48 protein-coding genes and 5 pseudogenes (2 of these 53 running past the window's edge) are annotated in these 57,671 nt (G+C 60.5%); 29 read left to right on the top strand and 24 right to left on the bottom strand.

The window, feature by feature from the left end; translation table 11 throughout:
* The 5 genes in view from sctN to EN869_RS07035 are tightly spaced (at most 9 nt apart) and all read right to left on the bottom strand, a layout consistent with a single transcriptional unit that may run on beyond the window.
* Window positions 1–924, bottom strand: partial view of a type III secretion system ATPase SctN gene (sctN, locus tag EN869_RS07055; RefSeq protein ID WP_024505372.1) — the 5' portion only. 435 nt of this gene lie to the left of the window's left edge; 924 of the gene's 1,359 nt are visible here — the first part of the coding sequence; it begins with the start codon at window positions 922–924; its stop codon lies off the left edge, out of view.
* A complete protein-coding gene (gene sctL / locus EN869_RS07050; protein WP_024505371.1) occupies window positions 921–1,544 on the bottom strand; it encodes a type III secretion system stator protein SctL in 624 nt (207 codons plus the stop codon). Before sctL ends, sctN begins: the two co-directional genes overlap by 4 nt.
* Window positions 1,541–2,227, bottom strand: coding sequence for a nodulation protein NolU (locus tag EN869_RS07045; RefSeq protein ID WP_269470858.1), 687 nt, complete (start codon window positions 2,225–2,227; stop codon window positions 1,541–1,543). Before EN869_RS07045 ends, sctL begins: the two co-directional genes overlap by 4 nt.
* Window positions 2,172–3,035 carry a type III secretion inner membrane ring lipoprotein SctJ gene (gene sctJ / locus EN869_RS07040; protein WP_024505369.1) on the bottom strand — a complete coding sequence of 288 codons (864 nt, stop codon included), beginning with the start codon at window positions 3,033–3,035 and terminating at the stop codon, window positions 2,172–2,174. The genes EN869_RS07045 and sctJ overlap by 56 nt, the downstream gene beginning before the upstream one ends.
* Window positions 3,036–3,044: 9 nt before the next feature.
* The gene (locus EN869_RS07035) at window positions 3,045–3,554 is read right to left on the bottom strand and encodes a nodulation protein NolB (RefSeq protein WP_024505368.1); all 510 of its coding nucleotides are present in this window, start codon (window positions 3,552–3,554) and stop codon (window positions 3,045–3,047) included.
* Window positions 3,555–3,741: 187 nt separating this feature from the next.
* Here EN869_RS07035 and EN869_RS07030 point away from each other — a divergent pair, with 187 nt between their 5' ends.
* The gene (locus EN869_RS07030) at window positions 3,742–4,440 is read left to right on the top strand and encodes a secretin N-terminal domain-containing protein (protein ID WP_024505367.1); all 699 of its coding nucleotides are present in this window, start codon (window positions 3,742–3,744) and stop codon (window positions 4,438–4,440) included.
* Window positions 4,441–4,741: 301 nt separating this feature from the next.
* The gene (locus EN869_RS07025) at window positions 4,742–6,676 is read left to right on the top strand and encodes an HrpF/NolX family T3SS translocon protein (protein ID WP_024505366.1); all 1,935 of its coding nucleotides are present in this window, start codon (window positions 4,742–4,744) and stop codon (window positions 6,674–6,676) included.
* Between the two features lie 1,137 nt (window positions 6,677–7,813).
* Here EN869_RS07025 and EN869_RS34320 read toward each other — a convergent pair.
* Window positions 7,814–8,014, bottom strand: coding sequence for a hypothetical protein (locus EN869_RS34320; RefSeq protein ID WP_024505365.1), 201 nt, complete (start codon window positions 8,012–8,014; stop codon window positions 7,814–7,816).
* Between the two features lie 100 nt (window positions 8,015–8,114).
* On the opposite strand from EN869_RS34320, the pseudogene glyA reads away from it, so the two are divergent.
* The 9 genes and pseudogenes from glyA to EN869_RS06970 all read left to right on the top strand — a co-directional run bounded on the left by glyA (window position 8,115) and on the right by EN869_RS06970 (window position 19,285).
* A pseudogene (gene glyA, locus EN869_RS07010) lies at window positions 8,115–9,435 on the top strand (serine hydroxymethyltransferase).
* Window positions 9,436–9,492: 57 nt separating this feature from the next.
* On the top strand, window positions 9,493–10,668 hold the full coding sequence (gene metK, locus EN869_RS07005; RefSeq protein WP_063169265.1) for a methionine adenosyltransferase: 1,176 nt from the start codon (window positions 9,493–9,495) through the stop codon (window positions 10,666–10,668).
* A 100-nt stretch (window positions 10,669–10,768) separates the two neighbouring features.
* Window positions 10,769–11,782: an adenosine kinase gene (locus tag EN869_RS07000; protein WP_126063919.1), complete on the top strand. Its 1,014-nt coding sequence runs from the start codon at window positions 10,769–10,771 to the stop codon at window positions 11,780–11,782.
* Window positions 11,783–11,847: 65 nt separating this feature from the next.
* Window positions 11,848–12,882, top strand: a complete 1,035-nt coding sequence (gene tdh / locus EN869_RS06995) for an L-threonine 3-dehydrogenase (RefSeq protein WP_126063920.1) — start codon at window positions 11,848–11,850, stop codon at window positions 12,880–12,882.
* Window positions 12,883–13,596: 714 nt separating this feature from the next.
* A pseudogene (locus EN869_RS35000) lies at window positions 13,597–13,765 on the top strand (transposase); the annotation flags it as partial.
* Window positions 13,766–14,577: 812 nt separating this feature from the next.
* Window positions 14,578–15,264: a response regulator transcription factor gene (locus EN869_RS06985; RefSeq protein ID WP_024505585.1), complete on the top strand. Its 687-nt coding sequence runs from the start codon at window positions 14,578–14,580 to the stop codon at window positions 15,262–15,264.
* 71 nt (window positions 15,265–15,335) lie between these two features.
* Window positions 15,336–16,757: a type II and III secretion system protein family protein gene (locus tag EN869_RS06980; RefSeq protein ID WP_050580548.1), complete on the top strand. Its 1,422-nt coding sequence runs from the start codon at window positions 15,336–15,338 to the stop codon at window positions 16,755–16,757.
* 12 nt (window positions 16,758–16,769) lie between these two features.
* The gene (locus EN869_RS06975; RefSeq protein WP_063169261.1) at window positions 16,770–17,330 is read left to right on the top strand and encodes a CpaD family pilus assembly lipoprotein; all 561 of its coding nucleotides are present in this window, start codon (window positions 16,770–16,772) and stop codon (window positions 17,328–17,330) included.
* Between the two features lie 83 nt (window positions 17,331–17,413).
* Complete coding sequence (locus EN869_RS06970; RefSeq protein ID WP_126080682.1) at window positions 17,414–19,285, top strand: acyltransferase family protein; 1,872 nt, start codon at window positions 17,414–17,416, stop codon at window positions 19,283–19,285.
* A 482-nt stretch (window positions 19,286–19,767) separates the two neighbouring features.
* On the opposite strand, the gene EN869_RS06965 is transcribed toward EN869_RS06970, so the two are convergent.
* A complete protein-coding gene (locus EN869_RS06965) occupies window positions 19,768–20,907 on the bottom strand; it encodes a porin (RefSeq protein ID WP_126063922.1) in 1,140 nt (379 codons plus the stop codon).
* 682 nt (window positions 20,908–21,589) lie between these two features.
* Here EN869_RS06965 and EN869_RS06960 point away from each other — a divergent pair.
* Window positions 21,590–21,946 (top strand): hypothetical protein, encoded by a 357-nt coding sequence (locus EN869_RS06960; protein ID WP_024505577.1) that lies wholly within the window; start codon window positions 21,590–21,592, stop codon window positions 21,944–21,946.
* Between the two features lie 470 nt (window positions 21,947–22,416).
* Window positions 22,417–23,743: pseudogene (gene hemN, locus EN869_RS06955) on the top strand (oxygen-independent coproporphyrinogen III oxidase).
* Window positions 23,744–23,977: 234 nt separating this feature from the next.
* Here the strand turns inward: hemN and EN869_RS06950 are convergent.
* The 10 genes from EN869_RS06950 to EN869_RS06905 all read right to left on the bottom strand — a co-directional run bounded on the left by EN869_RS06950 (window position 23,978) and on the right by EN869_RS06905 (window position 35,371).
* Window positions 23,978–25,621, bottom strand: a complete 1,644-nt coding sequence (locus EN869_RS06950) for an MFS transporter (RefSeq protein ID WP_126063923.1) — start codon at window positions 25,619–25,621, stop codon at window positions 23,978–23,980.
* A 173-nt stretch (window positions 25,622–25,794) separates the two neighbouring features.
* On the bottom strand, window positions 25,795–26,778 hold the full coding sequence (locus EN869_RS06945; protein WP_126063924.1) for a beta-ketoacyl-ACP synthase III: 984 nt from the start codon (window positions 26,776–26,778) through the stop codon (window positions 25,795–25,797).
* Window positions 26,775–28,040 (bottom strand): adenosylmethionine--8-amino-7-oxononanoate transaminase, encoded by a 1,266-nt coding sequence (locus EN869_RS06940; protein WP_126080683.1) that lies wholly within the window; start codon window positions 28,038–28,040, stop codon window positions 26,775–26,777. The genes EN869_RS06945 and EN869_RS06940 overlap by 4 nt, the downstream gene beginning before the upstream one ends.
* Entirely contained in the window at window positions 28,040–28,675 is a 636-nt protein-coding gene (bioD, locus tag EN869_RS06935) for a dethiobiotin synthase (protein ID WP_063169254.1), read from the bottom strand. The genes EN869_RS06940 and bioD overlap by 1 nt, the downstream gene beginning before the upstream one ends.
* Window positions 28,672–29,811, bottom strand: a complete 1,140-nt coding sequence (locus EN869_RS06930) for an 8-amino-7-oxononanoate synthase (protein ID WP_024505572.1) — start codon at window positions 29,809–29,811, stop codon at window positions 28,672–28,674. The genes bioD and EN869_RS06930 overlap by 4 nt, the downstream gene beginning before the upstream one ends.
* On the bottom strand, window positions 29,808–30,776 hold the full coding sequence (gene bioB, locus EN869_RS06925; protein WP_245454882.1) for a biotin synthase BioB: 969 nt from the start codon (window positions 30,774–30,776) through the stop codon (window positions 29,808–29,810). Before bioB ends, EN869_RS06930 begins: the two co-directional genes overlap by 4 nt.
* 174 nt (window positions 30,777–30,950) lie before the next feature.
* Entirely contained in the window at window positions 30,951–31,832 is an 882-nt protein-coding gene (nadC, locus tag EN869_RS06920) for a carboxylating nicotinate-nucleotide diphosphorylase (RefSeq protein WP_024505570.1), read from the bottom strand.
* Window position 31,833: 1 nt separating this feature from the next.
* Window positions 31,834–33,375, bottom strand: a complete 1,542-nt coding sequence (locus EN869_RS06915) for an L-aspartate oxidase (RefSeq protein ID WP_024505569.1) — start codon at window positions 33,373–33,375, stop codon at window positions 31,834–31,836.
* Window positions 33,372–34,346 carry a quinolinate synthase NadA gene (nadA, locus tag EN869_RS06910; RefSeq protein WP_126063925.1) on the bottom strand — a complete coding sequence of 325 codons (975 nt, stop codon included), beginning with the start codon at window positions 34,344–34,346 and terminating at the stop codon, window positions 33,372–33,374. Before nadA ends, EN869_RS06915 begins: the two co-directional genes overlap by 4 nt.
* Before the next feature lie 62 nt (window positions 34,347–34,408).
* On the bottom strand, window positions 34,409–35,371 hold the full coding sequence (locus EN869_RS06905) for a hypothetical protein (RefSeq protein WP_126063926.1): 963 nt from the start codon (window positions 35,369–35,371) through the stop codon (window positions 34,409–34,411).
* 171 nt (window positions 35,372–35,542) lie between these two features.
* Here EN869_RS06905 and panB point away from each other — a divergent pair, with 171 nt between their 5' ends.
* The 4 genes from panB to EN869_RS06885 all read left to right on the top strand — a co-directional run bounded on the left by panB (window position 35,543) and on the right by EN869_RS06885 (window position 38,827).
* Window positions 35,543–36,379, top strand: coding sequence for a 3-methyl-2-oxobutanoate hydroxymethyltransferase (panB, locus tag EN869_RS06900; protein ID WP_126063927.1), 837 nt, complete (start codon window positions 35,543–35,545; stop codon window positions 36,377–36,379).
* The gene (gene panC / locus EN869_RS06895) at window positions 36,376–37,284 is read left to right on the top strand and encodes a pantoate--beta-alanine ligase (protein ID WP_024505565.1); all 909 of its coding nucleotides are present in this window, start codon (window positions 36,376–36,378) and stop codon (window positions 37,282–37,284) included. The genes panB and panC overlap by 4 nt, the downstream gene beginning before the upstream one ends.
* Before the next feature lie 98 nt (window positions 37,285–37,382).
* Window positions 37,383–38,102 (top strand): LuxR family transcriptional regulator, encoded by a 720-nt coding sequence (locus tag EN869_RS06890; protein WP_126057768.1) that lies wholly within the window; start codon window positions 37,383–37,385, stop codon window positions 38,100–38,102.
* A gap of 92 nt (window positions 38,103–38,194) precedes the next feature.
* A complete protein-coding gene (locus EN869_RS06885) occupies window positions 38,195–38,827 on the top strand; it encodes an acyl-homoserine-lactone synthase (RefSeq protein ID WP_126057769.1) in 633 nt (210 codons plus the stop codon).
* A gap of 366 nt (window positions 38,828–39,193) precedes the next feature.
* On the opposite strand, the gene EN869_RS34995 is transcribed toward EN869_RS06885, so the two are convergent.
* On the bottom strand, window positions 39,194–39,442 hold the full coding sequence (locus EN869_RS34995) for a DUF6074 family protein (RefSeq protein WP_063169245.1): 249 nt from the start codon (window positions 39,440–39,442) through the stop codon (window positions 39,194–39,196).
* A 599-nt stretch (window positions 39,443–40,041) separates the two neighbouring features.
* Between EN869_RS34995 and EN869_RS06875 the strand changes: the two genes are divergently transcribed.
* The 3 genes from EN869_RS06875 to EN869_RS06870 all read left to right on the top strand — a co-directional run bounded on the left by EN869_RS06875 (window position 40,042) and on the right by EN869_RS06870 (window position 41,059).
* Window positions 40,042–40,512 carry a hypothetical protein gene (locus EN869_RS06875; protein ID WP_245454734.1) on the top strand — a complete coding sequence of 157 codons (471 nt, stop codon included), beginning with the start codon at window positions 40,042–40,044 and terminating at the stop codon, window positions 40,510–40,512.
* Window positions 40,505–40,639 (top strand): hypothetical protein, encoded by a 135-nt coding sequence (locus EN869_RS35460; RefSeq protein WP_256754986.1) that lies wholly within the window; start codon window positions 40,505–40,507, stop codon window positions 40,637–40,639. Before EN869_RS06875 ends, EN869_RS35460 begins: the two co-directional genes overlap by 8 nt.
* A 174-nt stretch (window positions 40,640–40,813) precedes the next feature.
* The gene (locus EN869_RS06870; RefSeq protein ID WP_063169243.1) at window positions 40,814–41,059 is read left to right on the top strand and encodes a hypothetical protein; all 246 of its coding nucleotides are present in this window, start codon (window positions 40,814–40,816) and stop codon (window positions 41,057–41,059) included.
* Window positions 41,060–41,248: 189 nt separating this feature from the next.
* On the opposite strand, the gene EN869_RS06865 is transcribed toward EN869_RS06870, so the two are convergent.
* Window positions 41,249–41,638 (bottom strand): hypothetical protein, encoded by a 390-nt coding sequence (locus EN869_RS06865; RefSeq protein ID WP_024505560.1) that lies wholly within the window; start codon window positions 41,636–41,638, stop codon window positions 41,249–41,251.
* Between the two features lie 707 nt (window positions 41,639–42,345).
* Here EN869_RS06865 and EN869_RS06860 point away from each other — a divergent pair.
* On the top strand, window positions 42,346–43,545 hold the full coding sequence (locus EN869_RS06860; RefSeq protein WP_306462679.1) for a cation:dicarboxylase symporter family transporter: 1,200 nt from the start codon (window positions 42,346–42,348) through the stop codon (window positions 43,543–43,545).
* Between the two features lie 6 nt (window positions 43,546–43,551).
* On the opposite strand, the gene EN869_RS34990 is transcribed toward EN869_RS06860, so the two are convergent.
* A complete protein-coding gene (locus EN869_RS34990; protein ID WP_245454735.1) occupies window positions 43,552–44,121 on the bottom strand; it encodes a hypothetical protein in 570 nt (189 codons plus the stop codon).
* A 611-nt stretch (window positions 44,122–44,732) separates the two neighbouring features.
* Between EN869_RS34990 and EN869_RS06850 the strand changes: the two genes are divergently transcribed.
* Window positions 44,733–45,734: a zincin-like metallopeptidase domain-containing protein gene (locus EN869_RS06850; RefSeq protein WP_126059319.1), complete on the top strand. Its 1,002-nt coding sequence runs from the start codon at window positions 44,733–44,735 to the stop codon at window positions 45,732–45,734.
* A 157-nt stretch (window positions 45,735–45,891) separates the two neighbouring features.
* Here EN869_RS06850 and groL read toward each other — a convergent pair whose 3' ends face one another.
* From groL to EN869_RS06835, 3 genes and pseudogenes are all read right to left on the bottom strand, one after another.
* Window positions 45,892–47,547, bottom strand: a complete 1,656-nt coding sequence (gene groL / locus EN869_RS06845; protein WP_126057772.1) for a chaperonin GroEL — start codon at window positions 47,545–47,547, stop codon at window positions 45,892–45,894.
* Window positions 47,548–47,612: 65 nt separating this feature from the next.
* Window positions 47,613–47,906: pseudogene (gene groES / locus EN869_RS06840) on the bottom strand (co-chaperone GroES); the annotation flags it as partial.
* Between the two features lie 62 nt (window positions 47,907–47,968).
* Window positions 47,969–48,316, bottom strand: coding sequence for a hypothetical protein (locus EN869_RS06835; protein ID WP_063169239.1), 348 nt, complete (start codon window positions 48,314–48,316; stop codon window positions 47,969–47,971).
* 1,010 nt (window positions 48,317–49,326) lie between these two features.
* On the opposite strand from EN869_RS06835, the gene EN869_RS06830 reads away from it, so the two are divergent.
* From EN869_RS06830 to EN869_RS06800, 7 genes and pseudogenes are all read left to right on the top strand, one after another.
* The gene (locus EN869_RS06830; protein ID WP_024505644.1) at window positions 49,327–49,650 is read left to right on the top strand and encodes a DUF736 domain-containing protein; all 324 of its coding nucleotides are present in this window, start codon (window positions 49,327–49,329) and stop codon (window positions 49,648–49,650) included.
* A gap of 181 nt (window positions 49,651–49,831) precedes the next feature.
* Window positions 49,832–50,101, top strand: coding sequence for a helix-turn-helix domain-containing protein (locus EN869_RS06825; protein WP_024505645.1), 270 nt, complete (start codon window positions 49,832–49,834; stop codon window positions 50,099–50,101).
* The gene (locus tag EN869_RS06820; RefSeq protein ID WP_024505646.1) at window positions 50,098–50,646 is read left to right on the top strand and encodes a S26 family signal peptidase; all 549 of its coding nucleotides are present in this window, start codon (window positions 50,098–50,100) and stop codon (window positions 50,644–50,646) included. Before EN869_RS06825 ends, EN869_RS06820 begins: the two co-directional genes overlap by 4 nt.
* Entirely contained in the window at window positions 50,634–51,317 is a 684-nt protein-coding gene (locus EN869_RS06815) for a lytic transglycosylase domain-containing protein (protein WP_024505647.1), read from the top strand. Before EN869_RS06820 ends, EN869_RS06815 begins: the two co-directional genes overlap by 13 nt.
* 178 nt (window positions 51,318–51,495) lie before the next feature.
* Window positions 51,496–53,466: a relaxase/mobilization nuclease RlxS gene (gene rlxS / locus EN869_RS06810; RefSeq protein ID WP_024505648.1), complete on the top strand. Its 1,971-nt coding sequence runs from the start codon at window positions 51,496–51,498 to the stop codon at window positions 53,464–53,466.
* 355 nt (window positions 53,467–53,821) lie between these two features.
* Window positions 53,822–54,808 carry an ATP-binding protein gene (locus tag EN869_RS06805; protein WP_126057775.1) on the top strand — a complete coding sequence of 329 codons (987 nt, stop codon included), beginning with the start codon at window positions 53,822–53,824 and terminating at the stop codon, window positions 54,806–54,808.
* A 17-nt stretch (window positions 54,809–54,825) separates the two neighbouring features.
* Window positions 54,826–57,294: pseudogene (locus EN869_RS06800) on the top strand (S8 family peptidase).
* A gap of 232 nt (window positions 57,295–57,526) precedes the next feature.
* Here EN869_RS06800 and EN869_RS06795 read toward each other — a convergent pair.
* On the bottom strand, window positions 57,527–57,671 hold the 3' portion of the coding sequence (locus EN869_RS06795; RefSeq protein WP_126057776.1) for an E2 ligase fold family C protein. The gene runs 1,385 nt beyond the window's last position; only the last 145 of its 1,530 coding nucleotides appear in the window; its start codon lies beyond the right edge, outside the window; it ends in the stop codon at window positions 57,527–57,529.

The raw sequence follows: 57,671 nt of genomic DNA, 5'->3' as shown, positions 1-57,671 counted from the left end.
CAGGCCTGGCAGCATGCCAAAAACGGAAGGAGGAAAGCCCCGTCGCGTCGGCGGCTCACCCGCAGCAAGGCCTATTTCGCGCATAGCGCGGCAGAAGCGCGTCAGCGAATCCAGCATGAGAGCAACGCGTAGGCCTTGATCGCGGAAATATTCCGCGAGCGCAGTCGCCATTGGAGCGCATTGCGCACGCTCTACCGCCGAGCGGTCGGATGTTTCAACCACGACGACCGTACGGAGAAGGCCCTCTTCACCAAGATTCCTTTCGATGAATTCACGAACTTCCCGTCCACGTTCGCCTATGAGCGCCACTATGACGACGTCAGCGGCGGCACCCTTTACGATCTGTGACAACAGCGTCGACTTGCCACCACCTGGCTCGCCATAAATCCCGATCCGCTGGCCCTCGCCGCACGTCAGCAGACCATCGAGGACACGGACCCCAAGCGGGAATGGCCGCTCAATCATGCGCCTCGTCATCGGATTGGGGGCTCTGCCATGCAGGGGCCGAGTTTCGACGGTCTTGATTTCGCCTTTGCCGTCCAATGGGCGGCAACGACTGTCGATCACGCGACCGAGCAAATCGCCGCCGACGGGCACCTCACGCATTCGGCCAGTGGCCACGACCTCTGCGCGGCTGGATAGGCCCACCAAGTCCCCGATCGGTGTCAGCAATACACCATCACCCGACAGGCCGATCACCTCGGCCTCGAGCGACAGCCCGGTTCGCGGGTCCTCTAGGAGGCAAAGTTCCCCAATACGAGTGTCTGGCAAGACGGCATGAACCAGTGTGCCGATAGCCCGCGTGATCCGACCGCGCACCGCACGCGTGTCAATTCGCTTGGCCGCAGCCCTCAAAGACGAGATTGCTGGAACGAGAGCTCGAGTGTCGGCGTCAGCGTTATGTTCTGGGACGGGCTTTCTCATAGCTCGCCTTTCTCACAGAGCGTCCCGAAACCAAGGCGCAGCGCGCGCATCTGGGCGTCAAGTCCAAGGTCAACATTGCCGTACTCGCTCCACAGCACGCAGCGTTGCGGCGACAATGTCGGGTCGGGCTCGATCCGCACCCTTGGTCGACCATCCTGGCCGTCGCATCGAGCAAACTCTCGTGCAAGCATGTCGACTTGCATGGGAGAAACATGAAGGCAAACGTCGGCGCCGCTGTATTGACACTCTATGGCGTGACGAACAGCCCTCACCAATAGCTCGCCCGGATCGAAAGCGCCGATAAGATCGCTCAATATTTCCATCACGAGCTGCGGCAATTCCTGCTCCAGAGCCGCCTTTCGTCGCGCGATTTCGGAGATTGTCTCCGCAATCAACCCTGCCATCTCCTCGGTGCCTGCATTCGAGCCCTCCATGTGGCCGCGCGCCCACGCCCGCTGGTAAACCGCGCGTGCCCAGTTTCGAACGCGCTGCCGATGCCGTTCTGCCGCGGCAAGGGCTTGCGCGGCGCTGTGCCAGGTTTCGAGCTCGCTCGCGGGTATCAGTGGTCCGACTGGACGCATCTGCGGCGCTATTGGCCCCTCGGAAAGTTCGACTGTCATTTCACCGGGGTCTCTGTCTCAAAATGAGCTACTACAAGTGAAAGCAATTGGCCGGCGGCGGTCCAATGCTCATGTGCTGGAGTCTCCGCGGCAGTCCCCTCGGGCAATCGAAGAAGCACGCGGTTACGCTCGGTCGCTGAACTGTCCTGGAGCCAAGCTCCAAGACATGCGTGTCCATCGTATTCGATTTGCTGAGCGAGTTTTTCTGGGTCCGAGATCAGTCTTTTGTCAACAGCATGCAGCAGGTGTCGGATTCCGAATGCGTGTGCATCCACGCCGATGCGTTTAACAAGGATGGCAAGCTCAGGCTGAGAGACAAACGCGACCAGCGAACGGGCATGCCAGATACTACCAGCAAGAAGGGCCGCTCGATATGGATCATGCCCGCGTAGAAGGTCCGGCCTGCAGCCGATGTGGTTCAGATCCACGTCATCGTTGCCCAGCAATTCTGCCAGCCTTGGATGCAGTCTGGAACACTTCTGCAACTTCACTAACGTTTCGGCCGATAACGCTGGATCAAGACGCGCCGCAAGACGGGTTGGATGGGCCGAAGCCGCAAGCTCGCTCGCGCCCGGAAAGTGCGGACCATCAGGTCGGGCGGTCTGTATAGGCATTGGCAATGAGATGTCACCCACGTCCAATTGCAGGCATTCTTTTGCGAATGGCCTCGACAGCAGAAGCATCCCGGCGCCCCTCGACCTTGGAAACGCCGGTTGATTGCTTGCGCCGACGCGTAACAACGCCGATCAAGAGATAACAGGCCACGGCGAATACGGCTGCGGCAAAACCTGTTACGGTCGCCAGAAGTGGCGCAGGAAGAGGTAGTGATGCTTGTGGCAAAACAGCAGTCGGATCGGGCCGTTGCTCGTGTGCGGACCGTTCTACCGGCACCAAAACCACTTCCACCTTATCGTAGGACAGGCCTTCGATGCTGTCGGCTACAAGCATCTTTATCTTTGGCAGCAGAGCCGCGACATTTGTTTTTGCGTCGTGCCTGATAAACACCGAGGCCGAGGATGGCGTGGCACCGGCTCGCACAAGGTCGTTATGCGGCAGCACGACGTGAACACGTACAGAAAAAACGCCATCGATATCGCTGATCGTCCGCGACAACTCTTCGCTCAGGGCATACACGTAACGGGCACGCTCTTCGGTCGGCGAGGCAATCAGGCCTGATCCTTGGAATATCTCACCGAGGTTCTTGAAGGATTGGCGCGGCAGCCCCTTGGCGTTCAGAAGGTTGATTGAGAAGGCGAGCAGCTTTTCGTCAACCTGGATCGTGCTGGTTCCATCCTTGGCGACCACCCGGATCGCGGCGACCCCGTTGTCTTCAAGAAGTGCGAGCATTTCATTTGCCTCACGCTCTTGCAATTGCGTGTAGAGGTCGGCTTTGCAAGCAGTGAGGGCGACGAGAACTGGCAGCATGACAAGTCTAACCGACCGCCACCCTGACAGGCCACGCATGATTTCGCCCTCGGCCAAGCCAATCATGCGCGCGGTTCAGCCTTCCTTCAAAAGTTTATTCACGGATGATGTGACGCCGCTGACGCCTTTGGAGATAAGCGCCACCTGGGTGACGCCGTTGTAAACATCCCGAAGACCAGCCATCATCGTTTCGAAGTCTTGCCCTTGTTGGGGAATGCCCGAGATTCCGGTTCCCGCCTCACCTGGAACGGGAAGCTTCTGCGCCGGTCCCGGTAGAGCGCCCTTCGAAAGGGCTATGTCATGGTCGAGCGCGGGGAAGGAAACAGTGTTGTGTGGATATAGGGAGGAAATCGTCTGCAACACGCGATCGCCCATGCCGCTCGTCGGCGCAGCCGCGCGCTGAACATCCATCGCCGCAGCAACTGGCGCCGCACTCGCTGGCCCCGCGGCGGCATCGTTTTTCAGCGAGTCGGCTGCATGCCCTAAGGCGCGCTCAAACTGGGCCTGCTCGACAATCGACGGTGATCCGACCCTGGGGAGGCCAGCCGTTAGAGTGGCAGAGATCGACGTGACAGGCATCATCATGTAAGGACTCGGTTGCTCTCTCTGACCGGGCGAGCCCCGCCCATTCATCACCCGGTGTCGGCGCAACACTCCTAGGGGGGCAAGCTGACAACAAGCTGACTAACGGCGGCGTCATTTCGACAATCTAAAATCTCTTCGGCAATTTAGTCACTTGTGATGATTTCAGCGTTTGGTTTATCAGTGCGACATGCCGAGAACGCTTATCCAACCCGTCACCCTGCATGTTTTGAGACTTCTTTGTGCCGGGTTTTTTCTGTCCACCGGGATTCACCCGGCGCATGCAGTCCCGCTGTCCCTTCCGGCGACACCCTATAGATACACGGTTCTGGATCAGGAGCTCGCTGCAGCGTTGCAGGAATTCGGCAACAACCTGAATATCAGGGTCAACATCAGTCCTGCGGTGAAGGGGCGAATTCGCGGACGTATGCCTGATTTGCCACCGCGCGCGTTCCTCGACCGCTTGACGAACCTTTACGGTCTACAATGGTACTATGACGGCCTTGTGCTCTATGTGTCTGCTGCACAAGAATCGCAAACTCGAATGCTTTTGATGACGTCGATTCGCTTCGATGCGTTCAAGGGGGCTCTCGACAAGCTTGATATCTCCGACGAGCGCTATGTGGTCAAACCCGTGCCAGGCAATGGCCTCGTCTTCGTTTCCGGTCCACCGCGCTTCGTCGCACTCGTGGAGCAGACCTTTAACGGCTTGGTGGCGCAGGCGCAGGCGCAGACTCACATAGCGGCAACGCCAAAGGAATCAGTGCTGATCTTGTTTCGCGGCTCCTCCACTACGGTCGTTCGCGACGGACGACCGGATGCTTCTTATTCTTCTGACATCCCACAACAGGATAGCGTTGGCGGGAAGCCTGAGCTGGGCAAGAAATGAACATTGAGGATTTCCCGCAGCTCTGAAGAACATGACTGCGGCTACCCCTTTGTGAACTCTTCGCAAACTCGTCAGTTTCTCGAAAGCTAATCCGCTCATGATGAGTCCCGGCAGCTCTCGCGGTGACTCCGGCCATTGTGTTGGACCGAACCTTGGAGCCGGCCCGGAACACAGCAATTGAAGGCAGGGCAGGCGCATTCGTGACCTGCCGACGCTTGGAATTGTCGAATTTTGTGAAACGCAAGGGATCTTCTGTCGGGGTCTCTTGTGGGGATTTCAACGTCACGTCTGAGGATGCATAATGTCGGCCAGTAATCTTTCAACTTTCTACCGCTCAAATTCGCTACAGTCCGCAAGGGGTTGGCCGGGCCTGAAAGTTTCCCATTTTGCGACCCAGCATCAGCAAAGTGCATCGTGCTTCGAAGCGATGCTGTCCACTTGTGTGCTGGCAGACAAGCCCGGCTCTTTCGCGCAAGGGGATCTGCCAGCGTCGAATCTTGATTCGACAATGGATAAATTGCGGCAGGACCCTTTGGGCCATCTGGCACCGGATGTCTTGACATTGAATGGCTTGGAGCAACACCCACTGGATCTGCTGCCGCCAAATATGAGGGCGGCTCTCAAGGAGGACCAATCGCAACGCTCCAAGGCGACTGAAGCCCAACATCTGCTCGGCGTCACTCCGAAGATCGAGCCGGCTCCCAGGCCGAGCCCCGGAATCACGTGGAACGGTGGGTCGCTGACCACGGCTGAGTTGCAGATTGTTGCGGTACTCAACCGTCACAAGGACCAATGCCCGCTTACTTGGAAGTCGTTGACCGACAAAGCCAATGATCCCTCTACGCCACCGGATCTGAAAGCGGCGATCCAGGGACTGCAGCAGGATTCGGGACTTTTTTATGCGATTGGCTCGCAGGGCGACGGCCGCTGTGGAGGCAAGATCAACGCCAAGGACTTGGCCGGATTTTCAAACCACCACCCACAAGTTGCTGCATTTCAGGAAGCCCAAGCGCGAAGCTACGAGCAGAACTACATACCATCCGACGGCAGCGGAGGTTTGCAGCCTTCGGTCATGACCTTGAGCGATGCCTTGCGGGAGTTTTACCGGTACTCCGAAAATCTGTCCAAGGACCTGAGTCTGGATGAGTTCAAGAAAATGGTCGGCGGCGAATCGAAAAACGGCAAATTTCCGCCCCAGGTCATTGCGGCGGCGCAATATTTCCTCGATCACCCCGATGCTTGGAACCAGTTGTGCGGTGGCTCGAAAGGGAAGATGCACAAAGAGGATTTCCTGCAAGTCGCCTCATCGTCGATGAGCCTCACGCAAACTGAGCTGAATACGGTCGAGATGATCAAGGACCATCAGGACACGTTCTTTGGAAGCGGTGTTCTGACTCGCGACAAACTGGCGAAAATGAAAGACGACAAGAGCCTTGATCCGAAAGTGCGGGAAGCAGCCTCTCAGCTCCTTTCAGATCCTCTTCTGTTTGGCCTCCTGAACAATTCGATCACGGGCTATAAGACCCATCATAAATTCTTCGACTTTGGCGGCGGGCATACGGTTGATTCCGGCAATATCAGCAAAAAAGACTTTGCCCATTTTTGCACAAACATGTCGTCTGCGAACCGCAACGTTCAGCAGCCAATCACCCACGGCGCCCAAACCGCAGAAGAGCAGAATGCCGTCGCGGACATGAAGATGGGCCTGATGGACCAGCCTGACATTAAGTCAGCCAAAAAGAACGGCGGGGCCGTCATGCACGTCGTCGACTCCGTGCTCAAAATCGAGACGAAAGTGCTCGACTTGGCGGCAACGGCGGTGGGACTGCTCAGCTTCATTCCGGGCCTCGGACAAGTAGCCGATCTTGCCTCGATGGTTCTCGAGGCTGAGTCGCAAGCAGCCAATCTCCTGCGTACGGCCATTAACGGAGGCGATATGAAGCGAGCGCTGGAGGAAGCTGGCCTCAATATGGCCGCGCAGGCGATCGGCCTTATCGCAGGCCCCGAGGTCAAGCTGGCCATTCGAAATGGGCTCGTAAAGCACCTGATGGAAGAGGCCTTGGCGGCAGGCATTGATCTTTCGGTCTCGACGGCGCAGGACTACGCAGAAGGCTATGTGAATAACCTCAAAGCGCGCCTTGCAGGCGGCCCTGAGCAAAGCCTAGGCCTTCCGAGCATGCCATCATTCCAGAGTGTGGCAAGCAATGTGCCCTTCGTCGGCATTGCCTTATCCTAGCCGTCGCCTTGCGCGGAAGCTTTGGCTCGCGCGCTGACATAAGGGTCATTGTGGCACAAGCAGGGGTTCATCCGCATCAACGCAGCGGTGTTCCTGACGCCATCTGGATCGGACTGTGAGGGGGATGTCCGAAGTCTGTGAAGGCTTCGGTATATGACGACTTCAGAGTTACGCTGAGCCCAGCCATCTCGAGCCGGTGCGCCGGGTCGAGGTTTTCACGGGCGCCGGCCGGCAGCGGGAATGGTCTCCGGAAGGCACGGCGCGGATGGTGGCGGAGCGGCGCAGCCGAAGGAACGGCTGTCGCGCGCCCAGGGCGGCCTCCCGAACAGCAGACGATGATCTCCTGCCTTGGGCCTATATCCTTGTGCCCACGCTCAAGGCAGTCGGCTGAAAACAGCGCTGATTTAAAACAGCATTATCCTGCACTGCACCCTCGATCCTTGCGCTCACCGATCGCTCGTCGACACGCACGCGGTCAAGTCGTTATCGGCGCTATGCCGATGGGCTTCGAGAGCAAGGTGGACGCTGAGCGGTGCGTCAGCCTCAGGGCGCGGCTGGCCAGCTTTGGGTCTCACGCTCTATGACGGCAACACCCGGCTGATCAACTTGGCCTGTTCGCGGGCTCCCGGCAGCGGCGCGGAAGCCACGGTCCGCCTTCCTCGGCTTCAGGCCAAAGATACCGCAGCATGCTCCAGAGCTATGTCTGCCGCCTCCGCCCCATCGTCGCTGGTCATGTGGAAAGGACAAGCAGGCTACGCACCCCATAATCCCGTCGGGCAGGATTCGACAGTCGACGGCGAGACATTCGCCAAACCTCACCCTTGATTCTCAGCAACGTTAAAAAAAATTCACATAATGTTCGTGAGTGTAGTCTCCTGTCAGGTGGTACATTAGCCCCAATATCTGGCGTCTTAGTCGTAGAAAGGACTGTGATCCATCTTCCATTAGCATCCATACCAGCGGATTTACAGCAAATGACGAGAGAGGTCTCATGCGGATTGATGGGGATAGAAGGGCTAGCGGCTTGCTGCATCCCGTCCGGGTTGATGCCAACCAATGTTGACACTGGTAAATCGCCTAAGGACGGCAGCGCATCTTGATCGCCTTCGAATCCTGGGCCTTTGCGCGCATGCGGATCTAACCGTCGGCGAGCTGGCCGATATTACCAGTCTGCCTCGCGAGCAGGTTCGACGCCACGTTCGGCGGCTGGGCAGAGCCAACTTTCTTTGCTGCAACGAACAACGTCCGCAGTCTTCGTACCATATGCAAGCAGGAGGCAAGGATGGCGGGCTGGCTCAATTGGTGGTCGATCTCCTGCCCCACGATGATGGCCATCATAAAAGAGACCTACAACGCCTGGAAGCAATACAAGACGCGCGGTTGAAGGGACCGCCTGCTTGATCGTGAAATAGATCAGTCCAAATGGAGCGCGACTACCATGGATAACTCCGCCGGCGGCGCCATCGCGCAGCCCGACACTTACGGGCGGCCTCACTTAGCCGCCGTCGACTCCCGCGTTCACGAACTGCTTCTAAGACAGGAGCGTCAGGAGCGGACAACTCTCAAACTGATCGCCTCCGAGAACTTTGCCTCCTCGGCGGTGTTGGAAGCGACCGGGTCGATTTTCACCAACAAGTATGCCGAGGGATACCCCGGTGCGCGCTACTACGCCGGAAACGAGATCGTCGATGAGCTTGAGACCCTCGCGATCGAGCGCCTGAAAGCGCTATTTGGCAGTGAACACGCCAACGTCCAGCCTTATTCAGGCTCGCCAGCCAACCAGGCTGTCTATCGCGCGCTTTTGAGCCCCCGTGACAAAGTCATGGGCTTGCCTTTACCCGAAGGCGGCCATCTGACTCACGGTTGGTCCGTCAATTTTTCCGGCAGCGATTATCAGCGCGTCCCGTACAGGCTGCACGAAAAGACACAGCAAATTGACTATGACCACTTGCGCGAGACCGCCAAGCGGGAACGCCCGAAGCTAATTTGGGTCGGCGGAACTGCTTATCCGCGTATTTTTGACTACGCGGCAATGGCCGAAATTGCTTCGGAGGTGAACTCGTATCTGGTGGCTGACATCGCCCACATCTGCGGCCTGGTTGTCGCAGGAGTGCATCCGAACCCCGTGTCCCATTGCGATGTGGTCACCAGCACCTCTCACAAGTCGATCCGCGGTCCCCGGGGTGGCTTCATTTTATCAAGGAATGAAGACCGTTATCAGCCCCTCCATCATCCGAAGAGCAAACACAATCTGCGCCGTGTTCCCTCTTCTGCAAGGCGGACCGCATATGAATACTATCGCCGCGCTTGCCGTCGCTTTGCAGGAAGCAGCGAACTCGTCCTTTCGTGTCTACGGTCAGCAGATCGTCCACAACGCCAAGGCTCTGGCCCAGGCGCTTCTGGAGCGAGGTTATGAACTCGTCACTGGGGGCACTGACAATCACATGCTGATCCTTGATCTTCGGGACCGGCCGCTGTCAGGCAAAGCCTATGCGGAGCGCTTATCGCGTGCAGGCATCATTGCGAATTTCAATATGGTCCCGGGCGACCGGCGGCATCCGGCGCTGACAAGCGGCATCCGCTTAGGGACACCAGCGGTGACGTCCATGGGCATGCGCGAAACGGAGATGGTGCAGATCGCCGCTTTCATCGACTCGGTCTGCCGCCAGCCCGATGACCAGGAAGTTCATGCGAGCGTACGAAGAGACGTTGCCGACTTCTGCACTGCGTTCGATGTTCCCGGCATCCGCGACCGATAAGCCACCCCAATCCAGAAACTCCTCACTAACTCCAGCACTTGAAGCGAGGGCATTTTTATGACCAGGCAGTTCGTGTTCTCTTCCGAATCCGTCGGCGCGGGACACCCCGACAAGATGGCAGACAACATCTCCGATGCCATTCTCGATGCGGTCCTGCGCACCGATCCGAAGGCGCGCGTCGCCTGTGAAGTGTTGGTGAAGACGGGGATGGTCGTTGTGGCTGGCGAGATCACCAGCCATGCCCACATCGATTACAGCCAAGTCGCCCGCGATACGATACTCGATATTGGCTACGACGATGATGCGATTGGCTTTGATGGTCGACGTTGCGCCGTCGTTCTGGCCCTCACCGAGCAGTCGCCCGACATAAGCCAGGGCGTTGATGAAGGACGAGGGCAGGATCTCGGGCAAGGGGCAGGGGATCAGGGCATCATGTTTGGATTCGCATGCAACGAGACGGATACATTGATGCCCCTGCCGATCCAACTCGCTCACCATTTGACGAAAAGACAGGCCGAGGTCCGGAAAGCGGGACAGCTTGGCTGGCTGCGTCCGGACGTGAAATCTCAAGTGTCGGTACGCTACGAAGGGCTCCGCCCGGTGGCGCTGGATACCATAGTCCTGTCAACGCAGCATGACGAAGCGGTCTCACAAGCCACGGTCCGCGAAGGCGTCATTGAGGAGATCATAAAACCGGTCCTGCCGGCCCACCTGGATACTTCGGGGATCAGATTTCTGGTCAACCCAACAGGGCGGTTCGTGGTCGGTGGGCCTGCCGGCGACTGCGGCCTCACAGGACGGAAGATCATCGTCGATTCCTACGGTGGGACCGGGCGTCACGGCGGCGGTGCCTTTTCGGGCAAGGACCCATCCAAGGTTGACCGCTCGGCGGCCTATGCCGCCCGGTATGTCGCGAAGAACATCGTTGCCAGCGGCCTTGCAGAGGTCTGCGAGGTTCAGCTTGCCTACGCGATCGGCGTGGCCAGTCCGGTTTCTGTCATGGTCAATACCTTCGGAACCGCAAGGATCGAGGAAAAAAGGATCGAGCGCCTTGTTCTCGAGGTTTTCAATCTCCGACCGAAAGGCATCATCAAGATGCTTGATCTCTTACGGCCGATATACCGCAAGACGGCGACATACGGACACTTCGGGCGTGAAGAGCCTGAGTTCACTTGGGAGAAGACGGACAAAGCTGACGATTTGCTGCGTGAAGCCGGACCGGCAGCTGCGTGAGGGCGGCTGGATCAAGCGCATGCGGCAACCCATTTCAACTCGCGAGACCACGCCCGGCCGGCGTGGCAAGAAGCCGGCTCGGGTTTTGGCGGAGATTTTGATGCCGGATTATGACGTGCTTTGCATCGGCAATGCCATTGTCGACATCATCGCCCAGTGCGACGAGGAATTCCTCGAGACCAACGGCATCATCAAGGGCGCGATGAACCTCATCGACACACAACGCGCCGAACTGCTCTACAGCCGCATGGGTCCGGCGATCGAAGCGTCCGGCGGCAGCGCCGGCAACACGGCGGCCGGCGTCGCCAGCTTTGGCGGCCGCGCGGCCTTCTTCGGCAAGGTCTCCAACGATGCGCTGGGCGAAATCTACGCCCACGACATCCATGCGCAGGGCGTCGCCTTCGGCACCACGCCGCTCAAGGGTGAGCCGCCGACGGCGCGCTCGATGATCTTCGTCACGCCCGACGGCGAGCGCTCGATGAACACCTATCTCGGCGCCTGCGTCGAGCTTGGCCCTGAGGATGTCGAAGCCGACAAGGCGTCCGGCGCCAAGGTCACCTATTTCGAAGGCTATCTGTGGGACCCGCCGCGCGCCAAGGAGGCAATCCGCCAGACGGCGAAGCTGGCGCACGCGGCAGGCCGAGAAGTGTCGATGACGCTATCGGATTCGTTCTGCGTCGACCGCTACCGCGACGAATTCCTCGACCTGATGCGCTCGGGCACGGTCGACATCGTCTTTGCCAACAGCCACGAGATCAAGTCGCTCTACCAGACATCGTCGTTCGACGAGGCGCTGGCCCAGATCCGCAAGGATTGCCGGATCGCCGCCGTCACCCGCTCGGAAAAAGGCTCGGTGATCGTGCGCGGCGACGAGACCGTGGTGATCAAGGCGACCGCCATCAAGGAACTGGTCGACACGACGGGCGCCGGCGATCTCTATGCCGCCGGCTTCCTGCATGGCTACACGCAAGGCCGCGACCTGCAGACTTGCGGCGACCTTGGCTCACTGGCAGCCGGATTGGTGATCCAGCAGATCGGCCCCAGGCCCCGTCAGAATTTGCGCCGCGAGGCCGAGCAGGCGGGGCTGACCATTCCGGACGTTCAAACGAGTTAGTGGCCTACCTTCCCGTTGTGCAGGCTATCTCGCCAGAAGCGCAATCACGGAATAGGGAAATCCTGATGTCGAACATGATGAAGGCGCTTGTGAAGGCCAAGGCCGAACCGGGCATCTGGATGGAAGAGGTGCCGGTGCCGGAAATCGGCCCCAACGACGTGCTGATCAAGATCAAGAAGACGGCGATCTGCGGCACCGACGTGCACATCTACAATTGGGACCAGTGGGCGCAGAAGACGGTGCCGGTGCCGATGGTGACGGGCCATGAGTTCGTCGGCACCGTTGCCGATTTCGGCGCAGCGGTCACCGAATACAAGGTCGGCCAGCGTGTATTGGGCGAAGGCCACATCGTCTGCGGCCATTGCCGCAACTGTCGCGCCGGGCGAGGGCATCTGTGCCGCAACACACTCGGCGTCGGCGTCAACCGTCCAGGCGCCTTCGGCGAGTATCTGGCGATCCCGCAGCACAATGTCGTGCCGATCCCCGACGATGTGCCCGATGAGATTGCCGCGATCTTCGATCCCTTGGGCAATGCCGTCCACACCGCATTGTCCTTCGATCTGGTCGGCGAGGACGTGCTGGTGACTGGCGCCGGGCCGATCGGCATCATGGGCGCGCTCGTCGCCCAATGCGTCGGCGCGCGCAAAGTGGTCATCACTGACATCAACCCGGTGCGGCTGGCGCTAGCCAAGAAACTCGGCGTCCAGCATGTCGTCGACGCCTCGAAGGAGAAGCTGCGCGACGTCATGCCGGTGCTCGGCATGACCGAGGGGTTCGACGTCGGGCTCGAAATGTCAGGCGCCGCCCCCGCTTTCCGCGACATGATCGACACCATGAACAATGGCGGCAAGATCGCCATTCTGGGCATCGCGCCGACCGGCTTCGAGATCGACTGGAACAAGGTCATCTTCAAGATGCTGCATCTCAAAGGCATCTACGGCCGCGAGATGTTCGAAACCTGGTACAAGATGATCGCGCTTGTGCAGGGTCCGCTGGATGTCTCCGGCCTGATCACCCACCGCATCGGCATCGACGATTTTCAGATCGGTTTCGATGCGATGAAGAGCGGCAGTTCCGGCAAGGTGGTGATGGACTGGTAGGGATTGCCTTGGCCGCTATTCAGGAAAAGCTGACGACAGCACCTCTGGTCCGCCGGACATTTTCCAACTAGGGGAACATGGCTGGGTGGAGAGCTATGGCTCCGCTACGTGCGCTCGCTAATCATACACGGCGACGTATCGCGGCCCACCCGGTGACGGTCGATGGGGCAATTCGCTTCAGTCGATGACGGAAACCCGGTGAACCGATGCTGAGGCCCCGACGCGATCGTCTATTTCCTATGATCTGCGATTGAGGTCGAGGTGTTGCCGCTTTCAGCGGGTAAAATGCGATAGACGACTTCCGGTACCCTTCCGGTCAGCGAAAAGGAAGGCAACGAGCCGCATTGCCTCAAGCAAAATGTTACCAATAGTGTCCTGTTCCAAAGGGGATGGACAGGTCGTGCCATTCCGGTTCGGGGGAAGGATGGCGCGGCTCAGCATGGCGACACGGTGAAGCGGCGATCGTGGAGCTTTATTGCGGCGTTGACAAGCGGCGCATTCTGGATGAGTTCGAGGCGGTAACCGGCTATTATTCGCAAGCGCGCGATCCGTCTTATGAACCGTCGTGAGCAGAGGCCGTCTGCGGGCAAGAGCCGCAGCCGCTGTTACGGCAGCGATGTCCGCGACGCGCTCATCGTGTTGTGGGAGGATTCGGAGCGGCTGGGTCCGCATCGACGCTCGCGGCGGCCAGCGCCGCCGGGCAGGAATGAGTTCGCAGTTCGCCGCTCGGTGCCAGCCCGCACCTTCGGCGATTGGAAAGATCCGCCGCCCGGCTTTGTTGAGCGCATTCGGGCACGTCTTCGTCAGGGAGCTTCGTGCAGACGATGGTGCTGACCGGATTGCCGCCGGCTGGACCGATTGCATTCCGCTCCGCACGCGCGACAGCGGCAATGTGATCATGGCGATCAAGCAGGCCCGCTCCCGGTTTCGCTGACCCTGTGCTGCTGTTTGCCGGCATCCGCCCGCACAGGAAGAGCTTGTAAAAGCGGTCGGTGCGGAAATCGAGGAGCCGTTGGTCGTCGATCTTCAGCCTGAACGCGGTCGTTTGCTGGTGCCGCAAATCGGCTGTTGCATGTACATCCCTGTCAGACGTCAGTTTTCCTCGCCTATTTTGGTGTCGAGCGCGAAGTGCTCCAACCAGATTGCAAGGCTTTTTGGAAATGAGAGCGGCTTTGCGCAGGGCGCTCCGTTGTTGAGCATTCAAGCTACCAAGCCAATGACGCGCAGGTTCCACCAGGCTCGCCAGCCTTGAAGGACAGCGAAAAAAGCAGAGCACGACAGACACAACAGTGCATCAGGACGCCGCAGTCGTTGAAGATGGTGCGCTGCATCCATACCGTGGATGCATTCGATCCAAATAATCGATTTGTTCAATCAGTTTCTCGAAAGCTAACCCTACCCTCTGTGGGAATCGGGCTCTGAGCCGCGACGCTGCCTTGCGAGCGCAGGGGCTGCACGTAGGAGAGATGATGCAACGAGAAATCGCACGCGGGTTGCTGGCCTCGTGGGTTCGCCGACCGGCGTATTTGAGCCCGTCAGTTGGTCCTCACCCGCGCCTATTGCCACCGAGCGACTTGCATGTCCCTCCGACTCGGACCAGTTCCGAGAGCTGCGACGAGTTGCGCGCCGTGTGCTCCGATCAGATGGCCGCCGGTGACGCGTTCGATGGGCCGTCCCTCTTCGAGAGGAGATGAAATGCGAACGCTGCTCGTGGATCATCATGCGGATCTTGCGCGCGCCATGCGACTTGCGCTCGGGGATGGCGGCTTCGTCGTTGATGTCGTTGGTACTCTGGAACTGGCTTCGAGTGCATTTTCTTGCGCCAGCTATGAAATTCTCCTGCTGGAATTGGCTCTGCCAGATGGCGATGGCTTGGGTTGGCTGAGGCAGTTGAGGACCCACGGGCATTCAGTTCCTGCCGTCATTATGAGCAGCCTTAACGATCTCGATAAGCGAATTGCGATCTTCAACGGTGGTGCGGACGACTTTCTGCTCAAACCCATCTCTACCGATGAGCTTATTGCCAGAATGAGAGCCATTCTGCGCCGGGCGACACAGATGACCGACCTGAGGCTCGTATTTGGCAATCTCGACTTTGATCCGGTCGCCCGCCAGGTTTTCGTTGATGGGCACCCAATGATGATCGCACGTCGCGAACTCTGTATTCTAGAGCACCTGCTTAACCGGGCAGGCCGCATCGTGCCCCGTGCGCAATTGGAAGATCACCTCTATTCATTCAACGACGACGTGTCTGCCAACGCGCTTGAAGTCGGAATTTATCGTTTACGGGGACATCTGACCAGATCAGGTGCAACGCCACGGATCAAGACCATCCGAGGCATTGGTTACATCCTAGAATTGACTGACGCCTCGTCCGCATAGTTTGTCGAATCGAAAGAAGATCTATTTTGCTGATCCTTCAACATCCTTGCCATGCGCTCAATTGGCGGGCGATCGCCAACAAGGTTACAAGACCTGCAGTTCCCCGTTACCTGGGCCATCTCCTCTGCGCGCTTATTGTGACTTTCCCACTTGGTGTCGCGGCGCAAAACAAGCAGGACAAAGGCCCGCCGCATGCGGCTTCGAATAGCATCAACGCCACGCTGACCCTTTCCTCTTCGCTCGGGGAGACCGTTCATCTGCCCGCGCCAGCCACGACCATCTTTGTTGCTGACCCCACGATCGCGGATTTTCAGGCGCCATCGAGCAAAACAATCTTCGTCTTTGGCAAGAAATCGGGGCGGACCAGCCTATTCGCCTTGGATGGCAATGGCGAGCCTCTCGCCGAATTGCGTATCGTTGTCACGCAACCGATCGGGGATTTACGCGCCATGTTGCGGGAGCAGGTCGGCGACTATCCCATCCGCGTCAACTATACGCCGCGCGGCGCAATCCTTAGCGGGACGGCGCCCGACGCAGAGGTCGCCGACACCGCAAAAAGAGTCACTGAGCAATATCTGGGCGACGGAGCGCAAGTCGTCAACAACATCAAGGTCGCTGGATCCCTGCAAGTTAACCTCAGCGTGCGCGTAGCCGAAGTCTCACGCAGCGCCATGAAGTCACTCGGCGTCAACTTGTCCGCCTTCGGTCAAATCGGCAATTTCAAAGTGGGCGTTCTAAGCGGAAGCGCTGCAAGCGCTGGGTCTGGTTCAACCCAGGGTGGCGGTACAGCAGAAATCGGATTCGACAACGGTGCCGTCAACGTCAGCGCGGTTCTCGACGCGCTCGCCAAGGAGCATATAGCTTCCGTCCTGGCTGAGCCGAACCTCACCGCTATGTCGGGTGAAAAGGCCAGCTTTCTCGCGGGCGGCGAATTTCCCATTCCTGTCCTGCAGGAAAACAGGCAGGTATCGGTTGAATTCCGTCACTTCGGCGTCAGTCTGGAATTTGTGCCGACAGTTCTCAGCAACAATCAAATCAACATTCACGTAACGCCCGAAGTCAGTGAACTGTCGACGCAAGGTGCCGTGCAAATCAACGGAATTTCCGTGCCGGCAGTTTCCACGCGCCGAGCCGATACGGTCGTCGAACTCGCCAGCGGCCAGAGCTTCGCAATCGGCGGTCTAATCAGGCGGAACGTCAACAATGATGTCAGGGCCTTTCCCTGGCTCGGAGAACTGCCGATCCTGGGACCGCTTTTTCGCTCGACCTCGTTTCAAAAAGAGGAGTCAGAACTGGTCATTCTAGTTACGCCTTACATTGTAAGACCAGGCTCCAACCCAAACCAGATGAGCGCACCGACCGAGCGGGCGGCACCGGCTTTGAACGGAGGGGGCGCTCCGACGAATTCCGTGACAAGTCCCCCGCGAGACCGCGCTGCTATCCGTGCGGGCGCGCCAAGCGCCCAGGGCGGTCTCGGCTTCATCATCGAATAGTGTCATCCAAAGATGTTGCGTTTTATAATCCTCTTTGTCGCTCTGGCACCAAGCGTAAGTGGCTGCACAAGCACTACGCCAGTTGATGTCGAACCATCGGCACCAATGCTTGTCCGAGAGGAGACCACCGTCCTGACGTTGCAAAGCCTGCGCGCTTCCGAACGGCAGCGTTTGCGTGTTTTCCTAGACAAGGCCAGTCGCGGCCGGTTCGATGCCATCCACCTCCTCATCAGCGGTTCGCCCCAGCTCAGCGCAGGGGTAGCCCATCAGGCCAGGCAGTTGGCAATCGAAGAAGACAACATTCAATTGCGCGATCAACACGACGCCGGCTCAGTGCGAATTGAGGCGATTGTCTATCACGCCCGTCCGCCGGTCTGTCCCTCATATGGTGCCTTACCCAATGAAGAATCCTTCAAACAGCCGCTTGGTTGTTCGACAGGACATAACCTGGCCGTGATGGTCAACGATCCGCGCGATCTGCTCGACAATCAGGCCGTCAAGGCCGGCGATGGCGATCGTGCTTCTGTACCAGTTGCAACTTACAGAACATTCGGGACGGATAAAGGTGGCTGATACCGCCCTTATCTCGGCAGCACTCCTACCGGAGATTGAAAGCTTCCAATCGCGTCCTGATCTAAAATAAAAGGAACCGCTGGATGCAATATAGGCGCTATATCGAGGGCCTTAGGGCCGTTGCTGTACTTCCGGTCGTACTCTTTCATTTCGGAATTTCGGCGATCCCGGGTGGCTTTAGCGGGGTCGATATCTTCTTCGTCATCTCCGGCTACCTAACCAGCGGAAGCCTCCTGGATGACCTTGAACGCGGCCAATTTTCCATCGTCAACTTCTACTGGCGCCGTGCCCGGCGCATTCTGCCGGCGCTCGTCTTTGTGATGCTTCTCACCTGCATTGCAGCATTGTTCATTCTTCTGCCACCGGATCTGCGCGGATTCAGTCTTAGCATCATAGCTACCTCGACCTTCTGGTCGAACGTTTTCTTCTGGAAAACGTCAAGTTACTTCTCTATCGATGCCGCGCTTCTACCACTGTTGCACACTTGGCCGCTTTCCGTAGCGGAGCAGTACTACATCTTCGCACCAATCCTGATGTTCCTAATCTATCGCTACATCGGGAAGCGCTGGCTGACGACACTTCTTCCGATAATTCTCTGCAGCTTCGTAGTGGCGGTGATGGCGACATCGCTGGCACCCACCGCCGGATTCTATCTGCTGCCGACCCGAATCTGGGAACTCATGTTGGGCGCCCTGCTCATGCTCAAATGCCCCTCGCCGCTGGGCAACCGATTCCTGATGGAGTCGGTGGGGGTGGCCGGATTTGGCCTTCTCGCCATCGGGTTCTTCGCGATTTCGGCGAGTGATCCGTTCCCAGGCTACAACGCCTTGTATCCATGCATCGGAACGGCCCTTCTGATCTATGTTGGCCAAAATACCCCCTCGACGGTCGCCACCCGCATGCTCGAAGTCCGGCCGCTGGTCTGGATTGGGCTCATCTCGTATTCGTTGTATCTTGTTCACTGGCCTCTCAATGCGTTCGCGCACTATCTTTCGTTCCAAAAACTCGATCCGTTGATGACCGGTGCGATGTTGGTGGCAAGCCTCGCATTGGCTGCATTCTCCTGGAAGTTTGTAGAGCAGCCGTTTCGACAGAAGAGGGCCTTCACCTCCCCGGGGCCTATCTTCGCCTTTTCAGCGCTCGCGATCGTTGTCCTTTGTGCCGGCGGAGCGGCGGGGGCGCTCGGCAATGGCTTTCCGCAACGGTTTCCGGACTATGTCCAGCGGCGCATTTCCGTCGGGGACTGGAGGAATGGCATCTGTTTCAACGAGGGCACCAGCCGGATCGAAAGCTGGAATATGGAGGATTGCACGCGCACCAGCGGTTTTCCAACAACGGTTTTTTTGTGGGGCGACTCCTTCGCCGCGCACTATGTTTCCGGCTTGGGTGCTAACATAAATCGATTGCAGGCGAACATCGTTGAATATACGTACGCCAGCTGCGCGCCGATACTCTATTACTACCCTTACGATCGTCTTGATTGTGTCCGGTTCAATCGCAAGGCCTTGGACGTCATCTTGGAAGCGGACATCAAGACGGTTATCCTCAGCGGTAGATGGAGTGACTATGAGGTCAGAGGTTTCGACGGTCTTCAGCAAACAATCGCTACGCTTCGTGCCCTGGGCGTGCGCGTGTTTGTCATCGGCCAGTCTCCGCAGTTCCCAACTGACGTCCGGAAAATTGCGTTCTTCGCCAAGCGCCAAAATCTGGACGATACGTCCTGGCCGATCGCGATGGACCCCGACATCAACGAACGTGTGCGCTCATTTACCAAAGGCGCCACATTCATCGATCCGCTGAAATTCCTGTGCAGCGCAGGACGCTGCGCCTATTCCGATAGAGGAGAGTTTTTATATTTCGACTATGGTCATTTCTCTTCAGCCGGCGCCACACTGGCAATCTCGAAATACTGGCCGGCTTTTGGCAAGGACAATGCTCTTCCTAAGACGAAGTAGCGGCTCAGCGGCTGACAAGCACCAGTACGGGTCCCAGTGATAGCTCCTGCTTCCGCAGCAGCCGCGACGATGGAGCTGTTCAGGTTTAAGGCCCCCCGATAGTGACCTAGGATGGGTGCTGCCACGCGGCTCGGACTCAGCGTGCATTATCACGTAAATGTTGAGAGAATGAATGGCGCCGCGAAGGGCAATTCCAGCCGTCCAAAGCGACAGGCGTGTCGCGGCCTCGACATTGCAGTGGCGCTTACCTAACACGGCCTCACACTGCCCTCTAAGCGGCCCCGAATTTGAACTGACGGCCCCTGGCCGGTTCATCGGGCAGGTCAAGGGCTAGGTGTAGTACACAGGGCTCATAACTTTCAGTTTCTAGTTGGTACGATGGGCCGTGGACGGTCGATGCAGACTTCAAGATGGCGAACGAAGCTCTCCATGCGTGCGTTGTCGAGGCAAGTGCCTTTGCCATGCTCGCGACTGGAGAGATTTCAAAATGAGCCTTGTAAGCGGAGAATGCCGCCGACGCTGTTCGGCTTGCTCGTGCCCTTGACGGCGGTAGGCTCGGCAGGGCCGAGGCCAGAGTTGCCGTAGTGGTCGTAATCGACCTCGGCTGTGACCGTGAAGCCGGGAACGACCATGTAGGCGACGTTTGCAGCCACACCAGCATCCTTGAGCTGATCACCCGAGACCTGAAGGTTGAACGAAGTTTTCTCGTCAAACTCGTAGGTGGCGCCCGCCCAGAAAGCCCACTGGCCGTTCCAGATTTTGTACGAGCCGCGCCCATGATTGGCAATTGCGCCGTTTGAGTCCTCGTTGAGACTGGCATTGGAACCGTAGCCGAAGAGTCCAAACAGCGACAGCTGGTTTGTGACAGCGACGTCGACGCGGATCTTGCCGGCAAAAGCTTCGTAATTGCTGTCATAAGCCGCGACGCCGGTGATCGAGCCCCAGCCTTGCGTGTATTTCAAGCCGGCGACAACGTGCGGAATATAGCTGTCGATAGTACCGGCTGAGCCCGATCCTTGTTCGAGCGAAATCACAGTCGAAATGCCGTTGCCGGCGTCGAAGTGGTACTGAGCCACGTTGGTGTCGAAGCCGGCCGACGGAACGAGCATACTATCGAGAACGTCGCCAGCGTAGCTTACAAACGTATCGAAGGCCGACCCCTCCTTGCCAACTCGCAGGCCTCCCAGCTCGACCCAGGCAGAAGCCAGTGCGAGGCCGCTGTTGAAATCATAGTTCTGAGGACTGTCATGCGAGTTAGCGCTGTTGCCAAAATTCACGTGGGTTTCGGTATAGGTCGTCAACGCGCCGAGCTCGGTCTGCTGGCCGGTCCAAGTTTTGAACGTGAAGCGTGTGCTGTTTCGCCAAGTGCCTTGGTCCTCGCCAGTTCTCACGTCCGAGGTTCTTGCGCTGTCATACGATCGGACGTCACCCAGGCCGATATCGTAACGGACATAGCCGCCGATGCGCAGGCAGGTCTCGGTGTTGGGAATATAGGAATATCCCGAGCCGAGGACGTCGCAGATCTTGATGTACTCGGCCGGTTCCCGCTCGGCGCCAGCTGCTCGACCGACGGAAACGGTCATCAGAGCAGTTAAGCCGAGAAGAGGACTCTTGATGTACATGTCTAGATCTCCATGAAGGAATAAAAAGGATAGAGGCGAAAGAGCAAGCTTTTCCTCTAAATTTTGTGCGTGTTGTCTCCAATATGTGGACGCCAAAGCGCTTCACACGAGAGGTGAGCCAGCGTAAAAGCCACATGTACTTATAATAGTGTTTTCTGTTAGGAGATTCATTATCGTTTACATGTGAAACACTCCGGTCGGACCGCTGCAGCTCTCCGAAATAGAGCAGCAAGCGACATGCCAACCTGAAGCGTAAATGCGGCCGACACCAAAATCGGGCCGACGCGCCTTCGTCTCGCTGGAATCACTTTTTTTGAGGGTCACTGCGAAAAGCAATGTGCGACACGGTTCGCCATGTTCGATATGTGACAGTCTCGTTTAACAGCGACGGCTTCCCGTCTGACCGCAACGGAGGCCGCGCCATGCGCTACCGAGAAGGATCACTGCGCGTACGCTCCGCAAGGGCTGCGCCAGGAACAGAGGGCGTGCGCGTCCGAGGCGTCGCATGGTGGCCGCAGCACCTTTTCGCCGCTGTAAGTTCGCCGTGCAGGTACATTGCGCGGCCGGAAGCGAGAGGGAGCGCACCCTGAAACGGCTGCCTACGGCTCGCCTCGAGTAATTGGCGATGAACAGCATTCTCGAGAACTTAGTCTCGACGGAAAGAGCAACGAAAGGAAGCCGCTTGGACGAGCACGATCCGAAGGAAGAACCGATCGAGACCATTTTCCGCAACGGCACAATCACTGCCGTGGGTATCCTGCTTGCCTTTTCGCTCGGCTTCCTCACTCATTGGGCCGCGAACCCCTTGCCATGGCAACTCTACGATCTGTTCGCCGTAGTGCCGATCCTGCTCGGCATCGCACTGCAGATGAGAGCGCTGTCCATGCTGCTCGACATGAGTTCCTTGCGGCGCCCCATCTACGAACGCGCCAATCGCATTTTCATGGTCGGCCTCATCCAGACCGCGTGTGGCGTCGGCATGGCCATCTTGGTCGATCTTTTCGGGATATCGGTAGGGGGCACGCTGCCCGGCGCTTGACGACAAGCCACACCGCCGCTCTTCGCTCGAAGCGACGTCAAGCCGGGGAACCTTGTGCACCCCCTAGCGGCGTCCTCCTTTCATCAAATGAGCCGACGTCAGCTTTAGAGCGTCTCGGTGGCTAAAGCCGGTATGGTTTTTCGGCCGGCAGGGAAGGCCGCTGGCTGGACCTGGATGGCGTCTGAACGAGGCTTGACAGGTCCGTTGCGTCGGACATGAATTTCGCATTGCAAAGTTCTTCCGCAGACGCCTCAAGCACACTGCACTGGCGTCACGTACTACTCAGACGTTGAATGCGGCACCGCACCATCACCTCAGGCGCAACCATGGCACGCGCGCTCCCCGGCGTGGTTGACCCCATCCTGTCCAAACGAGACTGCGACATAAGCGGGACGCACTGACTTAGGTCAGAGACCAGGACGAGCGCGCAACGAAAGAATGATGGATCAGCGACGTGGGATGACAGCTCCTTGCACACCTCAATCCTGACAAAGTACCGGGACCCCCGGCCGCCTTGGTATACCATCTATCCGACTGTGCCAGACTTCTCTGCGGCAGTTGGTGCTGACGATTATGAGGAATGGCTGGGGGGCCTCCCGGCCGACGAATCGGTGTCGCTCTATTTCCACATTCCGTTTTGCCGATCCATGTGCTGGTATTGCGGCTTCCCTACCGCGGTCATCCGTCGCAACGGCCCGATCCTTAATTATTTAGCGGTGCTGCGTCAGGAGATCAGTTTGGTGTCGGAGCAAGTGCGGCAAGGGCTGCCGGTGAGCGATGTGCATTTCGGCGCGGAACGCCTCACCTTATCGGGCCAGCCGAGCACTTGGCGCTGATGGAATTTCTACGCCGCCACTTCGCTTTCAGCAAAACTGCTGCGATCACCGTGGAGATCGATCCCCGAACGTTCACACCGGAAATGGCCGAAGCCTTGGCAGCTAACGGTGTCAACCGCGCGAGCATCGGCGTGCAGAGCTTTGATCCCGATGTGCAAAGGCGATCAATCGGATCCAGAGTAAGGTGCAGACGGCCGCTGCAGTCCAAAATCTCCGCCGGCATGGCGTTGGCCATATCAACTTCGACCTCATCTTCGGTCTACCGAAACAGACTGTGCAGTCCTGCATCCAGACCGCGATGGCTGCGGTCGCCATGCGCCCCAACCGGCTTGCGGTGTTCGGATACGCGCATATTCCTTCCGTGATAAAGAACCAGCGCCTATCGAGCAGGCAGGTCTACCGGACGGCGATCTTCGCGCCGAACAGGCTGCAGCTGTCGCCGAGACACTGGTTGGCGCTGGCTACCGGGAGATCGGGCTCGATCATTTCGCTCCGCCGGACGACGAACTCGCGCTAGCGCAGAAGACCGGGCGCGCCTACGGCGTAATTCGCTGGGATACTCGGCCGATACTTGCAAAACGTGATCGGCTTAGGCGCGTCGGCTATTGGCCGAGTCCGCGAGGGGTATGTTCAGAACGAAGTAACACGGGATTCTTACGCCCGGCACATCGCAAGTGGACGTCTGGCGACATCAAAGGGTCACCGTCTGACCGACGATGACCGGGTGCGCGCAGCGATCATCGAGCGACTGATGTGCGATTTGGAGGCCGACGTGCCGACCATCTGTGCCGCCCACGAAATCGAACCAGCTCGTTTTCTCGATTCAGTTGAGAGTTTGGTGACGCTGGCTGAGGAGGGGATCCTGGACGTCGAAAACGGCTTCATCCGCGTGCGGCCGGAGCACCGCTTTGTTGTTCGCGCCGTTGCTGCTGCATTCGATGCTTTTCTCGCGAATCGATGAGTTGAGGCCACGACGCCGAAAGGCATCAAACCTTGTTTGGCGCTCGTCGGCATGGGCTCTCGCAGAAGACTCCGCAAGCGTATGCAGGGGACTTCCACTTGACGCCGCGTTCACCATCATCTCGCCTGGGTGCGCGCGAAAGCGCACAACCCGGAGCACGCTGCTCTCGGTGTGAGGCTGTGCTCTGCAAAGCACCGGTGATCCACCCTGTCCCTGGACAGCAGCTTGATGGCGTCATCTTGGAGGACGAGAAAAGATTGTCGAGGTACGGGTACGAATTGCCTCGGTCGTCCGTTCAATCGAAAGCACTGTCTGCGGAGGCACCTCTCCTTCATGCAGTGACAGGAGATGCTGGGCGACTTCCTTATCTGCTGCGGTGAGTCGATGATTTAGGCGGAGAAAGTCCATCCAGGTGGGGGTGCGGAATGTCTCCGTCCAAAGTGACGGTGTTTGCAGATTTCGCTGGAGCGTCCAGTTTCGTGCACCGGCACGGCTCTGGACGTGTCGCCGCGTGCGCATGGAGCCCAGAAAGGCCTCGATATTTTCCTCCGATATCAAATACTCGACCTTGGCCACGATAGGGCCACTTCTGGGTTTCAGATCGAGAGCCACGTCCGGCGGATGAAAAACTGAACTTTCTTGATCGGTTTCTTCCCAGGGACGGACCGGCAACACGATCCCCGCTGCTGCAACCAGCAACAGAGCGCCTGCGGCGCCCTCCAATGCTAAGGTCAAGGAATAGTTTTGCGCGACAGAACCCCAGATCCAGCTGCCAGCAGCCATACCGCCTGCGCTCAAGGCGTAGTAAATGGAGAGCGTGCGGCCTACAACCCACCTTGGGCTTGCCAACTGCACCGACACGTCAATGCCCGTCCAGGTGATAAGCCAACCCGCTCCGCCGAGCGCCAGCGAAATGGCCGCCACAGGAATCGACGATGTAAGGGCAAGGGAGAGGCAACAGACTGCACAAGCCACAGAGGCGAAGGCCACCAGCCTGTTTTGAGACGTGACCTTCCTCAAGAAGCCGTTGCCCATGCCCGCGATGAAAGCACCCATGCCGAAGCCGGCCAATAAGATACCGTAGACAATTGGCCCACTCTTCAACTGATCCCGGACGACGAGGGGGAGCAACGCCAGAATGGAGATGCTTGCCAATCCGAAAAGAGCGGCTCGGGCGGTCGCTGCCCTGATCTCCAAAGACATCGCAGTAAAGCGCACTCCGTCATGAATTGCCGTCGTCATTCTCTCACGAGGGAGAGGCGAAGAGCGGACCTCCCATTTGGTGCGCCATATCGCGCTTATGGGCGCCAGATCACTCACCGCAGCCAAGGCGAAAGCGGCCAGCGGCCCAAAGACGGCCAGGATCACGCCCCCCAAGGCCGGACCAACGCTGCGCACAATGTTGTATCCGACGGACATAAGCGTCACTGCGGCCGGAATGTCGCGTTTGTGAAGGATATCGCCGACCGAAGCGTGCCAAGCCGGATCATTCAAGGCAAAGCCGCAGCCGGCCAGGAAACCTAACCCGAGAATCAGCCAAGGACTGACAAATCCCAGACCCACAGAAATCATCAGCGTCGTCGACGCCGATGCTATCAGGCAGTGTCCCGCAAACATCACCCACCGGCGGCTGAAGTTGTCGGCAATGGCTCCGGCGAAAACTGAGAGGAAGAACACCGGCAATGTGGATGCGGCCTGGACGAGTGCCACCATGAGGTCGGACGCTGAAATCGTTGCCATAAGCCAACTGATGGCGACCGTTTGCACTAGCCAACCGAGGCTGGAAATCTGGGTGGCCGCCCAAATTGAGCGAAACACCTTGTTTCGAAATGGGGCGAGCGTCTTTGAAACGGGCGGTTGAGGATTTTCGCTCTGCATGAGGTATTGCTGGCCTTCGATGAGCGCTGCGATTTGAGCAAGCGGGTCGATACTTAGACATCGCGGAGCACCGCACGGAACCCAGCTCTATGGAGCTTGCCGGCGACTATTTACGTATTGAGCCATTCTCATAGTCTCATTCATGAGCAGTCCTGTGCGCAAGCATTGCTTTGCTAAATTCCCACCACAAGCGCGCCGCCGCTGAGACCCGCACCCGCTGCCGCCAAGAGGACTTTCTCGCCAGGCCGAAACGGCTGCGCCCGATGGGCCAGCGACAATGAGAGCGGGATCGTCGCGGCGGAAGAGTTGCCATATTCGGCGATCGTCTTGACGATCGAGTGATCAGCGATGCCGAGGTTCCTGCCGACCGCGTCGAAAATGCGCGCATTGGCCTGATGCGGCACGAAACGATCGAGGTCTTGCGGCCTCAGTCGGGCAGCAGTGAGCGCATCTCTCGAGCAGGCGGTCATCATCTCCACGGCCTTGCTGAATACTTCACGGCCGTCAGTGATCGTCATCCGTGTCTGCGCGAGGTCGAGGTCGGCATGGAACGGAGTGTTGCTTCCCCCGGCGGGAATCTGGATTAGCCCGTAGCGCGAGCCGTCGGAATCCACCGAAGCGCCGAGAATGCCTCGATCCGGGTCATCGCAAGGACTGATCACCATGGCGCCGGCGGCATCGGCAAACAGCACGGCGCTGGCGCGCTCGGCCAAATTGATGCGGTGGCTGAGGATGTTGGCGGCGATGACAAGGCTCGCTTTGCCGTGCAGGCGGGTGAACCCGTCGGCGAACATCAGCGCATAGATGAAGCCGGCGCAGGCGCCGGTCAGGTCGATCGCTCCGGCGCGGCCTAGCCCCAGCCGATGTGCGACCAGCGGCGCGCTTGGCGGCAGAAGGTGATCGGGCGTCGACGTGGCGAGCAAGAGTAGACCGACGTCGCCGCGGTCGATACCGGCATTGGTCAGCGCCATGTCGCCGGCAGAGGCGGCAAGGCCCGACAGCGTGTCTTCGTCTGTTGCCCAGAAGCGCGAGCGAATTCCGGTGCGCCGCTCGATCCAGCCGGGCTCAAGCCCGAGCCGGTCTTCGATTTCCGGGTTCTCGACCTTGCGCGCCGGCGCATGATGGCCGAAGCCGAGAACGCGCGACGATAGGTTCATGGCCGCGAGCCGAAGCGTTCGCCGGCCTCCTCTATCGCGTCATAGAGCCCGCCCAATTCGTCGCTGGTGATGCAATAGGGCGGTAGAAGATAGAGGACATTGCCGAGCGGGCGCACAAGTAGCCCCCGCTCAAGGAAAAAAGCGCGCAGTTTTGGCCCGATCTCGGCCAGATAACCGGCTGAGCCGGTGCGTAGGTCGAGTGCCGCGATGGTGCCGGTTGTCCGGCAGTCGGTGAAATATGGATTGACCCGGAAGCGTTGCAGCCCGGCGGCCTGCCTCGCGCTCAAGACCGCGATCCGCTCGGCCACCGGCTCGTCACGCCAGATCTCGACATTGGCAAGTGCTGCCGCGCAGGCGATCGGATTGGCGGTGTAGGAGCTCGAATGGAAAAACGTCTTCTTGCGATCCTCCGAAAAGTGAGCGTGGAAGATGGCATCGGTGGCGATCGTGGCGGCCAGCGGGATGGTACCACCGGTCAGACCTTTCGAGGTGCACAAGATGTCGGGCGAGACGGACGCCTGTTCGCAGGCAAACATGGTTCCGGTGCGCCCCCAGCCGGTCATCACTTCATCGGCGATCAGCAGCGTGCCGGAGGCTTCGGCGATCCTCTTCAATTCGGCAAGAACCCAGGCCGGATACATCAGCATGCCGCCGGCGCCAAGCACCAGCGGCTCGACGATCAGCGCGGCTGCGCGCCGGTCGCGGCTAACGGCCTCGAACCGATCCAGCGTTTCCTGCTCGCGCCCGGCGGCCGGGAAGGGGATGGCGTCGACCTCGAACAGCAAAGGATCATAGGCGGCGTTGAAGACGCCGCGGGCGCCGACGCTCATCGCCCCGATCGTGTCGCCATGATAGCTGTGCTCCATGACGGCGATGCGCGAACGCGGCGCGCCGATGTTGCGGAAATAGCCGAGCGCCATCTTCAGCGCGACTTCGACTGAGGTGGAGCCACTGTCGGAATAGAACACCCGGTCGAGGCCGGCGGGTGCGATGCCGATAAGCGCCTCGGCCAGCCGTTCGGCCGGCTCGTGGGTGAAGCCCGCGAAGATGATCTGGTCGAGGCTCGACGCGGTCGTCTCGATGGCCTTCATGATGCGGGGGTGGCGATGGCCATGGGTGACGACCCACCAGGAAGAAATCGCATCGAGGATGCGGAAGCCGTCGGCCTTGTGGAGATAGGCGCCTTCAGTCAGCACGATTTCAGGGACCGAGGGCTCTAGCGCGTGCTGCGTGAACGGATGCCAGACTCGAGACTCCGCCATCAGTCGCCTCCGGCAATCATGGCCAGGTCGAAGCCGGAAATCATTGCATCTCTCAACGTTTCACCCGTCAGCGGACCGAGGTGCGGCAGCCTGCCCAGCTGCGGCACGCCGCCGAATTCCACGATTGTCCTTTGTGTATCGGCCACCTCTTCGCCAATGAAGGCAATGCCGATGAGCGGGATGGAGCGGGCTCTCAGGGCCTCGATCGACAACAGCGTATGATTGATGGTGCCAAGCGCGGTGCGGGCGCACAGTATGACCGGCAGCCGCCATTGTTCGAATATGTCAATGAACCTTGTCTGTCGATTGAGCGGCACCATCAGCCCGCCGGCGCCTTCGATGACGAGCGGTGTCGGCAGGACCGGAAATGAAAGATCGTCGGCCTCGATCGCGACGCCGTCGATTTCGGCTGATCGATGCGGCGACAGCGGCATCGTCAGTCGATAGACTTCGGGCAGCACGCGTCCGTCGGGCAAGCCGGAAAGCCGGGCGACGACCTCGCTGTCGGTCTCCTCGTTGAGGCCCGATTGCACCGGCTTCCAGTAGAAGCCGTCGAGCAGCCCGGCAAGTCCGGCCGAAAACACTGTCTTGCCAATTCCAGTGTCTGTTCCGGTGACGACGATGCGTTTGGTCATGCTGTGGCCAACACTCCGACGAGAGCCTCGACCATGGCGGAAATGTCGGCTTCGTCGACGTTGAGAGTCAGCGAAATGCGCAGGCGCGACGTACCCTCAGGCACTGTCGGCGGGCGAATGCCGCGTATGTCGAAGCCGCGTGCCTGCAGTCCTGCCGCCACCGCCATGGTGCGGCTGTTATCGCCGATCACAAGCGGCTGGATCTGCGAACCGCTGGGCATCACGCCGCAGCGTTCGGCCAATTGCCGGCTCGCGAAAGCGACACGCTCGTGCAACTGAGCACGACGCATAGGCTCGTCAGACAGAATAGTCAGCGCCTCACGTGCCGCGACTGCCATCAGCGGCGATGGTGCGGTCGCATAGATGAATGGCCGGCACCGGTTGATAAGATAGTCGCACAGTGTTCGCGGTCCGGTAACGAGCGCGCCGGATGCGCCAAGCGCCTTGCCGCATGTGTGGAGCGTGACGATGTTGTCGCGGCCTTCATACGCGGCGGCCAGTCCCCGGCCGTCCGGTCCCCAGACGCCGGTGGCATGCGCTTCATCGACGACGATGAATGCCTGGTACCGATCAGCCAGCGCGACCAGGCTCTCCATCGGCGCACGGTCGCCATCCATGCTGTAAAGGCTTTCGAAGGCGATCCACACCCGCCCCATGCCGCCTTCGGCGCGCCAGCGGGTGATTGCGTCCTCGACAGCGTCGACGTCGTTGTGCGCGGCCAGCTTGAACTCAGCGCGCCCGGCCTGGGCACCCTCATGCATGCTGGCATGAGCGAGCTCGTCGAGGACCAGCAGGTCGCCTTTCTGCGGCAGGGCCGTCAGCAGAGCGAAGTTGGCGATATAGCCGCTGCCGAAGAACAGTGCACGCTCGGCTCCGAAAAATGCCGCTGCGTCCGCCTCCAGTTGCTCATGTTCCGGTGCATTGCCGCGCAACAGCCGCGATCCGGTGGCGCCCACTGGCGTGCCCCGCGCAATCGCCGTCGAAACCGCATCGCCCAGTCTTTTGGAGGCGGCAAGTCCGATATAGTCGTTCGACGAGAAGTCGAGCCCGGCGCGCGGTGCGAGCGTCCGCAACCGGTCCTTGCGCCCCAGTCCCCGCAAGGTTGCGTCATAGCGGGCAAGAATTGCCTCCTTCATTGCGTGGCGAGTTCCATAGGCTCAATGCCGAGGCGCCGGAACAGAAGGGTATCCTTGTCCTCGCCGGGATTTCCCGCCGTCAGCAGCGTGTCGCCGACAAAGATCGAATTGGCCCCGGCAAAGAAGCACAGCGCCTGCGTTTCGTCGCTCATCGCCGTCCTGCCGGCGGACAGCCTTACATAGGATTTCGGCATCATCACCCGCGCGAGCGCAACGATGCGGACGAAATCGATCGGATCGATGGCGTCGGCCGCGGCAAGCGGCGTGCCTTCGATGGGAATAAGCATGTTGATCGGCACGCTTTCCGGCGGCTCGGGCAGGTTCGCGAGCGTGACCAGCATGTCGATGCGATCGGTCTTTTCTTCTCCCATCCCGACAATGCCGCCGCAGCAGACTTTCATCCCAACCGCGCGCACGTGCCCAAGCGTTTCCAGCCGGTCGGCAAAAGTCCTGGTTGAAATAACCTCGCCATAGTAGCGCTCAGAGGTATCGATGTTGTGGTTATAGTAGTCGAGACCGGCCTGCTTCAGGCGAGCAGCTTGCTCAAGATCGAGCATGCCGAGCGTCATGCAGGTCTCCATGCCGAGGGCCTTGACGCCCTCAATCATGGCGACCACAACCTCCATGTCGCGCTCCTTGGGACTTCGCCACGCCGCGCCCATGCAATAGCGCGTTGCGCCGCCATCACGCGCCATGGCCGCTTCGTCGATGACATGCTTGACGTCCACCAGCTTCGACGCCTTCACACCGGTTTCGTAATGCGCAGACTGGCTGCAATAGCCGCAATCTTCGGGGCACCCGCCGGTCTTGATGCTAAGGAGCCGCGACAGCTGCACTCGGTTTCGATCGAAGTTCTGGCGGTGGATCGTCTGAGCTAGGAACAGCAGATCGTTGAATGGCATGCCGTAGATGGCCTCGGCCTCTTTGCGGTTCCATCGCGGAGGCGTTCCATCGACCGATTGCATGGTCTGGTTCACGTCGAACTCCGAGTTCATTCCAATCGTCATCGTCAAACCTTTGTTTGCTAGTCCGGTACGCCTTCTTGGCTTTGGGGCGCACTCGCTAAAGGCGAGCTGCGGCACGTCTTTCCAGCACCTCCTACGCCTGCCGAGCTGATGTTGCTCCTCACGCCGTAATCCTCAGTTCAAGTGCTTGCAGATGTTCTGGTGGTCCGGCATGTCCAGGCCGATGTCGAGGATCGGGGCGCTGTGCGTCAGCCAACCCATGGAGATGAGATCGACACCGGTCGCCGCAATCGCCGCCGCCGTTTTCGGCATCACCCGACCGGACGCCTCGGTGATCGTACGGCCATCCACTATAGAAACCGCGCGGGCAAGATCCTCGACCGACATATTGTCGAGCAGCACCGCGTCAACACCAATCGCGAGCGCTGCATCGAGCTGCTTCAGCGTGTCGACCTCGACCTCGACCTTCACCATATGCCCTGCTGCGGCGCGCGCCCGCTCTATTGCTGTGCGGATATCGCCGGCGATCGCGATGTGGTTGTCCTTTATGAGCACGCCGTCATCGAGGCCGAACCGGTGATTGGCACCGCCGCCGACGCGCACGGCGTATTTCTCCAATGCCCGCAGCCCGGGCGTCGTCTTTCGCGTCGATACAATCCTCGCCTTGTGACCGCGCACGGCCTCAACCATGGCCGCTGTGGCAGTGGCAATGCCGCTCAGCCGGCATAAGAAATTGAGGGCCGTGCGTTCGGCCGTGAGCAGGCCTCGTGCGGGTCCGGACAATCTTGCAATGGTTTCCCCGGCCCCAACCTCGCTGCCATCAGGGCGCCAGATCTGGATGTTGATCGCCGGTTCCACGAGAAGGAAGGCATACGAGACCAGATCGAGCCCGGCAACGACGCCCGCCTGCCTCGCTTTGAGCACCAACGTGGCAGTGCAATCATACGGGATAACCGCATCGGTGGTCAGGTCGCCGGATCTGCCCAGGTCTTCGAGGAGCGCAACGCGCACAATCGGTTCGATCAGGGTCGCGGGGAGGGGGGAGAATGAAGTCATATCAAGTGCTCCGTATGGTAGCCCGGCAATCGAGTGCGGCCGCGGCCCGCATTGCGCTGTGCAGTGTCAGCCGTGATGGGCGCACGTTGGCATCGTGGAGCGGGAAATCGGACCGACAGTGCGCGCCTCGACTCTCTTCCCGCCTCAGGGCCGCCGCGGCGATCATCAGTGAGACCAAAGCCGGACCAGAGGCAGCGACACTATTGGCTGCGATCGGCAGCAGGGTCGCCACCGCTTCGCGCATTGCCTCGCCGTCGCGGATGATACCCAGGGCGGCGGAGACAATCGGGCGGACCACGGAAGCGTCTGGTCGTGGAGGGACGAATGTGGAGCATCTGCGCGGTCGCCGGGTATACGACGTGCCGGCAACGCTTTCGGCAACCCAGCTCGCGGTGACCGCCGCTTCGGTGAGCGAGTTGCTGGCCAGGCGGTTGGCGCCGTGCAGGCCGGTACAGGCCACCTCACCGCAGGCCCACAATCCCTCGATGGAGCTGCGGCCGGCGCTGTCTACGGCGACGCCGCCCATGTGATAATGTGCCGCCGGGCGCACCGGGATCAGGTCGGTCGCGGGGTCGATTCCTGCGCTCCGGCACAATTCGGCGATGCCTGGAAAACGCTTGCCAAATCTCGGGCCGAGACTTTGCCGTGCGTCCAGGAATACGCGGCGTCCAACGGCAAGCTGGTGCCAAATGGCGCGCGCTACGACGTCGCGAGGCGCAAGTTCACCGCCAGGTGTGTCGGCGAGGAAGCGCTCTCCTCGCTCATCGATGAGCACCGCGCCTTCGCCACGCACGGCTTCGCTCACCAGCGGCATCGGCCGGCGCGGACCGTCGAGCGCAGTTGGATGGAACTGTATGAATTCCAAGTCGGCGAGTTCCGCCCCCGCCCATGCGGCGAGCGCCAGCCCGTGACCCCATGAGCCAGCGGGGTTTGTCGTGTCGCAAAACAGCCCGCCGACGCCGCCGGTCGCCAGCACCGCGCGACGCGTGGGCAGAGCGAGCGCGCCGGCTCGTCCTGCTGCGACCACGGCGATGACCGACCCGTCCTGCACGACCAGCCGGCGGACCTCCACATTTTCGATAATGGTGATCGAGGCTGTACGCCGAACCGCGGCGACGAGCGCGCGCACCAACTCGCGACCGGTGGCGTCGCCGGCTGCATGCACAATTCGCCGTCGCGAGTGTGCCGCCTCGAGCCCAAGTCGCAACGCGCGGTCAGGGTGCTGGTCGAAGTCGACGCCGAACCTTTGGATCGTCCTAATCGCTTCGGGTGCAGCTCGTACCACTCGCCGCACCGTGGCCTCATCGCAGAGTCCGTCGCCGGCAGCTATCGTGTCGCAAAGGTGAAAATCTGGGCCGTCGTCGCCCCCGAGACTTGCCGCAAGACCGCCCTGGGCAAGTTCACTGCAGGCTCCGGTTCCAAGCGGCGCGTTGGTCAAAAGCACGACCGGTTCCGGCGCCAGATGAAGCGCCGTCATCAGGCCGGCAATGCCGCCGCCGATGACGACCGGCGCCCCGGCGATGTCGCGAACCTCCAGACTCATAGGGAAAGCATGCGCTCGACCGCGCGGCGGGCGGGGCCGGCAATTTCGGGATCAATCCGGACCTCATGCCGGTTCTGCTCGAGTGCGGCGCGAATGTTGGCCAGGTTGATGCGCTTCATGTGCGGGCACAGATTGCATGGGCGAACGAACTCGACGTCGGGATGCGCGACCGCGACGTTGTCGCTCATCGAACATTCGGTCAGAAGGACGACACGCGTCGGTTTCTCACGCTCGACATAATCCGACATCGCCGCGGTCGAGCCGGAGAACTCCGCCTCCGCGACAACGTCTGGTGGGCATTCTGGATGGGCCAGCACGATGACGCCTGGATGGGCATCGCGCAGTTCCCGGATGTCTGCTGCGGTGAAGCGCTCATGCACCTCGCAATGGCCTTTCCAGGCGATGATCTCGACGTCTGTATCGGCTGCCACGTTCCTCGCCAGATATTCGTCCGGGAGCATCAGCACACGCGCCACGCCAAGCGATTCCACCACCGCCTTGGCGTTGCCGGACGTGCAGCAGATGTCGGACTCCGCTTTTACGGCGGCGGAAGTGTTGACGTAAGTAACAACGGGGACCCCCGGATACCGCAGCCGCATTAGCCGCACGTCGTTTGCCGTGATCGATTCGGCCAGCGAGCAGCCGGCGCGGAGATCCGGGATGAGCACGGTCTTGTTCGGATTGAGCAGTTTTGCCGTCTCGGCCATGAAATGAACGCCGGCAACCACGATGATGTCGGCGTCGACCGTCACCGCCTTGTGGGCCAACGCCAGGCTGTCGCCGACGATGTCTGCCACGCAATGAAAAATTTCGGGCGTCTGGTAATTGTGCGCCAGCACCACCGCATTGCGCTCACGCTTCAGCGCTAAGATGGCTTCAATATCGCCGGCGAACGCGAGCCATTCAACGGGTGGGATCACCCGCCGGACACGCTCATACAGGGACGCAGCCATAGGTAACGCCCCAGTCATTGGCGCCTCGATTATATTCGGTTTGACAATAAGGGAATATATCTACCTTGACTATAAGTATGTCAAGCCCGCGCCAGCGGTAATTTTGTCCCGGCGATAGCCCTGTCGTCGAGGACGGCATGCCGGAAGCGATAAAGCTTCGCCGGTCGGCCGCCCGTGTCGAGGGAGGTCTCCCCGGTCTCCTCAACAAGTTCCTGCTGCTCGACCAATCTCCGGAAGTTCGGCTTGTTGATCAGCCTGCCAGCCAAAGCTTCCACGGTTCGCTGCAGTTGCAGCAGCGTGAAGGAAGGCCGCATAAGCTCGAACACGACCGGCCGGTATTTGATCTTCGAACGCAGCCGCGCGATCCCGGTTGCCAGAATACGACGGTGGTCAGCGACCATTGGTTTGCCAGCCGCGGCCGCAATCGCGTCCCTGCCGCCACCGGCCTCCTCAATCAGACCAGCTTCATAGAGCAACTCGTAGCGTTGGAGCGTGAGTTCCTCGTTCCAATGGCGGTCGTCGAAGCCGAAGGCTATCGCAGCGCGCTGCCGGCGCTCGCGTTGAGTGGTCGGCTCGCTGGCGCCGCCGGCCCACTCAATCAGGCGGGGCCGCAATCTATCGAGCAGCACAGGCGGCGTGCCGAAGCGGTGGTCCTCCCAGGGAAAATATTCGTACCAACTTTGCCAGCCGCACGCGGCCGAGTTCGTTGCCTGTTCCTTCCTGGTCAATGCGAGATAGCTGATTGAGATGACGCGCTGGTGGCGCTCAGTGCCGATGCGATCGCGATCGGCGAAGGTGTAGAGTTGCTCGATGTATCCAAGTGCATGGCCGGTCTGCTGCTCCACCCACCCCCTCAAACCCGACTGCAGTGATCGATGCTCAAGGGCAAAAGGTCCAGAAGGGAGGGTGTCCGCATGACCGACTGTGAGGACACAGGGCTCACTGTCGTTTACGGCGACCACGACGGCAGTCAGGTCCACTTTGGCTTCGTCAGCTTTGACGGCGGCTTTGCCTTTCTTGGTTCTTCTTGTCTGAGGATCCATGTTTGCGAAAGCGGGTTGGCCCAACGGAGCGCCTTAATCGATTGAATGTAACCTTGGAAGCCAGCACGTCAACACCAGAGTACTCAAGCGCTGTTTTTAGCTCTTCGCAGTCGCACAAAAATATGCCAAACGCGACACCCGCTGTTGGTAACGTAAGGGAAGGGGCCTCGGTTGAGCGCGGCTGGTGAGATAAAAGGGATGACTCCTCCAGATATTCGATCGCGAAAAGGCCAGACGCCACTTGTATGCTTGACGGCCTACACCACGCCGGTCGCGAGGCTGCTCGATCGCCACTGCGACATCGTTCTTGTCGGCGACAGCGTCGGCATGGTGCTGCACGGCCTGTCGTCGACGCTGGGGGTCACGCTCGACATGATGATCATGCACGGACAGGCCGTTCGCCGCGGCCTTGAACACGCGCTGATGGTCGTCGACCTGCCCTTCGGTTCCTACGAGGAAAGCCCAGAGCACGCTTTCGGCAACGCTGCGCGCGTGATGGGTGAGACCGGTTGTTCAGCGGTAAAGATCGAGGGCGGCGAGACCATCTCGGAAACCATCCGCTTCCTTACCGCGCGCGGCGTACCTGTCATGGCCCATGTGGGCCTGACGCCGCAGGCGGTAAACACGTTTGGAGGCTATCGTGTGCAGGGCCGGGGAGCCGATGCAGAGCGGATCAGGCGCGACGCCAGGGCGGTAACCGAAGCGGGCGCCTTCTCCTTGGTGCTGGAAAAGATACCGGAGCAGCTTGCACGGCAGATAACCGCCGATATCGACATACCCACAATCGGCATCGGTGCCTCGCCAGCTTGCGACGGCCAGATTCTGGTGAGCCACGATATGCTCGGGCTCTTCACCTCATTTCGGCCGAAGTTCGTCAAACGCTATGCCGAGCTCGGTGAGCAGGCTGAGGCGGCAATCGCCGCTTACGCCACCGATGTGCGGAACCGGCACTTTCCGGCGGTCGAACATCTCTATGTCAACGCCTTGAAGGCCGGTGACTTCACATGAGCGTGCCGATCGCTCGAACCGTGAGCGAGCTGCGCGGCGTCGTTGCGCAATGGCGTCGCTCGGGTGCCACGATCGGTATTGTGCCGACCATGGGAGCCTTGCACGACGGGCATCTGAGCCTCGTGCGGAAGGCGCTCGAAAGGGCCGAGCGGGTGATCGTGACGCTGTTCGTAAACCCCAAGCAGTTCAACAGCCCCGCCGACCTGATTGCCTACCCTCGGACGGAAAGCGACGATGCTGCCAAGCTCGCTCTGCTGGGCACGCATCTGCTCTATGTGCCGGACACAGAGGAAATGTACCAGGTGGGCTTCGCCACGGCCGTTTCAGTGTCCGGCATCAGCGAATGCCTTTGCGGCGCATTCCGGCCCGGCCATTTCAATGGCGTGGCGACGGTCGTGGCCAAGCTCTTCCTGCAGGCCGGCGCTGACTTCGCCTTTTTTGGCGAAAAGGATTTTCAGCAACTTCAGCTTGTCAGGCGCTTGGTCCGGGATCTCGACATTCCGATCACTATTGTGCCCTGTCCGACAGTCCGCGAAGCCGATGGTCTTGCGCTATCGTCGCGTAACGTGCGGCTCTCCCCAGCCCAACGCGCCATTGCCCCAAAACTAGCATCGGTCCTGCTCGATACGGCCGAGCGGCTTGCACGCGGCTCCCCCATCCTGCCTACGCTTGATGAAGCGCGTGCAGCAATTCTGGCTGCCGGCTATCGCGAGCTCGAATACCTGGAGCTGCGCGGAGAAACAGACCTGCAATCGTTAGCAAGCCTTGACCGACCGGCACGCTTGCTTGCTGCGGCTTGGCTTGGCGACACGCGGCTCATCGATAACGTCGCAATATCACCCATCGGTAGTTGGTCAGGTGGGCGGAGCTCTCTCCAATCGGAAGCAGCACAGCAATTGCGGTGATGACGGCGGCGCGTCGTATGCCCTGCAGGGACAGGCCATCATTTAGAACCACGTCTCCGTCGGCTTCCAGCAACCTCCGCGAGGTACGCTAAGCGCAGATGCATCGCGTATTTGAAACCTTGGTCGAGCAACTCTCTGCAAGCGTCGATGCCGTCGATCTCCATGAGGCAATGGCGTCCGCCGCAGCCGGGTTCGACTTTCCGCTCTTCGCTTATTTCACCTACCCATCCGCTTCCGGCGACAGGCCGCGATTGATCTCGAATTATCCATCATCATGGACATCACATTACCTGCAACAGCGCTACCACAGCGTGGATCCCGTGATCCTGCGGGGACTGCGGGGCTGGGATACCTTCGACTGGGGTGTGGACCGCGATCACCGTTATTTGCCGACCTCTCAGCAGGAAGTCCTGGAAAAAGCAGCTGAGTTCGGCATTCGCGGCGGACTGACCATGTCGATGCATGATCATCGCGGCCGGTTCGCCGCACTGACCTTCGCCTCCAACGAGGCGCATCCGCCATTTCTGAGGTCGCTGACGCGCTACGAAAAAGCAATGCAACTGGTTGCGATCAACGTTCATATCCATGCCCGGCGCAGGCTCGCCGAAGATTGCGTGGTAGATGGCATAACGCTCACCCGGCGGGAGTTCGAGTGCCTGAAATGGGCGGCGTGCGGCAAGTCGGCCTGGGATATCAGCCAGATTCTCGGTGTCTCGAAACGCACCGTGACCTTCCATCAGGAAAACGCCAAGGCGAAGCTTGGCGTGCGAACCATCAACCAGGCCGTAGTGCGGATGGCTGCTCGGGCGAGATCCTGATCCTCTCCAAGTCTAGCTGTAAAGGTCTACAGGCTGCATTCATGACGGCTTTGCCCTTCGATTGCGTGGACACATCCCGCACGGAGACGACAATGATGCAGCTGATAACACCCGACTGCTACGCCGAGTTTGCGAGCGAACTCAAGGAAATGCACGGACTTAGGTATCGGGTTTTCAAGAAGCGGCTCGATTGGGAAGTGCAGACCGAAGGCGAAATGGAAACGGACCCGTTTGACAGCCTGAACCCCGTCTACCTGCTTCTCAAGGGGTCCGATTGGCGAACTTGCGGCTGCGTCCGCCTTTTGCCGACCACCGGACCGACAATGTTGCGCGATACGTTTCCGACGCTGCTGGATGAGATGGTGGTCCCTGCGAGTGCCGATATCTGGGAGAGTAGTCGTTTCGCGCTCGATCTCCCTGCGACAGCGCCGAAGGCAGCTGGCGGCCTGGCCCAAGCAACCTACGAGCTCTTCGCGGGGATCATCGAATTCGGCTTGGCCAACAATCTCTCCGGGATCGTAACGGTGACAGATACGCGCATCGAAAGGATCCTTCGTCTCGCCACCTGGCCGTTGTCACGTATCGGACAGCCCAAGCAGGTCGGCAACACCGAGGCAGTCGCCGGCTTCCTCGATATTTCCTACGCCAGTCTCTTGCGCATCCGCTGGAGGGGACGCCTCAACGGGCCGGTGTTGTGGCAACCAGTTCTCATCCAATCGGCATAGCGCCTGCGGATGCTCAGCCGTGACTTGAGTTAAGTCTGCTCACGGCCGCCACCGCCGCCGTGAGGGTGAGCGGACCCGCCCCCACGAGCTTTCGACTGTTCCGGTCGATTGGCTCGCGCGGCCGGACTTTGGATTTCCGTAGGCGCAACCCGCAGTCCAGCGTGAGCACGCCAAAATGGCGCCCCTCCGCTTCGTCCAAAGAAGCCAACGTGGCTTCTGAGGTCGTCTTAGAATATTGGACCGGCCGCCGTGAGCGATCGCAACCTCAAACCTTTGCCGGTATGCCGGTTTGGCCGGACCGTCGGCCAGTCGGAGCAGTCCCCTGATAAGGACCCGAGCTGACGCGCGGTCCAACAGCGCCCGAGCCTATGCTTTGTGCATTACCGTTCGGTTGGCCATGTCGTCCAAGACCGCATGAAGAAGGCTTCCAACCTCCTGCGCAGCGAGCTCTGGCGCAATTCCTACATCGGACAATTGAATGAGCATTTTCTTGGCAGCACAGCGCCAGAACGCACTCGCCGCCTCGCCGTTCTTGGTCTCGAGGGCCTGGGCGATACTTTCGACCAATATACGTCGCCGATGCAGCGGAAATACGCAAATGTTTGATTCATGCATCAATCACCTCACAGATTCAGTTCCACAAAGAAAAACACCGGCGTCTTCAAAAGAGCCCCGCTAGCGCGGTGACGGTTCGCGGCGACATGACGAGTTCCACTTCCCCATCGACAAGCTATTGGGAGATGAGCCGCCGGACCGCATATCCGGGACCGCACATAAGGTGAACCACCATTGCTCATCCGGCTGCATTTTCCTGGGCCGTTCGACGAGGCGTTCCAGCCGAATTGACGTCCAATGACTTGATCTCTGAAAGGGCAGGGCGGTACGAATCACCCGATTGTTCCGCTGCTTACATTCCTGCGAGCTTGTGTATGAACGATTAAAGCGTGCCCGAGCCGTTCTTGGTGGCCGCCGCAGAAGGGAATCATGTCATCCGCTGCCTATCGTAGGCGGCGCGACTTCTAGCATGACTGCACTGCCCCGACAGGGCTTTGCAATCGCGCGTTTCGAAGCCTATGCTTTGGCATCGGCCGGCATTTACTTCGGTGCAGCCGACAGTAAGACGTACGCGCTCTTGCCCCGTTGGAAGAGAGCCTTGCCCGATCCCTCTTTCGCGACCAGGTGCTGAAGCCCTCACCCCGCAGGACTTCGCGCTTTTGCGACCATCGCTGCATCACGTCGAACCGGGCATCAAGGACCAGTTGGAGGTCGCGCATCAGCCGATCAAGAACGTATATTTTCCCGAGAGGGGCATCGCGTCGGTGGTCGCCACCATGACCGGCGGGCGGCAAGGTGAAGTCGGCATTGTCGGCTATGACGGGATGAAAGGAATTGCCGTCATTCTCGGAAAGGAAAGCACTACCTGGCGCCTGCCGGTTGAAAACCTTCGCCCTGCGATTAGCCCGTCGCTTCGCACCTCAGTGCTGGATTATGCCCACGCGTTCCTCGTCCAATCATGCCGGACGGCACTGGTCAATGGCCACTCCAAGATCGAAGAACGGCTGGCCCGCTGGCAGCTGATGGTCCACGACCGTGCGGAAGGAGATAAGATCCTCCCGACGCATGAATTTCTGGCGACCATGCTCGCGCCCACCGCCCGGGGTCACCACGGCCCTGCAAATGCTTGAGTATCGAGGACTGGTGCACGCCAAGCGCGGCGAGATCACGATCATCGACCGTGCCGGATTGATAAAGCTCACACATGGCGCTTATGACAAGGAGGAGCAGCGTTATTTCGGCCTGGCCGCTGCCTGAAGCATGTCGGTTGAAACGGGTTCAGCCGACGTCTCCTTGCCCCTCACCAGGTCGCCCAAAAGCATCAGCGGTTTTGAACGAATCGCAGCTATTGTCCGCAATCGGACATAGGCTTGAAGGCGGTCGAATTCGTGCCATAAGTCGGGTTGGTCAGGGTTCAGGGAGGAATTCGTCATGACCAATTCGTTTCACACCGTCACCGTCGAAAAAGCCGCAGAAGCCTATGTCCTTTCCAGGGGAAGGGTCCGCTTTCTCTCCATGGCGCAGGCGATCCGCGCCATCCGAACACTAATGCCGGCATGCAAGGCCACCGACCGCGAGTTGGAGGAACTGTTGGCGGCCGCTTCCTTCGTTCATGGCGTGCCCGTCGCCTTCGACACAAAAACAGCCGATGGTGTAGAACCACGGCTGCATTCCTAAGAGGGCATGCCGCGCCATGCAGACTGTCAGAGGGCATTCGTCAGATGGTAGTCCGCTAACTTAACTGCAGAGTCTAAAGGACGTGTTCCAGCATTGCGAACTCACCGATCGCTTTGTTGCCAAAGCTGCCAGCAAGCGATCGCCTCATCCAGCCGTTTGCACCATCTCATCACAGACATCATCGCGATGCTACCTGTCCAGCATATGTCCAGCATTTCGCAAGGCGGCCAGAAGGAGCCTCGCATAGCCTGTGACATCGATCTGGGCCTGCATCGAAAGGGGCATGCTGGTCCAGTTCTCCAACGGTGCAATGAAAGGTGAGAAGGTGCCATTGACTAGGCAACAACAGCTAACAAGGCCCTCTCGGTCCAATGCCACCACACCGATCTTGTCGCCTGGATATCCAATGGCTGCGACTCGCTGGACCTCCAGGTCACCGTCCACCCGCACGTCAAAAAGAAGGCTACCACGGCTCCTCGTGGCTATCTCAGCCGCCTTCTCATCAAAGCTTGAAGAGAGCAAGCGGACGCTTTCCACCGCCATCTGGAAAATCACCAAATCCAGTTCATTCACGGCCATATGGGCATTTCCGCGCAACGGGTGGTGATTGCAATGACACATACTGCTTGTTCACAGATGTCGGTCACGAACGATCATTCGTCGGGTTCCGGTTCCGACCAACGGTGTCGCCACCTGATCGTGCTGCGGTTCGAACCTTCCGAACGCGAGCCGAGCGCGCTATGAGGTTGGAGTCTAGGTCTCGGACCCTGCCTCGCGGCCTTCTCATCTTTGGCAGACCCGTTGCAACGCCGCCGCGATGGCGCAAACGCCAGATGACGCTGATCCATCGCTTGATCGTGAACTGAGCTTCTGAACACCATTGGGACAGCAGGGTGGAAGGGCTTGACCAACGCTGCCCCCGTTTTCCAAGAGGACCCGTCCTCGATTGAATCTTTCGAGCCCCGTGCGGCGCGCAGCCAAATGATGACGATCTGGACTCAGCTCGCAGACCGCAAGGCAAAGAGGGAACCTTCCAGGCAGCCAAGCTGCTCGACGCAAAGAGCGGCCTTTGGAGTTCCCAAGAATCGACCCTTCCATAGTTGCGACAGGCAACCACTGCACGAGTGTGGGAGAGCGAATCGCAAGCATTGCGTGAGGTCCTGCGCGTTTTCCCCTCTTTGCTATTTGGCACATCGTTTGCGCCGAAGTGGGCGCAGCGTTCGACCGGAGCACTGCATGGGAGAGGGAGGAGCCCCACCCCGATCCGGTCAAGGAGAGAGACGGTGTTGGTTCCAAGAGTTCCCCGCGCGATCGCAGCGCCCCGCAAGCGCCATTTTGCCCGGACCTACGTGCAGGTACTTGCCGCCATAATCCTGGGTGCCGCAATCGGCTATTTCCATTTGGAGACCGGCCACAGCCTGAAGCCGCTCGGCGATGCCTTCGTCGATGTCGTCAAGATAATCACCGTACCTGTCATCTTCCTGACAATGGCGACCGGCATTGCCGGCATGAGCGATCTGCAGAAGGTCGGCCGAGTTGCCGCCAAGGCGATGGTCTATTTTCTCACCTTTTCGACGCTCGCTTTTGTTGTCGGGCTGATTGTCGCGAATATCGTTCAGCCTGGCGCCGGCCTCAACATCGATCCGGCCTCGCTCGATGTCCAAGCCGTTAAGGGCTATGTGGCCACGGCTCACGAGCAGTCCGTGACCAGCTTCCTGATGAACATCATCCCGTCAACGATTGCCAATGCCTTCGCGGAAGGCGACATCCTGCAAGTCTTGTTCCTCTCGGTCCTGTTCGGCGCGGTCTGCCGCTACAACGGCCGCTCGCTCTTCTCTCTCGTCCGATACATCAAGGACGAGCTGCTGCTCGCAATGTCCTCCTCAGAGGCCGCGCTGGCCTCGCTCATGGAGAAGATGGAAAGGGCCGGCGCCACGCATTCGGTCGTGGGTCTCATTCCATTCAATCTGGACGGCACGAATATGATGCTCGCCGCCCTTTTCATCGCCCAAGCGACGAAAACTGATCTCCCGATCGGCTGCCGGATCCTCATGCTGTTTGTCGCATTGTTCCCTTCGAACGGAACAACCCGCATTACCGGTGCAGGCCTCGTCACAATGGCTGCAACGCTCTTTCTTGTTCCGGCCGCACCGGTCACCTCCGTGGGGCTTATTCTTGGCGTCGATCAGCTTATGTCCGAATGCCACGCGCTGACGGTTTTTCTCCGCAGCGTAGCGGCAACGCTGGCTGTCACCCGGTCCGGGGCGAGCGGGATAAACGACGATTCGGGGAGCGCCTCACTAGCGGACCGTTCAGCGCTCCGGCGGTGGACGGTCAAGTCGCCCGGCGTGGTGAACACAATTCCCCGTGCGAACGACGCTCAGCTATTGGGGTGGACCCGATGGCGCAAAGCCGTATTTGAGAAACCGCCAGATCGCACCGGCACCTGTGCGCCTGTAGCAACTGCGGGGCACGATCAAAACTGACCCATTTTACACCAAAAAGGCGGCCGTTGCTGCCACGCCGTCCATGGATTGGAGACTCATGTCTAAGCCGACTGCCATCACTGTCGCAGCTCTTCTTTTACTCCTCGCCTTGCTGGCGAGCCAATATAGCGCGAACCTGCACCGGCAGGCGTGGTCGACCGACAGGCAAAAGTGGAGCGGCGCATTCGACAACGATCTCCTTCGCCAATCGCCGGCAACCCGCAAGGCGATGCCGTTCTGGTCATATTCAATGACTACCACAACTGTCCGCATTGCAGACTGGCTGATATCAACTACCAAAAAGCCTTCAAGCATGAACCCAATCTGAAGCTTGTGATCAAACAGTTCCCGGTCCTGGGACCGGATTCCCAATTCCCAGCCTTCGCCGCACTCGCCTCGAGAAAACAGGGAAAGTTCGACGAATTCCACCGCGCCCTTATGATTTCCCCCAGTTGAAGGGTCACTCTCAAGATCGCAGCGCGTGTAGGCCTTGACGTTGAGCAGCTCAAGCGGGAATGCAAGATCCGGCCATCGCAGATGAAATGCGCGGTCCGCGCACTCGCGAAAGGTCTGCACTTAGACGGTACGCCCGCGTTGGTGGTCGGCGATATAGTGGTCGCCGACCTTGTGGACATGGCCAGCTTGCAACGCTTGCATCGCCGATGCGCGCTCAAAGCGTGCTGGCTCTCGTGCGGGGCAGCATCTGTAGACCGGCCACGCTGTTGTTGCCGGAGCGTGCCGTTTGTGGCAGCTGGCTTTGCTGTCGCTCCTCGTAATCTTGTTGCGGTCATCCAGCTGCCGTGGGCGCCAACAACAATCCTGAGCGCCCGCGCCTGAAGTCGCTGGCCGGGTGCTCGTGAACCGAGCCCGCTTTTCTTCGGCAAGCTCAGGCGGTCTTGGCCCTGCGGCATCGCCCCCTGGCGCGGGGCAGCCTTCGGCTGCTGACGGTCGCCGGCCTGTCGGCCGGCGTCTTTCTATTGTGGCCTTCCCCCTGGCGCAGGGTGGGCAGCACTCCCTTCTAGGCCCGCCGCGGCGTCCCGCAACCCTTCGCTTGTCGCTTTCGGGTCCTCCACTCCGTTCCGGTCCTGCTGATGCAGTCCGCCTCCGACGGCGGGCCTTTCCGGTCGCTTTTGCCGCCCACCCCGCTTCCGGGGAGGGCGCGCGATTGTAGAGCGGAGGACATCACGATGCGTGCAAACAACAAACGTTGCGGCAGCCGACAGGCTGGCGCAGACAGTGGCGGGCGCACCGGCGCCAGCCTTTATCAGGAAATCACCGACCGCATCATTGCCGAACTGGAGCGCGGCACCGTGCCATGGGTCAAGCCGTGGGGCAGGGCAAGGACAGGCCTCGGCCTGCCGCGGAATGCGGCCACCCAGCGCCGATATTCCGGCATCAATATCCTGATCCTGTGGGGCGCGGTCATCGAGCGCGGTTTCCCCAGCCAGAACTGGCTCACCTTCCGGCAGGCGCTTTCGCTTGGCGGCAATGTCAGGAAGGGCGAGCACGGCACCACCATCGTTCACGCTGACCGCTTTGTTCCCAAGAACGAAAAGCAACGCGCCGACACCGATGGCGACGAACCGCAGGCGGTGCCCTTCCTGAAGCGCTTCACCGTCTTCGATGTCGCGCAGTGCGATAATCTGCCCGAACATCTTTACGCCGCCGGCGAGCCTCTGCCTGAGCGCGAGATGGTCCCGCAGGCCGAGGCGCTCATTCATGCAACCGGCGCTGATTTTCGCATCGGCGGCGAGCGCGCCTTCTACATGCCCGGCAGCGACACCATACAGGTGCCGCCGCAGCCGGCTTTCTTCCACCAGATCGACTATTACCGGACCTGCTTTCACGAGCTTGGACACTGGACCGGCCACCCGAGGCGACTCGCGCGCGACCTGTCCGGCTCCTTCGGGTCCAACACCTATGCGCGCGAGGAACTGGTCGCCGAAATCGCATCAGCCTTCATCTGCAGCAGTCTCGGCATCGAGCCGAGCGTGCGCCATGCCGACTACATCGGCTCATGGCTGACGGTTTTGCGCGAGGACAACCGCGCCATCTTCCGCGCCGCAAGCCATGCCTCGAAAGCCGCCGATTTCCTGCTTGGCCGCAATGTCGATGTCGAAGGCGAGGCACATGCCGAAACCGCCTATGGGAGCGCGCAATCCTCACACGCGACCGCCTTGCGCCTCTGATGACGCAAAGCCGCGCGCAACCAACTCGACAGTTCTTTTGAGGTTGCCCTAACGCCGATGGCCGGCGTTGGCGTCGATCGTTCATCGGACCGAGGTTCGCAAAAAAAGAGGGCGGCATTGATGCCGCCCTCTCGTTGCGAAAGCTGCCAGAGCTGGATTAGAAATCCATGCCGCCCATGCCGCCCATGCCGCCGCCGCCCATGCCGCCAGGCATGCCGCCGCCAGCCGACTCCTTCTTCGGAGCCTCCGCGATCATGGCTTCGGTGGTGACCAGCAGGCCGGCGACCGAGGCCGCGTCCTGAAGAGCCGTACGGACAACCTTGACCGGATCGACGATACCCATGGCGATCATGTCGCCATACTCGCCGGTCTGGGCGTTGTAGCCGAAGGTCGCGCCCTTGTTCTCAAGGATCTTGCCGGCAACGATCGATGCTTCCGCACCGGCGTTGGCCGCGATCTGGCGGGCCGGAGCCTGAAGCGCACGACGCACGATGTTGATGCCGGCGGCCTGGTCGGCATTGACGCCGGTGGCCTTGATGTTGGCCGAAGCGCGCAGCAGCGCGACGCCACCACCAGCAACGATGCCTTCTTCGACGGCCGCGCGGGTCGCGTTGAGGGCGTCATCGACGCGGTCCTTCTTTTCCTTGACTTCGACTTCCGTCGCACCGCCGACGCGGATCACCGCAACGCCGCCGGCGAGCTTCGCCAGACGTTCCTGCAGCTTCTCCTTGTCGTAGTCCGAAGTGGTCTCTTCGATCTGCTGCTTGATCTGGGCAACGCGGCCCTGGATCTCGGCCTTCTTGCCGGCGCCGTCGACGATGGTGGTGTTCTCCTTGGAGATCGACACCTTCTTGGCGCGGCCGAGCATGTTGAGGCCGACGTTCTCGAGCTTGATGCCGAGGTCTTCCGAGATGACCTGGCCACCGGTGAGGATGGCGATGTCTTCCAGCATGGCCTTGCGGCGATCACCGAAGCCCGGCGCCTTGACGGCGGCGATCTTCAGGCCGCCACGCAGCTTGTTGACGACCAGCGTGGCCAGAGCCTCGCCTTCGACGTCTTCCGAGATGATGAGCAGCGGCTTCGAGGTCTGCACGACGGCTTCGAGAACCGGCAGCATGGCCTGGAGGTTGGACAGCTTCTTCTCGTGCAGGAGGATGTAGACGTCCTCGAGCTCGGCAACCATCTTGTCGGCGTTGGTGACGAAGTAGGGCGAGAGGTAGCCGCGGTCGAACTGCATGCCTTCGACGACTTCGAGTTCGGTCTCGGCGGTCTTGGCTTCCTCAACCGTGATGACGCCTTCGTTGCCGACCTTCTGCATCGCTTCGGCGATCATCTTGCCGACCGAAGCATCGCCGTTGCCGGCGATGGTGCCGACCTGGGCAACCTCTTCGGAGGTCTTGATCTTCTTGGCGTTCTTAATCAGGGTCGCAACGACGTCGGTTACCGCGAGGTCGATGCCGCGCTTCAGGTCCATCGGGTTCATGCCGGCGGCAACGGCCTTGTGGCCTTCCTGGACGATCGACTGCGCCAGAACGGTCGCGGTCGTGGTGCCGTCGCCAGCGATGTCGTTGGTCTTCGAAGCAACTTCGCGGACCATCTGCGCGCCCATGTTTTCGAACTTGTCCTCAAGCTCGATTTCCTTGGCGACGGTGACGCCGTCCTTGGTGATGCGCGGGGCGCCGAACGACTTGTCGATGACCACGTTGCGGCCCTTGGGGCCGAGCGTGACCTTCACCGCGTCAGCGAGGATGTTGACACCGCGCAGCATGCGCTCGCGGGCATCGCGGGAGAATTTTACGTCTTTGGCAGCCATTTTTAGCTCCTGGCAGGGGCTTCAATCGAGCCCGGGAATTCAGTTGACGAAAGGGCCTGATATGAGCCGATGATGCCCATGATGTCGGATTCCTTCATGATCAGAAGGTCTTCGCCATTGAGCTTGACTTCCGTGCCCGACCACTTGCTGAACAGGATGCGGTCGCCGGCCTTGACGTCCAGCGGGACCAGCTTGCCAGCTTCGTCACGAGCGCCGAAGCCGACAGCGATGATCTCGCCTTCCTGCGGCTTTTCCTTTGCCGTGTCGGGGATGATGATCCCGCCAGCGGTCTTGGATTCGGATTCGACCCGGCGAACGACCACGCGGTCATGCAGCGGGCGGAACTTCGACTTTGCCATTTTCGGATTTTTCCCTGGTGCGCTGTTGAGGGGTTTTTGTTAGCACTCGCGATGGACGAGTGCTAACGCGATAGTGAGGTAGGCTGTAAGCGGGCACTCGTCAAGACGGACGAGGGCAGGCGAGGAGCTCTGGCCCCCTCCCCGGTGGAACCCAACGCATACGCGGCATCCGCGTTGATGGCTGCGAGCCCCACATTTCCATTGAATTCGGCGTCATGACGCCAACTTGCTCGCGCCGCTTCCAAGTCGTCAGTCGTGCTGCCGTCAGCACGAACATAGGGCTGCGCTTCACTTCCCGTCGAAGCCGCGGCAAGCAGCGTCGCCGTCAGCACGCTCCTTTGCAGATGCTTGCCAAAGGTGGACAGTGAGCGCACCTGCGCCGGGCTGTTGGTGCGAACGTAAGACGTCATTGACAACTCCTTTTTGCAAGTCGAGCCCCTTCTCCACCTTCGGCCGCCGTCGACGCGAAGAAGTCCGCATCGCGTTGAAGACGAGCTGCGAAAAAGAGAAAGATGTGTTTGATGGCTGCGGCCCCAACGGTGCCTTCAGATTTGAGATCACTTCCGCCGCGAGCGGCTGAAGCTCCTCGCAACGTCAAATCGAATCTGCTGCCAAGCCTCCAGGAAAGGAGAGCATTGCTCATCTCGCGCTTGTGCATGCAGTCAACCTTCGATCCGTGTTGCCACATCAAGAGCAAATGCCGTGCCAAAGCTCACTGGGAAGTGAACGCATGGCTCTCCCTGAAAACCTCACAAATCCAGCATGGTCAATTGTGCGGAACCCGACATGCGTCTTCTGCCACTGTCAGCTTTCGGACAGGCATGACGCGTTTCGCGCCGACCACCGGTCGATCGGTTTTGGGGCCGGTCTGTTCGCCTCATAAGAGCGCGTTACATTGCGTAGCGGTTTCCCGAGCGCCGCCACATGACACTGGACCTGCAGGTAGCACCGGCTTCTCATCCAGCCTTACTTTGGCCCCCTCGCGTATCAAATTCCCGCTGGCGAGCCCTGCTTTCATAGATCGCACCATGCCGGATGTCTGCTCTGGCGCCCGACCCGCTGGCACGATCTCGATCCGGCATAAGGGCGCAGCATCTTTGCAGGCCGTTTCATCCCGGCGTCCTGCTTGGCTGACAGACCGCACTTGGCGAGCGGTCTCCATGCTCTCTCCAAGGACCATCCCTGCGGCTGGCTTGTCGACCTATGGGCGGGTCCGGCCGCCCGAAACCCTCGCGCCATCAGCTTTTTTCCCCGCCGCCTGCGGCGGCTTCCTCGCGCCGCTTCGCTCACAAAAAAGCTGCCCGCTCGGGTCCTTCACTGTCGCTGCGGCCCTGTCGGATTCAGGCGGTCCTGACGCGCCCATTACGGTGCGCCATCGCAGGGGATGGTCCCCGGCGAAACCACAAAAGGAGACTTCGAAATGACCGCGATCGGTTACGTCAACAAGCAGGAAAACGGCGCCTACAAGGGCCAGTTCAAGACGCTCAGCGTCCGCGCCGACATCGATATCGTCCCCAACCAGGCCAAGAGCGCCGATAACCATCCCGACTTCCGGGTGCTTACGCAAGGGGTCGAAGTCGGCGCTGGCTGGATCCGCACCGGCGAGACTTCCGGCAAGGATTATGTGAGCCTGTCGATTGCAGCGCCGGAGTTCGGACCGCGCAAGCTCTACGCCAATCTCGGCCGAGCCGCCGGCCAGGACGATCACGACACCTACGCCATCATCTGGAACCCGGCCGACTGACCGGCCGAGATAAGAGCCTCGCGCCGCAGCCCCGGCGCGGGGCTCATTCCCAGGAGTTCCACCCAAACCCCGTCCGCCCTAAAGGGCGGCGAAAACTCTCCCCCGACTCTTCGCCCGTCCCCGAGACGATCTCCCTCGCCCATCCTCGCCCTCGCTTGTCCGAAGCGAAACGAGGATCATCATGGACGACGAAAACGAACGCGCGGCCCGCGCGAAAAAGGGCAGCCCGTTTCTCAGCACAGCCCAAGCCGCCTTCTATATCGGGCTCTCCCAGCGCACGCTCGAAAAGATGCGGCTCAAGGGCGGCGGCCCGAAATTCCGCAAGCACGGCCGCTATGTCCGCTATCACATCGACGAACTCGACCATTGGTCGAAAGGACACCCGCAGCACTCCATCGCCGGCGATGGCAAGGCCGGTTCCGGCCAGGGCGGCACGGGAGGCCGTTCATGAGGCGGCGCCCTTCCATCCATCTGATCGGCAGCCGCCTGAGGCGTGTTCGAGCCCGTAAGACGGTCGCCTTGGCCGCGGCCGGTCTCGGTCTTTTGGGCTTCACGGCGCTGGGAAAGCCCGCCCCTTGGCTGGTCTGGAACGCCTCGGCCAGCGCGCCGATCGGCCTTTACCGCATCGCTGCGGGAGCGCTGGCGCGTGGCGATCTCGTGCTCGTGCGCCCGCCTGAATACGCGGCGTATCTCGCCGCCGAGCGCAGCTATCTGCCTCGCAATGTGCCGCTGGCAAAACGTCTTGCAGCGCTGCCGGACGATAATGTCTGCGCCTTCAATGACGCCATCATCATCGGCGGCGACATCGTCGCGCGCCGGCTCAAAATCGACGCCGAAGGCCGACCTTTGCCATGGTGGAACGGCTGCCGAGCGCTCGGGGATAACGAGGTTTTCCTGCTCGGCAGCGACAAAAACCGCTCCTTCGACAGCCGCTATTTCGGGCCTGTTCCCACTCAAAATGTCATCGGGAGGCTCGTACCACTATGGACCGAGTGACCCTCCTCTTGTTGGGCATGATCGCCATTGCGCCATGCGCCTGTTCCGCCTCGACCGGCGCTGAGCCGGTCGCCATCTCCCAAAGTCCGCAGCTGCGAAAGTGGCAGACGTTGGTATCGGAAGCAAGCCGGCGCTTCCATATTCCCCAAGCCTGGATCTATGCCGTCATGGCTGCCGAAAGCGGCGGCAAGACAATGCGCGGCGGCCGCCCCATCACCTCCCCCGCTGGCGCCATGGGCCTCATGCAGGTGATGCCCGGCACCTATGAAGAGATGCGGGTCGAACACGGCCTTGGGCCTAACCCCCACGATCCGCGCGACAATATCCTGGCCGGCACGGCCTATCTCAGTGCCATGTATGACCGCTTCGGATTTCCTGGCCTGTTTGGCGCCTACAATGCCGGTCCCGAGCGCTACGACGAGCATTTGAAGCGTGGCAAACCGCTGCCAGAAGAGACCGTCGAGTACCTCGACCAACTCAAGGCGGCCGGAGTTTCGGCGGCCGACATCGAGGCGTTCGAAAGCCAATCTGTCGCTCCAAAGGCGCAAATCGCTCCTCTCGGACGGTCGCTGTTCTTCATTCATGACGGTGTTCACTCAGGCGTGCGAAACGGCGATCTCTTCGTGCCGCTCGGCAAGGACGGCGCGCAGCCGAAGGAGCCGGTGCGTTAGCCATGGCGGACGGGGGCGCGTCTGGCGGGGCTGGGCGCGGAAGGCAAGATAAAGGTACCGCCTCCAGGAGGCGGTTAAATCTTTGTCTGCACATCGTTTTTCCGGGAGGCTGCCGCCGGTGCCAAGAGGGTTTGACGTGTAAGTGTCTGATTTTGCTTGATATGTCTGGGAGGCTCGCATTAAGGATGACGAGTTCAGGCCGAAGCTCGGCAAAATCGGGTCGCGCGGCTCGAAGGCCGGCAAACGCTATGCCGGCCAGGTTCGTGCGGCGATCAACCGGGCTGGCGGCCGGCCGCAACGCGGTGGTCGCTTCACAGGAAGCCGGACAGGGCGCGGCGGGGCGGCCGCCGCACTGCTGAAATCGCGCGACCGGTATGCCGCCTTCCGCCAGCGCCGGGTGATCGTCAAGGCGCGGGTCGTCAAGCTCGCCGGCAAGGGCGCGGACGGGGCGCGTGCCCATCTACGCTATCTTCAGCGCGACGGGGTCACCCGCGAAGGTGAACCTGGCGAGCTCTACGGCGCCGACAGCGGCCGCGTCGACGGCAAGGCGTTCATCGATCGCGCGGACGGCGACCGCCATCAGTTCCGCTTCATCGTCGCTGCCGAAGACGGCATCGAGTACGACGACCTCAAGGCGCTGACGCGGCGGCTCATGGCGCAGATGCAGGAAGACCTCGGCACGAAGCTCGACTGGGTCGCGGTCGATCATTTCAACACCGGCCACCCGCACAGCCACATCATCGTCCGTGGCAGGGACGACCGTGGCGAGAACCTGGTCATCGCGCGCGAATATATCTCATCTGGCATCCGCGAGCGGGCGGCCGAGCTGGTCAGCCTCGATCTCGGTCCGCGAACCGACCGCGAGATTGAGCTTCGCCTGCGCCGGGAAATGGAGCAGGAACGCTTCACCAGCATCGACCGTCGGCTGCTCAGCATGCGTGATGATGACGGCCTGGTCTCGCCGGGCGGTCCCGACGCCATTCGCCAGACGCTGCACCAGGGACGGCTGCGCAAGCTCGAGCGGATGGGTCTGGCCGCGGAGGTCGGCGCTGGCTCCTGGCGCCTCGACGATGAGCTCGAAGCCACGCTGCGCCGCACCGGCGAACGCGGCGACATCATCAAGACCATGCACCGCGAACTGACCGGCAAGGGGCTTGCCCGCAGGGCCGCCGACTGGGTGATCCACGATCGATCCGGCGAGCCCGTCCAGTCTCTCGTCGGTCGCGTTGTCGCGCGTGGACTGGCCGACGAGATCAATGACCGCCATTACATGATCGTCGACGCCGTCGACGGTAAGAGCCATTGGATCAACATCGGTAGAGGCGAGGCGATGGAAACGATGCCTAATGGCTGCATCGTGCGTGTCGCGCCAAGGAACACCGAGCCGAGGCAGGTCGATCGTACCATCGCCGAAATCGCCGCCGCGCATGGCGGCCGTTACGACGTCGATATGCACCTGAAGCATGACCCATCCGCCACCGAGAGCTTTGCGCGAACGCATGTGCGGCGGCTGGAGGCGATCCGCCGCGCGACCGGCGGCGTCGAGCGAGAGCCGAACGGCACCTGGCTCATCGCGCCGGACCATCTCGATCGCGTCGCGAATTATGAGGGCCAGCGGGCCAGGGCCGAGCCTGTCGTTGCCGACAAGCTCTCCTCAATGGCGCTGGAGCGACAGGTCAGCTTCAACGGCGCCACCTGGCTCGACCGGGAGCTGGTTGCCGATAGACCCGAGCCTTTGCACGGATCCGGCTTCGGCCGCGACGTGAGAGAGGCGCAAGCTCGCCGGCGGCAGTGGCTGATCGCGCAAGGCCTCGCGCATAAAGAACAGGATGGGATCGTCTATCGAGCCAACATGCTTTCGATCCTGCGCCAGCGAGAACTGAACCGTGTTGCTGGCCAACTGTCGGAGGAACTTGGCCTGCCCTATGCCGAAGCGCGATCCGGAGGACGAGTAGAGGGTACGCTCCGCCGCTCCGTCGAGCTTGCCAGCGGAAAATATGCCGTCGTTGAAAAGTCGCGCGAGTTCACGCTGGTGCCATGGCGGCCGGTGCTTGAGCGCCATGTGGGCAAGGAGGTCTCCGGTGTCGTAAGTGGGGAGGGGATTTCATGGACCGTCGGCCGGCAAAGGAGCGGACCTGGTGTTTCGTGAGATGGTGTACAGCTTTTTAGCCAGCGGCGCGGGCAGCCATGCGAGCCCGCGTAGACCTTATGGCCGCACGCCCGCAATCGGTCGCATGGACCTGCCAGGCGGGGCGGCTTTGGAGCGTTCGGACCCGACACGCTGCGTGAGTGGCCAGACTTCGAGCGCTCGAAGATGCGGACTGTTGTCTGCTGGCCGGCGTTATTCCGGCTGGCCTATGACCGCGGCGCAACAGTTCACCGCTGAAGTTGCCACGGGCGAACATCGACAAGAGAAAAAACACCATTGCGCGATACAAATCGCCGTTGAAAGCGTTTAGGTTGCATGCGCTTCGCCAAGTAAACGGATACCCCAGAAGAGAGCCATGACCACGGCCCGCCATATCGTGACGCTGCTTAAAAGCCACATTGCCGGCGACGAGGATCGTTTCCTCTCTATCGCGATGCAGCTTGCTGCGCATGAGGCACGTCAAGGCCATGGTAAGCTTGCTCAGGAGCTCAAGGATCTGGTCGACGCAGCCAAGAGCAGGGACGCCCGGATTGTCAAGAGCAGTCGGCCGGTTCCCCTTTTTCAGCCAAAGGGCGAGCTCGCAGGGCTCCTGCATGTGCGCTATCCGGACCTGCGACTGACCGACATGATTTTGCCGGACAGTCTGCGCTCGCGCCTGCACCGCGTGCTGGGAGAGCAGCGCCAACAAGCAAGCTTGCGCGAGCACGGGCTTGTTCCCCGTCGCAAACTGCTTCTGGTCGGCCCGCCAGGATCAGGCAAGACGATGACCGCATCGGCATTGGCCGGGGAGCTTCATCTGCCCCTTTTCACGATCGTCCTCGATGGTTTGATCACCAAGTTCATGGGAGAGACTGCCGGAAAGCTGCGGCTTGTTTTTGATGCAATGCAGGCGACGCGGGGCGTCTACTTCTTTGACGAATTCGATGCCATCGGCGCGCGTCGAGGCGAACGCCAGGATGTTGGCGAGATTCGGCGCGTGCTGAATTCGTTTCTGCAGTTTCTCGAGCAAGACGACAGCCACAGCCTGATTATTGCGGCAACAAATCATCCCGAGCTGCTCGACAGAGCTTTGTTCCGCCGTTTCGACGATGTCATCGAATACGCCGTGCCCGATCGGCCGATTATAGAGGCGCTGCTTCGGGCTCGACTCGACCGCTTCGACACCAGAGGGCTTGCCTGGAACGAGGCGATCTCTCAGGCAGAGAGACTGTCGCAGGCCGAGATCACGCGCGCGGCCGACGACGCTGCAAAAACCATCATATTGCGGGGGGGGAAGCGGATCACCTCGGAAGCGCTCATCGACGCTCTGAAGGAACGCCGGCAGGCGTCGCTGTTTGAGTAGCGACAGCACAGATCATAATGGCAGACGATTTTCCGCGCGACCGCGCCCATATCCACCTTCGCAACAACGGCATTCGGGAAGCCTATCGGCGGCCCAACCAACTTATACATGCACCGCCGCTGCCGGCGCGTGATCGGGCGTCGCATGCTGCGGCCTTGACGCAATCCATCGAACAAGCGGTCGAAAGTGCACGCCAGCAGATTGCGGCGCGTGACCCCCAGCTGTCGGTCGGCACGCCTGGCTTTTACCTCGCGATCGATCTGCCCATGTCCGGACGGGCGGCCCTCGACCAGTTGGCCGATCGTCGCCAGCACATGGAGCTGGTCGCCGTCCATGAGCCAACTCAACCCGGTGCTCCCATCACAGCGTCGGTGTTCCTGCCGCAAAGCGCGCAAGCCTATTATTTGCGGAAAGTCGAGGCGTATCGAGACGTTGATACTGACCGCGGCAGACCGCGCAACGAGCCGCTCGTCTCCCGCATGGAGACAGTCAGGCTGGCGACTGCACGATCGTTGTTTACCGACCACGACGACCTCTTCCCCCAGGCCGCTGACGAGCAGGTGTGGTGGGAAGTCTGGCTGCGCGACGGTCGCCGCGAGAACTTCGAGCACATTGCCGAAGCCCTGAACATCACTTTGCGCACGCATGCGGTTAGGTTTCCGGAGCGGGTGGTCATGCTGGCCCTCGCCAGCACGGCAATGCTCGACCGCATGATTGCGCACAGCGATGTCGTCGCCGAGCTGCGGCGCGCGAAGGATACGCCGTCCTTCTTCCTGGGCCTTGGCGGCGCGGAGCAAAGGGACTGGAGCGACGAGCTTCTCGGGCGCGTCAGACCGCCTCAATCCGATATTGCGGTCTGCATTCTCGACAGCGGCGTGCGTCGCACCCACCCGTTGATCGAACCCGCACTTGCCGTTTAAGACTGGCACACCGTCAAACCGGCATGGGGCAGCGACGACACACCTGCGTGGAGCGGCCACGGGACGCGAATGGCAGGTGTCGGCCTGTACGGTGATCTGGTCCCGCTCCTGGTCGGAGGCGATCCAGTTCCATTGCCCTTTCGGCTGGAGAGTGTTCGTATCCTTCCGCCAGAAGACGAGGCAAACGATCCAGAACTCTATGGCGCGATCACCGCGGAAGCGATCGCCCGCGCCGAGGTGCAGGCGCCGGAGCGCCGCCGCGCGATCGCAATGGCTGTGACAAGCGCCAGTCCGGCGCGTGGAAGGCCCACATCGTGGTCTGCCGCTATCGACCAACTCTGTTTCGAAGAGGAACAGCGACGCTTGATCGTTCTCTCTGCCGGCAACATCGGCGATGACCTCATGCCGGCCGAGCATTTGACGCGCAACGATCTGGAAGCAGTCGATGATCCTTCTCAGGCCTGGAATGCGCTGACGGTCGGCGCTTTCACAGAAAAGGTCGATATCATTGACACCGACTTTTCGGGCTACGCTCCGATCGCGCCGGTCGGCGAGCTCTCGCCGCGCAGTCGCACTTCGGTCGTTTGGGACAGGCAGTGGCCGGTGAAGCCCGAGGTCGTCTTCGAAGGCGGCAATCTCGCCCATGACGGTGTGTTGCCCGGCGAGCCGATCGACGATCTGCAGATATTGACCACTTTCTGTCGACCCGAACTGCGCCACTTCACCACCCTCGGAGATACGAGCGCGGCAACGGCCCATGCCGCACGGATGGCGGGACTAATTCTATCAGCGCGCCCCGAGCTGTGGCCTGAATCGGTTCGCGCCCTGATCGTCCACTCGGCCGAATGGACTCCGGCGATGCGCGCACGCATCGATGCGTGCAACGGAGCGAAGGGCGAGATCCAGGCGCTCGTGCGGCGCTATGGTTACGGCGTGCCAGATCTTGGGCGCGCGCTTCTGTCAACGGTGAACGACCTCACGCTTATCGTTGAAGATGAGCTTCAGCCTTTCCAGCGCGAGGGCGGCGCGGCTGCCAAAACGCGTGACATGAAGCTGCATCGCCTGCCTTGGCCGAAGGAGCAGCTCGCGGCGCTCGGCGCTGCCCAGGTCGAGCTCCGCGTCACGCTGTCCTATTTCATCGAACCCAACCCCGGTGAACGCGGATGGACCCGCCGGCATCGTTACGCGTCCCATGGTCTTCGGTTCAGAGTAAAGTCAGCGACCGAGACAGTCGACGAATTCCGAGCCCGCATCAATCAGGCCGCTCGGGACGAGGAGGAAGGGGCGCCTGCTGGAGGCGGAGAAGAGTGGCTGCTCGGCACCTTCCGCGATCGCGGCTCGTTGCACGCCGATTTCTGGTCGGGCAGCGCCGCCGATCTCGCCGAGCGTGACGCGATCGGCGTGTTCCCGGTCGGGGGCTGGTGGAAGGAGAAGCCTTACCTGGAACGCGTCGACGCTCTGGCTCGGTACGCCCTGATTGTGACGATTCGGGCGCCTGGGGTCGATGTTGACATCTTCACACCCGTCGAAGCAGCCCTGACTGTCGAGACGTCGGTCGAGACCTGATGCAGCACTGTCCAAACCGGCCAACAACGGAGGTTTGACCAGCCTCTGGTGCCATGGCGGCTGGTGCTGGATCATCACGTCGGCACGGGATCATGCGCGGAGGACGATAGGCCGGCAAAGGAGCGGGCCAAGCGTGTCATAATGGCGCCCATGGTCACGCCCACAAGCCGCGCCCCCTGCGTCTACGGAGAGGTGCGCGTCTGCTTAGGCGGCCGAGACATCGCTTACCTGATCAACGCGCTCCGTATTTGCGCCTGTAAGCGGCAATGAAATCGTCGTCGCTACAGATGCAGCGGCCGCTGGAGTCCTTGGCCTTCGGATCGTGCAAGTGAGAGCCAAGGGGGCGCAGAAGATTCACCCGAGTGCTCGTCGTCGGG

The organism is Mesorhizobium sp. M2D.F.Ca.ET.226.01.1.1, from assembly GCF_004022705.2.
GTDB lineage: Bacteria > Pseudomonadota > Alphaproteobacteria > Rhizobiales > Rhizobiaceae > Mesorhizobium.
Note: the sequence above shows the minus strand (reverse complement) of the source record. Positions and strands in the feature narration are given on the sequence as shown.

Bases quoted from the DNA above. Each gene is read 5' to 3' on its own strand.
- nadC (WP_024505570.1), bottom strand. From the start codon at position 31,832: ATGACTTCATTCTCCCCCCTCCCCGCGACCCTGATCGAACCGATTGTG.
- EN869_RS35460 (WP_256754986.1), top strand. From the start codon at position 40,505: ATGCTTGAGTATCGAGGACTGGTGCACGCCAAGCGCGGCGAGATCACG.
- EN869_RS06820 (WP_024505646.1), top strand. From the start codon at position 50,098: ATGAGGCGGCGCCCTTCCATCCATCTGATCGGCAGCCGCCTGAGGCGT.
- EN869_RS34320 (WP_024505365.1), bottom strand. From the start codon at position 8,014: ATGATGGCCATCATCGTGGGGCAGGAGATCGACCACCAATTGAGCCAG.
- EN869_RS06890 (WP_126057768.1), top strand. From the start codon at position 37,383: ATGCATCGCGTATTTGAAACCTTGGTCGAGCAACTCTCTGCAAGCGTC.
- tdh (WP_126063920.1), top strand. From the start codon at position 11,848: ATGTCGAACATGATGAAGGCGCTTGTGAAGGCCAAGGCCGAACCGGGC.
- EN869_RS06815 (WP_024505647.1), top strand. From the start codon at position 50,634: ATGGACCGAGTGACCCTCCTCTTGTTGGGCATGATCGCCATTGCGCCA.
- EN869_RS06830 (WP_024505644.1), top strand. From the start codon at position 49,327: ATGACCGCGATCGGTTACGTCAACAAGCAGGAAAACGGCGCCTACAAG.
- sctL (WP_024505371.1), bottom strand. From the start codon at position 1,544: ATGACAGTCGAACTTTCCGAGGGGCCAATAGCGCCGCAGATGCGTCCA.
- panC (WP_024505565.1), top strand. From the start codon at position 36,376: ATGAGCGTGCCGATCGCTCGAACCGTGAGCGAGCTGCGCGGCGTCGTT.
- EN869_RS07045 (WP_269470858.1), bottom strand. From the start codon at position 2,227: ATGCTTCTGCTGTCGAGGCCATTCGCAAAAGAATGCCTGCAATTGGAC.
- EN869_RS06985 (WP_024505585.1), top strand. From the start codon at position 14,578: ATGCGAACGCTGCTCGTGGATCATCATGCGGATCTTGCGCGCGCCATG.
- EN869_RS06905 (WP_126063926.1), bottom strand. From the start codon at position 35,371: ATGGATCCTCAGACAAGAAGAACCAAGAAAGGCAAAGCCGCCGTCAAA.
- EN869_RS06805 (WP_126057775.1), top strand. From the start codon at position 53,822: ATGACCACGGCCCGCCATATCGTGACGCTGCTTAAAAGCCACATTGCC.
- EN869_RS07025 (WP_024505366.1), top strand. From the start codon at position 4,742: ATGTCGGCCAGTAATCTTTCAACTTTCTACCGCTCAAATTCGCTACAG.
- EN869_RS07030 (WP_024505367.1), top strand. From the start codon at position 3,742: ATGCCGAGAACGCTTATCCAACCCGTCACCCTGCATGTTTTGAGACTT.
- EN869_RS06825 (WP_024505645.1), top strand. From the start codon at position 49,832: ATGGACGACGAAAACGAACGCGCGGCCCGCGCGAAAAAGGGCAGCCCG.
- groL (WP_126057772.1), bottom strand. From the start codon at position 47,547: ATGGCTGCCAAAGACGTAAAATTCTCCCGCGATGCCCGCGAGCGCATG.
- nadA (WP_126063925.1), bottom strand. From the start codon at position 34,346: ATGACTGGGGCGTTACCTATGGCTGCGTCCCTGTATGAGCGTGTCCGG.
- EN869_RS07000 (WP_126063919.1), top strand. From the start codon at position 10,769: ATGCCGGATTATGACGTGCTTTGCATCGGCAATGCCATTGTCGACATC.
- EN869_RS06865 (WP_024505560.1), bottom strand. From the start codon at position 41,638: ATGGCCGTGAATGAACTGGATTTGGTGATTTTCCAGATGGCGGTGGAA.
- EN869_RS06915 (WP_024505569.1), bottom strand. From the start codon at position 33,375: ATGAGTCTGGAGGTTCGCGACATCGCCGGGGCGCCGGTCGTCATCGGC.
- metK (WP_063169265.1), top strand. From the start codon at position 9,493: ATGACCAGGCAGTTCGTGTTCTCTTCCGAATCCGTCGGCGCGGGACAC.
- EN869_RS06945 (WP_126063924.1), bottom strand. From the start codon at position 26,778: ATGAACCTATCGTCGCGCGTTCTCGGCTTCGGCCATCATGCGCCGGCG.
- EN869_RS06965 (WP_126063922.1), bottom strand. From the start codon at position 20,907: ATGTACATCAAGAGTCCTCTTCTCGGCTTAACTGCTCTGATGACCGTT.
- EN869_RS06835 (WP_063169239.1), bottom strand. From the start codon at position 48,316: ATGACGTCTTACGTTCGCACCAACAGCCCGGCGCAGGTGCGCTCACTG.
- bioD (WP_063169254.1), bottom strand. From the start codon at position 28,675: ATGACCAAACGCATCGTCGTCACCGGAACAGACACTGGAATTGGCAAG.
- EN869_RS06940 (WP_126080683.1), bottom strand. From the start codon at position 28,040: ATGGCGGAGTCTCGAGTCTGGCATCCGTTCACGCAGCACGCGCTAGAG.
- EN869_RS34995 (WP_063169245.1), bottom strand. From the start codon at position 39,442: ATGCATGAATCAAACATTTGCGTATTTCCGCTGCATCGGCGACGTATA.
- EN869_RS06870 (WP_063169243.1), top strand. From the start codon at position 40,814: ATGACCAATTCGTTTCACACCGTCACCGTCGAAAAAGCCGCAGAAGCC.
- EN869_RS06885 (WP_126057769.1), top strand. From the start codon at position 38,195: ATGATGCAGCTGATAACACCCGACTGCTACGCCGAGTTTGCGAGCGAA.
- sctJ (WP_024505369.1), bottom strand. From the start codon at position 3,035: ATGATTGGCTTGGCCGAGGGCGAAATCATGCGTGGCCTGTCAGGGTGG.
- EN869_RS06850 (WP_126059319.1), top strand. From the start codon at position 44,733: ATGCGTGCAAACAACAAACGTTGCGGCAGCCGACAGGCTGGCGCAGAC.
- EN869_RS06950 (WP_126063923.1), bottom strand. From the start codon at position 25,621: ATGCAGAGCGAAAATCCTCAACCGCCCGTTTCAAAGACGCTCGCCCCA.
- EN869_RS07035 (WP_024505368.1), bottom strand. From the start codon at position 3,554: ATGATGATGCCTGTCACGTCGATCTCTGCCACTCTAACGGCTGGCCTC.
- EN869_RS06970 (WP_126080682.1), top strand. From the start codon at position 17,414: ATGCAATATAGGCGCTATATCGAGGGCCTTAGGGCCGTTGCTGTACTT.
- EN869_RS06930 (WP_024505572.1), bottom strand. From the start codon at position 29,811: ATGAAGGAGGCAATTCTTGCCCGCTATGACGCAACCTTGCGGGGACTG.
- EN869_RS06975 (WP_063169261.1), top strand. From the start codon at position 16,770: ATGTTGCGTTTTATAATCCTCTTTGTCGCTCTGGCACCAAGCGTAAGT.
- bioB (WP_245454882.1), bottom strand. From the start codon at position 30,776: ATGCAATCGGTCGATGGAACGCCTCCGCGATGGAACCGCAAAGAGGCC.